Source organism: Halomonas jincaotanensis (assembly GCF_018448785.1).
GTDB classification, from domain to species: domain Bacteria; phylum Pseudomonadota; class Gammaproteobacteria; order Pseudomonadales; family Halomonadaceae; genus Halomonas; species Halomonas jincaotanensis.
This window is the reverse complement of the sequence record NZ_JAHCLU010000009.1, coordinates 57,502-115,172: the sequence shown is the minus strand read 5'-3', so window position 1 is coordinate 115,172 and position 57,671 is coordinate 57,502. Positions and strand designations below refer to the sequence as shown.

General features: G+C 62.3%; 51 protein-coding genes and 1 tRNA gene (2 of these 52 only partly in view). 24 read left to right on the top strand and 28 right to left on the bottom strand.

The genetic code is table 11. The annotated features are described in order from the left end of the window. The 3 genes from KG088_RS10230 to KG088_RS10220 form a co-directional block, all read right to left on the bottom strand. Positions 1-299 carry the 5' portion of a DUF6586 family protein gene (locus tag KG088_RS10230; RefSeq protein ID WP_213825422.1) on the bottom strand. Its footprint begins 166 nt before the window's first position, so only the first 299 of its 465 coding nucleotides appear in the window; the start codon lies at positions 297-299; its stop codon lies beyond the left edge, outside the window. Next, positions 296-2,926 (bottom strand): type I DNA topoisomerase, encoded by a 2,631-nt coding sequence (topA, locus tag KG088_RS10225; protein ID WP_213825421.1) that lies wholly within the window; start codon positions 2,924-2,926, stop codon positions 296-298. The genes KG088_RS10230 and topA overlap by 4 nt, the downstream gene beginning before the upstream one ends. A 231-nt stretch (positions 2,927-3,157) precedes the next feature. Then, positions 3,158-5,773 carry a DUF3141 domain-containing protein gene (locus KG088_RS10220; protein WP_213825420.1) on the bottom strand — a complete coding sequence of 872 codons (2,616 nt, stop codon included), beginning with the start codon at positions 5,771-5,773 and terminating at the stop codon, positions 3,158-3,160. Positions 5,774-6,029: 256 nt separating this feature from the next. On the opposite strand from KG088_RS10220, the gene lipA reads away from it, so the two are divergent. After that, entirely contained in the window at positions 6,030-7,082 is a 1,053-nt protein-coding gene (gene lipA / locus KG088_RS10215) for a lipoyl synthase (protein ID WP_213825419.1), read from the top strand. Here lipA and lipB read toward each other — a convergent pair. The 11 genes from lipB to KG088_RS10160 form a co-directional block, all read right to left on the bottom strand. After that, positions 7,066-7,788, bottom strand: coding sequence for a lipoyl(octanoyl) transferase LipB (gene lipB, locus KG088_RS10210; RefSeq protein WP_213825418.1), 723 nt, complete (start codon positions 7,786-7,788; stop codon positions 7,066-7,068). The genes lipA and lipB overlap by 17 nt on opposite strands. A gap of 47 nt (positions 7,789-7,835) precedes the next feature. Beyond that, positions 7,836-8,150 (bottom strand): HP0495 family protein, encoded by a 315-nt coding sequence (locus KG088_RS10205; RefSeq protein WP_213825417.1) that lies wholly within the window; start codon positions 8,148-8,150, stop codon positions 7,836-7,838. Between the two features lie 100 nt (positions 8,151-8,250). After that, complete coding sequence (locus tag KG088_RS10200; protein ID WP_213825416.1) at positions 8,251-9,459, bottom strand: D-alanyl-D-alanine carboxypeptidase family protein; 1,209 nt, start codon at positions 9,457-9,459, stop codon at positions 8,251-8,253. A gap of 48 nt (positions 9,460-9,507) precedes the next feature. After that, the gene (locus KG088_RS10195) at positions 9,508-10,443 is read right to left on the bottom strand and encodes a septal ring lytic transglycosylase RlpA family protein (RefSeq protein WP_213825415.1); all 936 of its coding nucleotides are present in this window, start codon (positions 10,441-10,443) and stop codon (positions 9,508-9,510) included. Then, positions 10,440-11,381, bottom strand: a complete 942-nt coding sequence (gene mltB, locus KG088_RS10190; RefSeq protein WP_319941416.1) for a lytic murein transglycosylase B — start codon at positions 11,379-11,381, stop codon at positions 10,440-10,442. The genes KG088_RS10195 and mltB overlap by 4 nt, the downstream gene beginning before the upstream one ends. A 203-nt stretch (positions 11,382-11,584) precedes the next feature. Continuing rightward, positions 11,585-12,739, bottom strand: coding sequence for a rod shape-determining protein RodA (gene rodA, locus KG088_RS10185; protein WP_213825496.1), 1,155 nt, complete (start codon positions 12,737-12,739; stop codon positions 11,585-11,587). 9 nt (positions 12,740-12,748) lie between these two features. Continuing rightward, positions 12,749-14,659: a penicillin-binding protein 2 gene (gene mrdA, locus KG088_RS10180; RefSeq protein WP_213825413.1), complete on the bottom strand. Its 1,911-nt coding sequence runs from the start codon at positions 14,657-14,659 to the stop codon at positions 12,749-12,751. Between the two features lie 74 nt (positions 14,660-14,733). Continuing rightward, positions 14,734-15,201: a 23S rRNA (pseudouridine(1915)-N(3))-methyltransferase RlmH gene (gene rlmH / locus KG088_RS10175; RefSeq protein ID WP_213825412.1), complete on the bottom strand. Its 468-nt coding sequence runs from the start codon at positions 15,199-15,201 to the stop codon at positions 14,734-14,736. Further along, the gene (rsfS, locus tag KG088_RS10170; RefSeq protein ID WP_213825411.1) at positions 15,198-15,584 is read right to left on the bottom strand and encodes a ribosome silencing factor; all 387 of its coding nucleotides are present in this window, start codon (positions 15,582-15,584) and stop codon (positions 15,198-15,200) included. The genes rlmH and rsfS overlap by 4 nt, the downstream gene beginning before the upstream one ends. A gap of 78 nt (positions 15,585-15,662) precedes the next feature. Next, positions 15,663-16,355, bottom strand: coding sequence for a nicotinate-nucleotide adenylyltransferase (gene nadD, locus KG088_RS10165; RefSeq protein WP_213825410.1), 693 nt, complete (start codon positions 16,353-16,355; stop codon positions 15,663-15,665). Further along, the gene (locus KG088_RS10160) at positions 16,352-17,659 is read right to left on the bottom strand and encodes a glutamate-5-semialdehyde dehydrogenase (RefSeq protein WP_213825409.1); all 1,308 of its coding nucleotides are present in this window, start codon (positions 17,657-17,659) and stop codon (positions 16,352-16,354) included. The genes nadD and KG088_RS10160 overlap by 4 nt, the downstream gene beginning before the upstream one ends. A gap of 116 nt (positions 17,660-17,775) precedes the next feature. Here KG088_RS10160 and KG088_RS10155 point away from each other — a divergent pair, with 116 nt between their 5' ends. The 3 genes from KG088_RS10155 to KG088_RS10145 are packed head-to-tail and all read left to right on the top strand — an operon-like array spanning position 17,776 to position 21,023. Next, a complete protein-coding gene (locus tag KG088_RS10155; protein WP_213825408.1) occupies positions 17,776-18,666 on the top strand; it encodes a hypothetical protein in 891 nt (296 codons plus the stop codon). Beyond that, positions 18,659-19,591: a GGDEF domain-containing protein gene (locus KG088_RS10150; protein ID WP_213825407.1), complete on the top strand. Its 933-nt coding sequence runs from the start codon at positions 18,659-18,661 to the stop codon at positions 19,589-19,591. The genes KG088_RS10155 and KG088_RS10150 overlap by 8 nt, the downstream gene beginning before the upstream one ends. A gap of 28 nt (positions 19,592-19,619) precedes the next feature. After that, positions 19,620-21,023, top strand: coding sequence for a bifunctional DedA family/phosphatase PAP2 family protein (locus tag KG088_RS10145; protein ID WP_213825406.1), 1,404 nt, complete (start codon positions 19,620-19,622; stop codon positions 21,021-21,023). On the opposite strand, the gene KG088_RS10140 is transcribed toward KG088_RS10145, so the two are convergent. From KG088_RS10140 to mpl, 3 genes are read right to left on the bottom strand one after another with little or no spacing between them, the layout of a single operon-like run. Beyond that, positions 21,020-21,628, bottom strand: a complete 609-nt coding sequence (locus KG088_RS10140; RefSeq protein WP_406565601.1) for a LysE family translocator — start codon at positions 21,626-21,628, stop codon at positions 21,020-21,022. The genes KG088_RS10145 and KG088_RS10140 overlap by 4 nt on opposite strands. An 11-nt stretch (positions 21,629-21,639) precedes the next feature. Beyond that, a complete protein-coding gene (locus KG088_RS10135) occupies positions 21,640-22,275 on the bottom strand; it encodes a flavin prenyltransferase UbiX (RefSeq protein ID WP_213825404.1) in 636 nt (211 codons plus the stop codon). Continuing rightward, positions 22,265-23,647, bottom strand: coding sequence for a UDP-N-acetylmuramate:L-alanyl-gamma-D-glutamyl-meso-diaminopimelate ligase (mpl, locus tag KG088_RS10130; RefSeq protein WP_213825403.1), 1,383 nt, complete (start codon positions 23,645-23,647; stop codon positions 22,265-22,267). The genes KG088_RS10135 and mpl overlap by 11 nt, the downstream gene beginning before the upstream one ends. Before the next feature lie 200 nt (positions 23,648-23,847). Here mpl and KG088_RS10125 point away from each other — a divergent pair, with 200 nt between their 5' ends. After that, on the top strand, positions 23,848-25,107 hold the full coding sequence (locus KG088_RS10125) for a 6-phosphofructokinase (protein ID WP_213825402.1): 1,260 nt from the start codon (positions 23,848-23,850) through the stop codon (positions 25,105-25,107). Positions 25,108-25,118: 11 nt separating this feature from the next. Here KG088_RS10125 and KG088_RS10120 read toward each other — a convergent pair whose 3' ends face one another. Further along, the gene (locus tag KG088_RS10120; RefSeq protein ID WP_213825401.1) at positions 25,119-26,846 is read right to left on the bottom strand and encodes a bifunctional protein-serine/threonine kinase/phosphatase; all 1,728 of its coding nucleotides are present in this window, start codon (positions 26,844-26,846) and stop codon (positions 25,119-25,121) included. Positions 26,847-27,092: 246 nt separating this feature from the next. Here KG088_RS10120 and ppa point away from each other — a divergent pair, with 246 nt between their 5' ends. Continuing rightward, positions 27,093-27,623, top strand: coding sequence for an inorganic diphosphatase (gene ppa / locus KG088_RS10115; RefSeq protein ID WP_213825400.1), 531 nt, complete (start codon positions 27,093-27,095; stop codon positions 27,621-27,623). A gap of 86 nt (positions 27,624-27,709) precedes the next feature. On the opposite strand, the gene KG088_RS10110 is transcribed toward ppa, so the two are convergent. Beyond that, positions 27,710-28,906: a DUF2333 family protein gene (locus tag KG088_RS10110; protein WP_213825399.1), complete on the bottom strand. Its 1,197-nt coding sequence runs from the start codon at positions 28,904-28,906 to the stop codon at positions 27,710-27,712. Positions 28,907-29,148: 242 nt separating this feature from the next. Here KG088_RS10110 and dsbD point away from each other — a divergent pair, with 242 nt between their 5' ends. The 7 genes from dsbD (at position 29,149) to purH (ending at position 37,290) form a co-directional block, all read left to right on the top strand. Then, complete coding sequence (dsbD, locus tag KG088_RS10105) at positions 29,149-31,026, top strand: protein-disulfide reductase DsbD (RefSeq protein WP_213825398.1); 1,878 nt, start codon at positions 29,149-29,151, stop codon at positions 31,024-31,026. Positions 31,027-31,227: 201 nt separating this feature from the next. Further along, a complete protein-coding gene (accB, locus tag KG088_RS10100; RefSeq protein WP_213825397.1) occupies positions 31,228-31,692 on the top strand; it encodes an acetyl-CoA carboxylase biotin carboxyl carrier protein in 465 nt (154 codons plus the stop codon). A 58-nt stretch (positions 31,693-31,750) separates the two neighbouring features. Then, positions 31,751-33,091 carry an acetyl-CoA carboxylase biotin carboxylase subunit gene (gene accC / locus KG088_RS10095; RefSeq protein ID WP_213825396.1) on the top strand — a complete coding sequence of 447 codons (1,341 nt, stop codon included), beginning with the start codon at positions 31,751-31,753 and terminating at the stop codon, positions 33,089-33,091. A 92-nt stretch (positions 33,092-33,183) separates the two neighbouring features. After that, complete coding sequence (prmA, locus tag KG088_RS10090) at positions 33,184-34,095, top strand: 50S ribosomal protein L11 methyltransferase (RefSeq protein WP_213825395.1); 912 nt, start codon at positions 33,184-33,186, stop codon at positions 34,093-34,095. 94 nt (positions 34,096-34,189) lie between these two features. Next, positions 34,190-35,248: a tRNA dihydrouridine synthase DusB gene (dusB, locus tag KG088_RS10085; protein WP_213825394.1), complete on the top strand. Its 1,059-nt coding sequence runs from the start codon at positions 34,190-34,192 to the stop codon at positions 35,246-35,248. Further along, on the top strand, positions 35,245-35,610 hold the full coding sequence (gene fis / locus KG088_RS10080) for a DNA-binding transcriptional regulator Fis (protein WP_213825393.1): 366 nt from the start codon (positions 35,245-35,247) through the stop codon (positions 35,608-35,610). The genes dusB and fis overlap by 4 nt, the downstream gene beginning before the upstream one ends. A 93-nt stretch (positions 35,611-35,703) precedes the next feature. Beyond that, complete coding sequence (gene purH, locus KG088_RS10075; protein WP_213825392.1) at positions 35,704-37,290, top strand: bifunctional phosphoribosylaminoimidazolecarboxamide formyltransferase/IMP cyclohydrolase; 1,587 nt, start codon at positions 35,704-35,706, stop codon at positions 37,288-37,290. A gap of 100 nt (positions 37,291-37,390) precedes the next feature. Here the strand turns inward: purH and KG088_RS10070 are convergent, their stop codons facing one another. The 3 genes from KG088_RS10070 to folE all read right to left on the bottom strand — a co-directional run bounded on the left by KG088_RS10070 (position 37,391) and on the right by folE (position 39,968). Then, positions 37,391-38,848 carry an NAD-dependent succinate-semialdehyde dehydrogenase gene (locus KG088_RS10070; protein WP_213825495.1) on the bottom strand — a complete coding sequence of 486 codons (1,458 nt, stop codon included), beginning with the start codon at positions 38,846-38,848 and terminating at the stop codon, positions 37,391-37,393. A 121-nt stretch (positions 38,849-38,969) separates the two neighbouring features. Next, complete coding sequence (folX, locus tag KG088_RS10065) at positions 38,970-39,371, bottom strand: dihydroneopterin triphosphate 2'-epimerase (RefSeq protein ID WP_213825391.1); 402 nt, start codon at positions 39,369-39,371, stop codon at positions 38,970-38,972. 39 nt (positions 39,372-39,410) lie between these two features. Beyond that, on the bottom strand, positions 39,411-39,968 hold the full coding sequence (gene folE / locus KG088_RS10060; RefSeq protein ID WP_213825390.1) for a GTP cyclohydrolase I FolE: 558 nt from the start codon (positions 39,966-39,968) through the stop codon (positions 39,411-39,413). A 278-nt stretch (positions 39,969-40,246) separates the two neighbouring features. On the opposite strand from folE, the gene KG088_RS10055 reads away from it, so the two are divergent. Further along, positions 40,247-40,798, top strand: a complete 552-nt coding sequence (locus KG088_RS10055; protein ID WP_213825389.1) for a hypothetical protein — start codon at positions 40,247-40,249, stop codon at positions 40,796-40,798. A gap of 23 nt (positions 40,799-40,821) precedes the next feature. Here the strand turns inward: KG088_RS10055 and KG088_RS10050 are convergent, their stop codons facing one another. After that, complete coding sequence (locus KG088_RS10050; RefSeq protein ID WP_213825388.1) at positions 40,822-41,808, bottom strand: serine/threonine protein kinase; 987 nt, start codon at positions 41,806-41,808, stop codon at positions 40,822-40,824. A gap of 33 nt (positions 41,809-41,841) precedes the next feature. After that, positions 41,842-42,561: a ComF family protein gene (locus KG088_RS10045; protein WP_213825387.1), complete on the bottom strand. Its 720-nt coding sequence runs from the start codon at positions 42,559-42,561 to the stop codon at positions 41,842-41,844. A gap of 181 nt (positions 42,562-42,742) precedes the next feature. On the opposite strand from KG088_RS10045, the gene bioB reads away from it, so the two are divergent. The 7 genes from bioB to bioA all read left to right on the top strand — a co-directional run bounded on the left by bioB (position 42,743) and on the right by bioA (position 48,809). Beyond that, on the top strand, positions 42,743-43,804 hold the full coding sequence (gene bioB, locus KG088_RS10040) for a biotin synthase BioB (RefSeq protein ID WP_250148188.1): 1,062 nt from the start codon (positions 42,743-42,745) through the stop codon (positions 43,802-43,804). Positions 43,805-43,810: 6 nt separating this feature from the next. Then, positions 43,811-44,980 carry an 8-amino-7-oxononanoate synthase gene (gene bioF / locus KG088_RS10035; RefSeq protein ID WP_213825385.1) on the top strand — a complete coding sequence of 390 codons (1,170 nt, stop codon included), beginning with the start codon at positions 43,811-43,813 and terminating at the stop codon, positions 44,978-44,980. After that, complete coding sequence (locus tag KG088_RS10030) at positions 44,977-45,750, top strand: alpha/beta fold hydrolase (RefSeq protein WP_213825384.1); 774 nt, start codon at positions 44,977-44,979, stop codon at positions 45,748-45,750. Before bioF ends, KG088_RS10030 begins: the two co-directional genes overlap by 4 nt. Continuing rightward, entirely contained in the window at positions 45,747-46,559 is an 813-nt protein-coding gene (locus KG088_RS10025) for a methyltransferase domain-containing protein (RefSeq protein WP_213825383.1), read from the top strand. The genes KG088_RS10030 and KG088_RS10025 overlap by 4 nt, the downstream gene beginning before the upstream one ends. 1 nt (position 46,560) lies before the next feature. Beyond that, positions 46,561-47,277 carry a dethiobiotin synthase gene (gene bioD / locus KG088_RS10020; protein WP_213825382.1) on the top strand — a complete coding sequence of 239 codons (717 nt, stop codon included), beginning with the start codon at positions 46,561-46,563 and terminating at the stop codon, positions 47,275-47,277. Between the two features lie 44 nt (positions 47,278-47,321). After that, positions 47,322-47,406 (top strand) — tRNA-Leu (locus tag KG088_RS10015). Between the two features lie 131 nt (positions 47,407-47,537). Continuing rightward, positions 47,538-48,809, top strand: coding sequence for an adenosylmethionine--8-amino-7-oxononanoate transaminase (gene bioA / locus KG088_RS10010; RefSeq protein WP_213825381.1), 1,272 nt, complete (start codon positions 47,538-47,540; stop codon positions 48,807-48,809). A gap of 12 nt (positions 48,810-48,821) precedes the next feature. Here the strand turns inward: bioA and KG088_RS10005 are convergent, their stop codons facing one another. After that, a complete protein-coding gene (locus tag KG088_RS10005) occupies positions 48,822-50,849 on the bottom strand; it encodes a CocE/NonD family hydrolase (RefSeq protein ID WP_213825380.1) in 2,028 nt (675 codons plus the stop codon). Between the two features lie 28 nt (positions 50,850-50,877). Continuing rightward, positions 50,878-52,182, bottom strand: coding sequence for an ATP-grasp domain-containing protein (locus tag KG088_RS10000; RefSeq protein WP_213825379.1), 1,305 nt, complete (start codon positions 52,180-52,182; stop codon positions 50,878-50,880). A gap of 271 nt (positions 52,183-52,453) precedes the next feature. Between KG088_RS10000 and KG088_RS09995 the strand changes: the two genes are divergently transcribed. The 3 genes from KG088_RS09995 (at position 52,454) to KG088_RS09985 (ending at position 56,400) form a co-directional block, all read left to right on the top strand. Next, positions 52,454-52,759, top strand: a complete 306-nt coding sequence (locus KG088_RS09995) for a winged helix-turn-helix domain-containing protein (RefSeq protein ID WP_213825378.1) — start codon at positions 52,454-52,456, stop codon at positions 52,757-52,759. A gap of 259 nt (positions 52,760-53,018) precedes the next feature. Further along, entirely contained in the window at positions 53,019-55,007 is a 1,989-nt protein-coding gene (locus KG088_RS09990; RefSeq protein WP_213825377.1) for a hypothetical protein, read from the top strand. 145 nt (positions 55,008-55,152) lie between these two features. Further along, positions 55,153-56,400: an ATP-grasp domain-containing protein gene (locus KG088_RS09985; RefSeq protein WP_213825494.1), complete on the top strand. Its 1,248-nt coding sequence runs from the start codon at positions 55,153-55,155 to the stop codon at positions 56,398-56,400. Positions 56,401-56,648: 248 nt separating this feature from the next. On the opposite strand, the gene KG088_RS09980 is transcribed toward KG088_RS09985, so the two are convergent. Together KG088_RS09980 and KG088_RS09975 are read right to left on the bottom strand one after the other, a co-directional pair. Further along, positions 56,649-56,996: a hypothetical protein gene (locus KG088_RS09980; RefSeq protein ID WP_213825376.1), complete on the bottom strand. Its 348-nt coding sequence runs from the start codon at positions 56,994-56,996 to the stop codon at positions 56,649-56,651. A gap of 58 nt (positions 56,997-57,054) precedes the next feature. Continuing rightward, positions 57,055-57,671, bottom strand: partial view of a hypothetical protein gene (locus KG088_RS09975; protein WP_213825375.1) — the 3' portion only. 463 nt of this gene lie beyond the right edge of the window; the window shows 617 of its 1,080 coding nt (coding positions 464-1,080); its start codon lies off the right edge, out of view; it ends in the stop codon at positions 57,055-57,057.

The following is a 57,671-nucleotide window of genomic DNA, read 5'->3' as shown; positions in this document are numbered from 1 at the left end:
AGACGAACCACCAACCAGGCCAGCCAGCTATCGGGCCGGGAGACCAACTCGCGAAGGCGCTGCAGCTCGGCGATCCCGGCACCTTCGTCGCCCAACAGTTCACGCCAGTCGTGGCGTCCGAGCCTGGCATGCTCAGTGACCTCACGCAGCAGCGACTCCAGCGCCAGCTCGGTCAATGCCAGCGCGCCTTCCTCGGCCGCCATGCGCCGAGACTCTCCATGCTCATCGGTGCCCGGCGGCGTCTGTAGCAGCAGTTCGGCCTGGTAGAGCAACTGGTTGGTACGCGATCTCGGCGTCACTTGCGCTTGTCCTCCACCTGCCACTTGCCGTCGTGGAAAGTCGCCTTCCAGCCGGTGGCCTTGCCGTCCTCATCGGTCATCACGAATTGCTCCTTGGCCTTGCGGGAGAAACGGATCTGGGTCGGGCGACCGTCGGGGTCCTCGCTGGGCGCTTCGAGCAGATAGTGGTATTTCTCGGGCAGCTCGTCGGCGTGCGACTTGAGTTCTCGCACCAGCGGCGGGCGCGTCTCGCGATTCTTGGGAAACTTGCTTGCCGCCAGGAAAAGGCCACTGGCGCCATCGCGAAGCACATAGTGATCTTCCACTTTCTGGCAGGCCAGTTCCGGCATGGGAATGGGGTCCATCTTGGGTGGCGCCGCTTCACCGCTCCTGAGCAGCTTGCGGGTATTCTTGCACTCGGCATTGGTGCAGCCGAAATACTTGCCGAAACGGCCCGACTTGAGCTGCATTTCGCTGCCGCACTTGTCGCACTCGAGGGTCGGCCCGTCATAGCCCTTGATGCGGAACTTACCCTGCTCGATTGCATGGCCATCACAATCCGGGCTGTTGCCGCAGATGTGCAATTTTCGGCTTTCGTCGATCAGGTAACTGTCCATGGCCGTGCCACATTTCGGGCAGCGCTGTTTGGCGCGCAGCGCATTGGTCTCCGCGTCATCGCCGGCATCCTCGGCCACGGCTTCGTCGCCGGGGATGAGATCGATGGTGGTCTTGCAGCGCTCCTTGGGCGGGAGGTTGTACCCCGAGCAGCCAAGGAACACCCCGGTGGAGGCAGTCCGGATCTGCATCTTGCGGCCACAGCTGGGGCAGTCGATATCGGTGGGTACCGGCTGGTTAGGCCGCATCCCCTCTTCGCTCTCGGCCTTCTCGAGCTCGAGCCGAAATTCGGCGTAGAAGGCATCCAACAACGCCTGCCAGTTGCGCTCGCCCTGTGCCACCTCGTCGAGACTGCTCTCCATGCGCGCCGTGAAGGAGAAATCCATCAAGTCGGGAAAGGACTCCTTGAGGCGTTCGGTCACGATATCGCCGAGTTTTTCGGCGTAAAAGCGCCGATTGACCAGCTTCACGTAACCGCGATCCTGAATCGTCGAGATGATCGATGCATAGGTGGAGGGCCGCCCGATGCCGCGCTTCTCGAGCTCCTTGACCAGACTTGCCTCGGTGTAGCGGGCCGGCGGCTTGGTAAAGTGCTGAAGCGGCTCGAGGCTTTCGAGCGTCATGGGGGTTCCTTCGGCGAGATCCGGCAGCGACTGATCCTCTTCCTTGCGTCCCATGGGCTTCATCACCCGCGTATAGCCATCGAACTTGAGCACACGGCCCTTGGCCCTGAGCTCGAAGCCCGCCACCTGCACGGTCAGCGTGCTGGACAGGTATTCGGCCGGCGTCATTTGACAGGCCACGAACTGGCGCCAGATCAACTCATACAAGCGCTCGGCGTCGCGCTCCATACCGGCAAGCTCGGTTGACTGACGAGCGACGTCGGAGGGACGAATCGCTTCGTGTGCCTCCTGGGCACCTTCCTTGCTGGTGTAACGATTGGGCTCCTTGGGGAGGTAGCGGGGGCCGTATTCGCTGCCGATGTGGTCGCGAACCCCCTCTACCGCATCCTTGGATAGATTGGTCGAATCGGTACGCATATAGGTGATGTAGCCGGCCTCGTAGAGGCGCTGCGCCAGGGTCATGGTCTTCTTGACCGAGAAACCCAGGCGGCCGCTGGCCGCTTGCTGCAAGGTCGAGGTGATGAAGGGCGCATTGGGCTTGGAACTGGTCGGCTTGTCCTCTCGCGAGGTGATGGCAAGATTTGCCGTCCTCAGCGCGGCGATTCGCTCAAGCGTCTCGGACTTTGAGGTGGGGCGAAATGCCTTGCCATCCTGACGCACCAACTCGAAGCGCACGGGCTCGCCATCATCCGACACAAGCTCGGCGTGGACATCCCAGAACTCCTCGGGAACAAAGGCATGTATCTCGCGTTCACGCTCGGCGATCAAGCGCATTGCCACGGACTGGACCCGGCCGGCGGAGAGACCTCGAGCCACCTTGGCCCAGAGTAATGGCGAGAGCATGAAACCCACGACACGGTCGAGAAAGCGGCGCGCCTGCTGGGCCTCCACCCGCGGGATATTGAGGCTACCCGGATCCTGAAAGGCTTCCTGAATAGCATTCTTGGTGATCTCATTGAACACCACGCGGCGATAACGGGTGTCGTCTCCACCAATGGTTTCGCGCAGGTGCCAGGCGATAGCCTCGCCCTCGCGGTCAAGGTCGGTGGCGAGGTAGACCGTATCGGCCTTCTCGGCAAGCTTCTTGAGCTCGGCGACCACCTTTTCCTTGCCTGGCAGGATCTCGTAATGGGCCTCCCAACCGTGGTCCGGGTCGATCCCCATGCGGCGGATGAGCTGGTCGTGGGCCTTGCGTTTCTTGTACACCGCCTTCTCGTCCGGTGACATCTTGCGCGTCAACGCCGCCTGTTTGGCCCGTTCCTTGGGGTCTGAGGCTGACTTGCCTGAGCCGCTGGTCGGCAGGTCGCGAATGTGACCCACACTCGACTTCACGACGAACTCGTTGCCGAGATATTTATTGATCGTCTTCGCCTTGGCCGGCGATTCGACGATGACCAGTGACTTGCCCATAGCGCTCCACTATATGGTGTTCCCCTCCGATTCCCGAAGGGAGAAAAATCCGCTTACCCTACTCCAGCGCCGCCCGCCATGCCAGTCACATACGGAGCATCCAAGGGTGGGCGACCTTTCAGACCGTAGACCGAGAATACCTGCCAGGGCAAGGCAGCATATTCGCGAATCATATAAAAAGCCCCTGCCGGCAAGCCGACAGGGGCGATAAGAGACCGTAAGACAGAAGCCTCAGCTCTTGCTTTCCTGCCCGGACGTCTTGCGCTGACGTTTCGCGGCTGGCTTGCGTGGCGAGGGCTTCTCGGCCGCGGGAGTGGTCGTCGCCTGGGACTCGGTCGATGGCTCGCTGGTATCGGTCGATGACTCGCTGGTATCGGTCGATGGCTCGCTGGTATCGGTCGACGACTCGCTAGCTTCGGTCCTTTCCTTGGCAGCCTTGGTCGTTGCTTTCGGCTGCGAGGCCGGCGTCTCCTCCTGGGCTTGAGCGTCGGACGCTACCGCCGCCGTCGAAGCCTGAGGCTTGACAGGAGCTTCCGGCTTAACTTCCTGCTCGGCGCCAGCCTTCGAGGCCTGAGGCTTGGCAGGCGTTTCCGGTTTGGATGCCGGCGACTTCTCGATGAGAGGCTGTTGGCTGGAAGATTCAGCTTCTTCCTGCGGCGCCTGCTTTATCGCTTTATGAAACAACGACCTGACACGCTCGAAGCGCTGCGCGGCATGCTCGGAGAGCTCGCCGCTGGCCGCCAGCACATGCTCAATATGGGCCAGGTGCTCATCGATTTGTGTGGCTGTCTGGTCTTCCAGCAGGGTCGGCAGGGCTTCCAGCGCCGCCTCGCGGTCAAGACGCAGGATGAAGAACTGATCACGCATCAGCGTCTTGAAATCTGCCAGCTGAAGAGTCGGCTCAAGCTCAGCCCTTGAGGCACGCAACCGGTTGAAATTGCGCTCATCGGTAGCGGGGGCACCGCCGAGCACATGGATCACCGAGCGCATCACGGCTTCGTGGCTGGTGCCCTTGGCAATCCTATCGCGCAGTTCGGCTTGTCGACGCTCGATGAAGCGCCGGTGTTCCGGCTCGGCACCCGGACGCCGGCGATGCGCATGGGCGTCACCCTTCAGCCCTACCAGGGCCTGCAGCAGGGGTTGGCCATAAATGTTCATGAACAGCCGCTCGGTGCTGCTGTCGCGCAGATCACGCCAGGCATCCAGGCCTCGAGTGATCTGGTCTGACATGATGCCTTCCAGAGAGCGAAAGAGGTTCTCTTCCCCTACCGGGTGGCGGTCGGCGTTTATCTGCTCGGCCATTACCGGAATCCATGCCATCAACGGGTTACGATCGGAACGCAAGCGATACCCTAGCCGGTTGGGATGCATGCGACGCATCCACTTGGCTGTCTCGGGCGTCGCGGCCGCCTGGACCCAAGGCTGAACGAAACTCCGATAGAGACCGAGATTGATCTCGGAGATCCGTGCCACGGTAGCGAAGCGCGTATCATCCTCGATGCTCGGCTTCACGTATTCGTTGAGTTCATCGATGGTGCGGGGCTCGAACTCCAGAAGATAGTCGCGCTCGATCAGATCAGCATCTTCACGCTCTGCCGCCGAGGAGACCGTGGTCTCGTACAGGCCAGGAGGCAGCACGTCGATATAATCCATGTTGGCGGTGAACTCGGTGTGCTCCTTGCGTGAGACGCTACCCGAAACGAAGATGCCCAGGTGGCCGGTACTGTCGTGAACGCAATACACGATTGTCTGCTCGTTGGCGATGATGTCTTCGACACCCTCATAGAGATCGCGAACCCAGCCAAGCGCCTGCGGCGGCGGCGTGATGTCATCACCACGCGAACAGAAGACCACCACTGGCGAGCGCAGATTACGCAGGTCGATTCGACGCCCGTCTGAGGTCACCAACTGCGCCGTGGATAGCCGATTGCCGATAAAGAGATTGTCGACAATGTACTGGATTTCCTGGCCGCCCAGCACCACATGACCACCCCACCAACGCTCGAACTCCAGATAGCGCTCGGCTTCGGTATCTACCTTGGTGTAAAGCTGATACTGCTTGTTCCACCAGGTGTTGGCCGGATTGAGCTTCTCAAAGTTCTGCACCAGCGAGGCACCATCAAAGAGGCCGGCGCCCATGTCGCTGAGCATGGCCGTCATCCAGCTGCCGCCGGTCATGCCACCGGTATAACGCATCGGTGCATTGCCGTGTTCACCGGCCCAATAGGAAAGCGGCGCGCCCGCGATAAGGATCGGGCCGAAGATATCCGGCTCCAGGGCTGCCGCCATCATTACCTGCCAGCCCGCTTGACAATTGCCTACCACCATCGGTTTTTCGGAGGTATCCGGATGGCGCCCCACAACATGACGCACGAATGCCACTTCGGCTTCGACGACATCCTCGACGGTCTGGTCGGGCATCGGATAGGGCAGAAAACCGATGAAATAGCAGGGATGGCCGGCCCGCAGTGCAACGCCGATCTCGCTATCCGACTTGAAGCCGCCGATACCGGGCCCATGACCGGCGCGCGGATCAACCACCACGAAGGGCCGAGCCTGCAGGTTGGTTTCGACGCCTTCCGGCGGCAGAATGCGCAGCAGTTCATAGTTGACCGGACGCGGCAACGTCCGGCCATCCATCAAGACTTCGGATTCAAAGCCGAGGACATTGGGCTTTGTCTGCTCGATATGCTCGAGATATTGATTGCCTCGAAGACGCATGACATCCATGTAGAGTACGCTGCGCTCAAGCGCATCGCGCCAGTAGTCGCCAGCGGCGCGTCCAAAGCCGAACGGATCCATGTAAGACAGCAGAGCTGCCGGGGGAGTCGGCATCAGGGGGATCATTATCTGCTCCAGGCGTAATGTGGCGGCCAGGGGGCGGCCACAGTGAAACGTTTTTGCTGCAACGCAATATAACGCATTTAAAGCTTTTCAGCGAGCCTGTCCAGCCTCGCCGCGATTGTGATAAATTATAAGGCAATGACATCGTTAGCGTCTGTCATATCTTGCGCCTTGTTGAACACGCCTCTGTAATACCACATGGCGACGTTCAACTAGTCGGACAGGAGAGGCAGTCGCCGAGTGAAGAGGCTCGCCTTCTATGAGCGACAATACCCCGAGACACGTGCCTAGCGGTGAAAAATTCCGTAACGAGCATGGTATGAGTGTCATCAAGGATGGCATGAAGCAGCGACAGCAGGCCGAGGAAAGTCATGCCCTCGGGCGCAAGCCTCAGTGGTTGCGTGCCCAGATTCCCGGTGGGGAGCGCTTCGAAGCGGTCAAGAAAAATGTCGCCAAGCACCGCCTCAGCACTGTGTGCGCCGAGTCCCATTGCCCCAACATGGGGGAGTGCTGGAGCAACGGCACCGCTACCATCATGCTGATGGGATCGGTGTGTACACGCGCCTGCCGGTTCTGTGCCGTCGATACGGGTAACCCGCGTGGCTGGCTAGACCTGGAGGAGCCCGAGAATACCGCCAAATCGGTCGAGCTCATGGGGCTTCGCTACATCGTGCTGACCTCGGTGGACCGTGACGATTTACCCGATGGTGGCGCCACCCACTATGCAGACTGCATTCGTGCCATTAAGTCACGCACGCCTGACGTGGTAGTGGAAGCGCTCACACCGGATTTCGACGCCGTTCCTGAGGCAATTGAACGCGTGGTCGATTCCGGGCTGGAAGTCTTTGCCCAGAACGTGGAAACCGTTGAACGGCTGACTCGCCGCGTGCGCGATCCACGTGCAGGCTACCGGAAGACACTCGATGTGCTGGCCCACGCCAAGCGGTACCGGCCCGACGTGATCACCAAGACCAGCCTGATGCTCGGCCTTGGCGAAACCGAGAATGAGATCCTGGCCACCTTCGACGACCTGCGCGCCATCGGCGTGGACATCGTGACCTTGGGTCAGTACCTCAGGCCCACACGCAACCACTTACCCGTCGAGCGTTGGGTCACACCGCAGGAATTCGATCGCTACCGGACGCTGGGCCTGGAAAAGGGCTTCATGGAAGTGCCCTCTGGCCCTCTCGTACGCTCCAGTTACCGCGCCGACAGGGTCTTCGAGAACAATAATCTCGGACTCGCCTCACCGGCCGATGTACCTGGCCAAGCGCCAGACCCGAACCGGATCCCAGTTAGTCACCTTGGCTGAGAGACTCGTCGTGCCCACTACCGGTTTGCCGGCTCCCTTCGAGGTTGTCAGATTGGGGCTGCGCCGGAACGTATCGCAAGCGTCGCCCCAACGCATCGGCCAGACACTCGGCCAGGCGCTCGCCGATAACTGACGTATCGGGACATCGCGAGACGTGGTCCTCCAACCGGGTCATGGCAAGGCCGGCATAACCACAGGGATTGATGCGGGTGAACGGGGTCAGGTCCCCATCGACGTTGAGCGCCACCCCGTGAAAGCTGGCGCCGCGACGAATGCGCAGTCCCAGAGAAGCGATCTTGCATTTACCGACATAAACGCCAGGTGCGTCCGGGCGCGCATGAGCGATAACGCCTTGCTCGGCCAGCACGGCAACCACCGCACGCTCCAGCGCTGTCACCAGGTCGCGCACGCCTAGACGGGCGCGACGTACATCCAACAGTGGATACAGCACGACCTGTCCCGGGCCGTGATAGGTCACCTGCCCACCGCGATCTGTCTGAACCACCGGTATGTCGCCCGGAAACAGGATATGTTCCGGCTTGCCGGCCTGCCCCTGGGTGAACACCGGCTCATGTTCCACCAGCCAGAACTGGTCGTCGGTGCTCGGGTCACGCGTATCGGTCAACTGGCGCATCGCCTCCCATACCGGCTGATAGGAACGACGCCCGAGAGAATAGACAACGATAGGCATGTCACCGGCGTTCATCGGCTTTTCCTATCATCAGAGCACCATGTCATCAGACCACCATGTCATCAGACCACCATGTGAACACGACCAGTGGCCTTGAGATCCGTAAACAGCGCCTTGATCTGCGTTTCACCGGTGGCCCGAAGGGTCAGGCGCACCGACTGGAAGCGACCGTTGCGGCTCGCCACCACCTCGAGCCCCTGGGCATCGAACGTCGTATCGTGCCGAGTGACGATCTGACACACGACGGCGGCGAAATCCTCCGCAGCATCCCCAACCACCTTGATCGGATAATCGCACGGAAACGTGATGACGGGCGGCTTGCTGCCAGGCCGGGTGGCTACCGGCTGGCGTAGGTCACGTAGTGGCTTGTTGTTCATCCTTCACCCACCAGAAATATTGCTATCAAGAGTGTCAATCCCACGTGCTTTAACCGGCCTCTCAGAATCATGCAAGTGGCCTTGGTTTGGGCGACTGGCATCAATCAAACCAGTCGCCGACAAGATTCGAGAACAGATTAGTGAAAAAACGTTGCACTTGATCGAAAAGACGCTTGAATATCCCCCCTTCCTCGATACTTTCCAGCGCGACCAACGAACGCTCACCAACGACCTCGTCCCCCAGGCGGACCTCCAGCGTGCCTACGCTGTCACCCGCGCTGATGGGAGCCATTAGATCAGGACGCAGGTCAAGATGCGCGGCAAGCTCATCATTGCGGGCCCGCGGTACCGTCATATGAATATCCTGGCTGACTCCGACTCGCAGCTCGTTCTTGTCACCCCCCCAGACACGCGGCATGTTGAGCACGGCACCCCGTTCGTAAAGCTCCATTGTTTCGAAATATCGAAAACCGTAACTGAGCAGCTTTTGTGTCTCTTGTGCTCGCGCCTCTTCAGAGTCGGTGCCCATTACCACCGAGATCAGGCGCATGTCGTCACGCTTGGCAGACGCCACCAGGCCATAGCCTGCTTCGGTCGTCCAACCAGTCTTGAGGCCGTCCACGCTCGGGTCACGCCACAGCAAGCGGTTACGATTCGGCTGACTGATGTCGTTGTAGGAGAATTCCTTCTCGGCGTAGATGGCGTAGTGCTCGGGGTAATCGTTGATGATGTGCTGGGCCAGCAATGCCATATCACGTGCCGAGGAATAATGCTCTTCCCCCGGGAGGCCTGTGGCGTTGACGAAATTGGTGTTCTCCATCCCCAGCCGGGTAGCGTGCTGATTCATCATGTCGGCGAAGGGCGCGTCGCCACCCGCCAGATACTCCGCCATGGCAACACTGGCATCGTTGCCAGAGGCAATGATGATCCCGTTGAGCAGTTGTTCCACCGGGACCTGGGTATCAACTTCGATGAACATCTTGGAGCCACCGGTGCGCCACGCCTTCTCGCTGATATCCACCATATCATCCAGGGCAATATTGCCGCGGTCGAGTTCACGCTCAACGAGATAGGCGGTCATCAGCTTGGTCAGGCTGGCCGGAGGCAGGCGCTCATCGGCGTTATGATCCACCAGTACTCGTCCACTGTCGGCATCCATCAAAATCCACGAGCTGGCCGCGAGCTGAGGCGGCGAAGGAATCATTGTGGGTATTGGCTGGGCCAGGGCCGGCAAGGCAGTCAATATCACGCACAGGCATAGCGATGCTGGATGCCGTATGGCGGATAGAACAGAAGCAAACACTTTCATGGGGCAATTCTCGTCGAAAATATCAGAAATTCTTTATGAAGCCGTAAGTCAATCTTCGCTGTGAACGATGAAGGCTTGAGCAAAACCTGCGCGGCGCAGTTGGTCCCGCACCGGATTGGCCTGATCCACATGGCTCAATGGGCCCACTTGAACGCGGTGTGTTCCAGTCACGCTGGCGACACGCACCGGTTGCGAAAGCTCGCTTTCCAGGCGCGTCTTCAGCGCCTTGGCACTCTCGGCGGAGCCCAACGCGGCCACTTGGAGGAAGACACCTTCCTCGGCATCGTGCACATCATTACCACTAGGGGTCGAGGGTACCGCAGACCCCACCTCGACCGATGCGGGTACCGGCGAGGCCGGCGGAGCTTGTGGCTGGGCGGTAGTCGCCTTGTTGGTAAGCCATTGATCCACATCGATCGCCTCGACCCTGACACGCCCAGTGCCGCGATCAAGAATATCCAGGCGAGCGGCGGCGGCATAGGAAAGATCGATCTCACGCTCGCTATGGAAGGGGCCGCGATCATTGACACGCACGATCACTGAGCGACCGTTATTCTGACTGGTCACGCGGGCGAAACTCGGCAAGGGTAGCGAACGATGCGCGGCACTCATCGTATACATGTCGTAGATTTCGCCGTTGGAGGTGGCATAACCGTGGAATTTCTCACCGTACCAGGAGGCTTTCCCTTCACGCACGTAGCCACTGGCATCGGCGAGCACTTCGTAGGATTTCCCCCACACCTCGTACGGTGAACGATTGCCACCCCGCGACAGCGGCTCGCGTCTAGGCTCGGCATTCGGCACCTCGCTGACATCCGGCGGGTCTTGCGGATAGGCATCCCCGCTTAATGCATAGCGCTCGCCGCTCGAGGCAGCGGTGCTGTCGGCGCCCACCTGGCCGCTCGCAGAAGGACGTGAGCCCCCACCGCCCGAGCACCCGACCAGCAGCAATACGAGCCCCAGCAACAGTGCTTGACGGATCATGAGTTCGCCTCCTCGTCATCGGCAGATATCACCAGCGGCACCGTCTGCAAGCCAAGCGAGTCGCGAATCGATTCTGCGAGTTCGGTCACTGCCATCGCATAAAGGTGGCTGTGGTTGTAGCGAGTGATGACGTAGAAGTTGTCACGACCGAAACGATAGCGCCAGGTGGTTTCGTCGACTTCCAGCGCCAGCGGAATGACTTCCTGCGCCGCGTCCATCTCGGCCTCGGGACGGATCCCCTTTTCGGCGAGTTCGGCGACCTTGCGGTAGGGCTTGTCCGTTCGATTGAATTCGATGCCCCCGGGTGGCGCTACAGGCCCATTGGCCTCCTGATAGATGGGTTCGCCGGCCCGCCAACCGTGTCGCGCGAAGTAGTTGCCGACACTACCGATAGCATCCACGGGATTGGTCCATAGGTCGCGCACCCCGTCATCGTCGAAATCAACCGCATAGGCTCGATAGCTGGTGGGAATGAACTGCGGATAGCCCATCGCGCCGGCGTAGGAGCCCATCAAGTCGCCGGGATCGACGTTCTGCTCATGAGTGATTTCAAGAAAAGCCGCAAGTTCGCCGCGGAAAAAATCCCCACGCTGTGGATGGTGAAAAGCCAGGGTCGCCAGGGAATCCAGCACCCGATGGCTACCGGTGAAGCGCCCATAGCTGGTTTCGACGCCAATGATCGCGGCGATGACCTCGGGCGGCACGCCGAACTCCGCCTCGGCACGCTCGAACGCCCGACGATGCGCCTCGATGAAACCGACGCCACTCTGAATCCGCTCGGGAGTCAGGAAGATGGCTCGGTACTCATCCCAGCGCAGCCGTCTCTCCACCGCGCCCTCCATCGCCTCCAGAACGTTTTGCTGGTATTCAGCTCCACGCAACGCGTCCTCAAGCCAGCGACGCTGAATACCCTGGCCAGCCAGCTCATCGACAAGCAACCTGGCCCCGCGGTGTTCGCTTGGGTCAAAATCTGTCGCCGCAGGCGTTGCCAACGAGAAAAATGCCAGGCTGGTTGTAGCGATAATGCCTTGTACCCACCTTCGTGAACGGCTCACCGTCATGCTTTTACCTCTTCCCGATGAAAATAAGAACCTGAAAGGTGTCATGCCTCCTGCTCATGCAGGGTAACGCTAAAGTGGTGCTAGCGCGGAAGCAGTCGGCGGTGGGTGTGAATCGCCATGAGAATACCGAAACCCGCCATCAAGGTCACGCTGGAGGTTCCCCCGAAGCTGACCAAGGGAAGCGGCACCCCAACCACCGGCAGGATACCGCTCACCATACCCACGTTGACGAAGACGTATATGAAAAAAGTAAGGATAATACTGCCGGCCAGTAGACGGCCGAAGGTATTCTTGGCTCCCCCTGCCAACACGATGCCGCGAATAACGATCATCAGGTAGAGCACCAAAAATGCCAGCATGCCGACCAGACCAAACTCCTCCCCCAGCACCGCGACAATGAAATCGGTGTGGCGCTCGGGTAAGAATTCCAGCTGCGACTGCGTGCCTTGCAGCCATCCCTTCCCCATCAGGCCGCCACTGCCAATGGCGGTGGTGGACTGGATGATGTTCCAGCCGGAACCCAATGGATCGCTATTGGGATCAAGAAAGGTCAGGACTCGCTGCCGCTGATAATTGTGCAGGTTCATCCACAGTAGCGGCAGCGCAGCGGTGGCCAGCAACGACAGACCGGCAATGAAGCGCCAGGTAAGCCCTGCCAGCAGCACGACAAACACCCCCGCAGTCGCCACTAGTAGTGAGGTGCCGAGATCGGGCTGTTTCGCTATCAGCACTACCGGCATGCCGATCAGCAGGGCGCAGACTGCCAGGTCCCTGACGCGGGGCGGCAACTCACGGCGACAGAGATACGACGCCACCATCATCGGCATCGCCAGCTTCATCAGCTCAGAGGGCTGAAAACGGATAAGCCCGGGAATCACCAACCAGCGTTGAGCCCCCATGCCCATGTCGCCGATGAGCTCCACCGCCACCAGCATCAGAAGGCCAGCAAGATAGGCCGGGAAGGCCCAGCGCTGGAAGGTCGCGGGCGAGAACTGCGCCAGCACCAGCATGACTGTCAGGGCCACGCCAAACCGAACACCCTGGGCGATGGGTACCTGAAGGTATTGCCCACTGGCGCTGTAGAGCACGACCAGACCGGCCAGCATCAGCAGCAACAGCATGCCCAACAGCCACGGGTCGAGATGAAGGCGTTCCCAGAAGCTCCGACGACGCGCGATCCCGCTGGCGGGCGGCCGAACGGGATGGCCACGGAGCCTGTGTGACAAGTCGATCATTGCCACCCTTCAGTTTCCCGCCACATTGCCATCGTCGCTCTCCAGGATTTCGCGAACCTCTTCGGCATCTGGCTGTTCGTCCTCATCGAGCAACCAGGCGTCCGTCATCGCACGGGCCAGGTGTGCGGCATGTGTGCTACCACCACCGGCATTCTCGACGATAACCGACACCGCAATCTGGGGATCATCCAGCGGAGCAAAGGCAATGAACAACGCATGATCGCGAAGGCGCTCCGCCAACTCATCGGCCTCGTAGCGCTGGTCCTGTCCAAGGGAGAACACCTGGGCAGTACCCGACTTACCCCCCATGCGGTATTCGAGCCCCACCCCGGTGCGCCGAGCCGTCCCTTCGCTGCCGGAAACGACCTTTTCCATACCGGCGAACACCCTGTCCCACCACGCCTCATTGGCGAGTTCGAGATCCGGCGGAGTGTCAGCTAGCTCGACCGGCACATCCTCATCGCCGATACGGCTGGCAATACGCGGCTTGACCCATTCGCCTCGGTTGGCCAGCACCGAAGTGGCCGTCGCCAACTGCAGCGGGGTGACTTGCCAGTACCCCTGACCAATACCCACCGAGAGCGTCTCGCCGGGATACCAGGATTGTCCGAAGCGGTCACGCTTCCACTCCCTGGATGGCATCAAGGCGTTGCTCTCACCAAAGATATCGTGACCCACACGCTGACCGAAGCCGAAATCGCGCATCCTATCGTGGAGCCGATCGATCCCCAACTCGTGGGCAAGCGTGTAGTAGTAGGTATTGTTGGAGACGGCGATAGAGCGTTCCAGATCGACTCGTCCATGGCCCCAGCGCAACCAATTACGGTAACGACGCGAATCATTCGGCAACTGGAAATACCCGGGATCGTGGATGGTCTTTTCCGGGGTTATCGACCCTTCCGCCAGCCCGGCCATGGCTAGAAAAGGCTTGATGGTCGAGCCGGGTGGATACTGGCCGCGGATGGCGCGATTGAACAAGGGGAGATCGAGGTCGTGCTGCAGCTCACGGTAAGAGCCAACATCGATACCGGTCACGAACTGGTTGCTGTCGTAGCCGGGTACCGACACCATGGCCAGTATCTCACCGGTCGCCGGCGCCATGGCGACAATGGCGCCGCGTCGCCCATCGAGCAGATCGAACGCTAGCGACTGCAGCTCCTTGTCCAGGGTCAGGGTGATGTCCTTACCCGGCACCGGGTTGGTGCGACCCAGTTCACTGAGCACGCGGCCGCGAGCGTTGGTCTCGACCTGGCGCAGGCCGGACTGCCCATGCAACGCGTCCTCGTAGAAGCGCTCGACACCGGTCTTGCCGATGAAGTGAGTTCCGGCATAGCGTCCCGCGTCGAGCGACTTCAGCTCATCGGTATTGATGCGACCGACATACCCCAGGGCATGGACCAGCATCGGTGCGTCGGGATAATAGCGTAGCAATTGGGCTTCGACTTCGACGCCGGGCAGTCGGTGTCGATTGATCGCCAGCCGGGCAATCTGCTGCTCGTTCAGATCGCTCATCAACAAGGCGGGCTCGAAGGGTCGCTGAGGTTGGCTGACACGTGCGCGAAATGCCTTGGCCTCGTCAGCGGAGAGCGCCAGCAACGTTTCCAGCAACTCGAGAGTGGCGGGCAGGTTATCGGCGCGCTCTCTCACCAGCGTGAGGTTGTATGTAGGGCGATTCTCGGCGAGCAGCACCCCGTTACGGTCGTAGATCAGCCCTCGCGTCGGTGGCAACGGCTCCACTCTGACCCGGTTGTTTTCCGAGCGGGTACTGTAAACCTCATGCTGGACGACTTGCAGGTAAACCAGGCGGCCCATCAACAGAGCGGTCAACGCGATCACGACTAAGGCGGCGACCAGCGAACGCACCCGGAAGATTCTCAGCTCCTGCTCGGGGCTCTTCAGCTTGTCGGGTGATTCATGCATGGTGGCAGATGACCTTGGCAGCCGCCACGGTCGACGCAACGAAGGTCGGCCTCGGGCAGCGGGAGAACGGAAACTCAACGGTGATAGGGATGACCGACCAGAAGTGTCCAGGCACGATAGAGCTGCTCGGCGAGCAGGATGCGCACCAGCGGATGCGGCAACGTAAGGGGGGACAGCGACCAGCGCTGGTCCGCCTCAGCGGAAAGCGAGGCGTCCAGCCCGTCGGGGCCGCCTACCATCAGCACCACGTCTCGCCCCGCCAGACGCCAGGTTTCAGCTTCCAGCGCAAGCTCCTCGGTGCTCCAGAGGCATCCACCGACTTCCAAGGCCACCCGGTGCTCACCGCCCTTGAGCCGGCCACGAATCCGCTCGGCTTCCCGCGCGACGGCACGACCCGTATCGGCATTCTTGCCACGATTGCCCGGCGAGATCTCCTCAACCTCGACGGCGAAATCACGCGGCAATCGCTTTCGATATTCTTCGACACCCGCCGTGACCCAACTCGGCATGCGATTTCCCACGGCCAGCAAGCGAACTCTCACGTGCCCCTGGCCTCACCGCGGTGATAGGTTTCTGCCCTGATCAGCGACTCGGCATCGTCGGGCAGATCGGCCCAGAGGCGCTCGAGATCGTAAAGCTGGCGGGTCTCGGGCAGCATCACATGGATGACCATCTCCCCCATGTCGACCAGTACCCAATCGGAACCATTCTCGCCCTCGACGCCTAGCGGCTGCAGCCCTGCCGATTTGGCCTTCTCGACAAGATTGTTGGCCAGTGCCGCCACATGGCGTGTCGAGGTGCCGCTGGCAATGACCATCAGATCGGTGACGCTGGTCAGGCGAGAAACATCAAGCAGACCGATATCCTTGGCCTTGAGTTCTTCCAGCGCATCCACTGCTAGCGTCTTGAGTGTGTCGATATGCATAGCCCTTGGTATTAGCCTCTCGTTGAAGCGACGTCGCTTGTCCCCATTGTACCCACTCATTGCCATGCTGACAGCGTGTCATGACCGGTAAAGGCCATCGTCGTGGATGCGCGCCTCCACCGCGTCGGGAAGTAGATAGCGAACGCTAGCCGCGCTTGCCAGCCGATGACGCACGTCGGTGGCCGAGATAGCCATTCGCGTGGGCAGGCGGAGCCTTAACAGTTGACCCGCTGGCGACGCCATCAGGGCTTGCGGATGCTCTACCTCGCGGTCGGCCACCATGGCGCGCAGCGCTGACGACAGCGGCGTGTCGTGACCGGGACGATCGATCACCACCACATGCGCCAGATCGAAAAGCCGTTCCGGCTGGTGCCAATCCGCGAGGCGCAAGAAGGCATCGTGCCCTACGGCCATGACCAACCGCGCGGTAGGTCCGAATTCCTCGCGCAGCGAAGCCAGGGTTTCGGCGGTATAGGAAGGCCCCTCGCGGTCGAGTTCTCGCGAATCAGCGACCAGTCCCGGCGTATCACCGATCCCCAGACACAACAAGGCCATCCGCTCCAACGGGGTAACGCTGGGCTCGCCCCGCAGCGGCGGCTTCGCCGCAGGCACCATGTGCACACGATCGAGGCCCAGTACCTCACCGATCTCCACGGCACTGCGCAGATGACCGAGGTGGACAGGATCGAAAGTGCCGCCGAGCATGGCGATACGGGGAGGTGTCGATAGCCCGCTGCCGTCAGAGCGTGAAGCGTGACCCTTATCGGTCATTGACGCACCTGGCCATCACCGAGCACTACGTACTTGCGAGTGGTAAGTCCTTCCAGGCCCACTGGACCACGGGCATGCAGCTTGTCAGTCGAGATGCCAATCTCAGCCCCCAGGCCATACTCGAAACCATCGGCGAACCGCGTCGAGGCATTGACCATCACCGAGCTCGAGTCGACTTCGGCCAGAAAGCGTCGGGCCAGAGCGTAATTCTCGGTGACAATGGCATCGGTATGATGCGAACCGTAACGCTCGATATGGGCAATGGCCGCGTCGATGCCCTCAACGACTCTGACGGCAAGCACCGGCGCCAGATATTCTGCATACCAGTCGGTCTCGGTGGCCGCGACGACATCGCCGAGTATCGCCCGTGTTCGTTCGCAGCCGCGCAATTCAACACCATGCTCGGCGTAACCCGCCGCGAGAGCCGGCAGCATCTCCTCGGCCAGTGGGGCATCGATGAGCAGGGTTTCCATGGTATTGCAGGTGCCATAGCGATGCGTCTTGGCATTGATCGCGATGGCCAATGCCTTCAGAGGATCGGCGCTGGCGTCGAGATAGACATGACAGACACCATCAAGATGCTTGATCACTGGCACTCGCGCCTCACGGGAAATGCGTTCGATCAATGATTTGCCGCCTCGCGGAATAATCACATCGACATATTCGGGCATGCTGATCAGGCGCCCTACTGCCGCCCGATCGGGGGTAGCCACCACCTGTACCGCCGTTTCCGGCAAGCCGGCATCGAGAAGCCCCAATCGGATGCAGGTCGCGATGGCCTTGTTGGATTCGCTTGCCTCGGACCCACCGCGGAGGATGCAGGCATTGCCTGACTTGAGACACAGGCTCGCCGCTTCCATGGTGACGTTGGGCCGTGATTCGTAGATGATGCCGATCACGCCCAGCGGTACGCGCATTTGGCCAACTTGGATACCGCTGGGGCGGGAACGTAGCCCATCGATCTCGCCGACCGGATCCGGCAGCGCCGCCACCTGGGCAAGCCCTTCAATCATTGCATCCAGGCGGGTATCGTCCAGTGCCAGGCGGTCGATCAGTGCAGCATCCAGACCATGGCTGCGTCCACGCGACAAGTCGCGCTGGTTGGCCTCCAGCACCAGATGCCTGGCAGACCGCAGATGCTCGGCCATCGCCGACAGGGCCGCATTTTTCATGGCAGTAGGGGCGCGACGCATCTGTATGGCGGCCTTTCTGGCGGCCAAACCCAAGCCGTCCACGTAGGCATCGACATGCTCGATAGCCGGTATCGCGGGATCACAGGTCGGACGTGAGGATTGAGCTGCCATGCCGTTGCGTATCTCCTGAAGTGCCTTTGCTGAGACTGAGGCGCCTTTGCTAAGACAAAGGACGCGTGAACGTTATACTGTGCCGATAATCGGGAAGGGAACCATACTAAGCCACCATGCAGAGCAAGTACAAAATCGGCAAGAGCATTCACAGGATTGGCCTGTTTCGAGGCAATCTTCTGCTGGCTGGCCTTCTTCTGGCATTGCTCGCCGCCACTGCCGACACCCTGTCCGGCGCCCTGCTGCTCTGGCTTTCAGCAGGATGGCTGGGGATAACCGCCAGCCTGCTGGAGTTTAGCCATCGCCGTCCGGCCATGCTTCCCTGGCAGTTGTTGCCCAGCCTATTGCTGACTGGGCTTTTGTGGGTCGCGCCCGACCGCTATCCCCTTTGGCTATGGGTTTGGGCGATGCTGATTATGCTGCCCCAGCCGCGTTGGTTGGCGACCCTGACAGCCTTGCTCGCCCTGCTGAGCTGGTGGTCGCAACTGTCATGGATATCGATGGACCAGGCCGTGCTCTCCGGCTTGGTTCTCATTGGCCTGCTGATCCTCGGCCTGGCTCGCCAATGTGGGCTACAGCAGCTCCATGGACAGGCACGTCAGCGCATGCGTCTGGTACCCGAACTGAGGCTATGGCCCAAGGAACAGCTTGAAAGCGATCTGGTCCGCGAACGCTCCCGGGCGCAGCGCGAGGAGGTCCATGCCGAGCTCTTGTTGCTGCGCACCCAGCGCCATCAGCTATGGGTACTGGCCAGGCAGCTCTGCAGTCTTACGCGGCGTTTCGAAAGTTGCTACCGCATCGACAGCTGCACCCTTGCCGCACTGCTGCTCAGCCAGGATTCCAACCAGTCGACATCGCGACGCCAGCGCCTGCTGCGGAGTCTCGACCCATCAGCCAAGTGTCGCGCCTTGCCCTTGTCGAGAGTCGAGTCATTGAGCGAAGAATGCCATGCCCTTGTCTCCCAGCATGAGAGCCTCATCGTGGTCAGTGAATCCGCCTATGCGTGATTCAGCAACCTGGCAACGTACGCTGCATGTCATGGCCTATCTGGCGGGCGCTCTGCTGCTCGTCGCACATGCCTTGTGGCTTTATCTGATGGGCCACTACGCGAGCATTCTATTACCGACATTACTGGCTCCGGTGATGCTGCTGGCCGCCCTGCTGCGCCTCGGCTACAAGGACCATTCGCGGGCATCGGCCTTCCTGGTGTTGATGTGCGGGTATCTACTGATCGCCATGGAACTCCCCCGGCAGTCCCTTCCGGCGCCGTTGTGGATCGGCATGCCACCTGTGTTGACGCTATTGCTGCTGCCCCTTGGGCCAGCGACGCTGGTTAATATCCTGTCGATACCCATGTGGTTGTGGTTGGGCGACGGTCTTCAAGAGATAGACCTGATACTCAGCTACCTGACACTGGTGGTGGTCGCAAGCCTGGCGCCGCGCGAAGCCTTGCGACAACAGGCCTTGTTGCAGGCGACCGCCCCTAACGATCCGGAATGCCCTGCGCTGAACCGACAGACCCTACATGATCGGTTATACAGTGAGTGCGAGCGGGCCTTGCATCTCGAGCAGCGTCTCGCCGTGGTGTTGATACACTTGCCACAACTCGACATGGCTGGCGAACAGTTCGGACCCGCCGCTCGCCAGGCGCTGCTCGACAGCCTCTGTCACGAGGTGTCCAGACGCTGCCGCGACCATGACCTGTTGGGTCGCGAGTCCCAGGCAGACTTCTGGCTCGTACTCTCGGACACCAGTGAAAACGGGGCATTGATGGTCTGCCAGCGCCTGGAAGAGGCGCTGCAACGCACGATCCTGCTCGAGACGGGCCCCATCGAGTGTCGCCTGGCCATGAGCCTGCTGCAGCCACAGGAAACCACCGAGCGTTTCGAACAGCGGCTGATTGCGAGCACCCACCGGCTGGCCGAAACATGACCGTCTCCGCGAGGGATGCCCAACCGGCGTGAACATCTTAGATTCCTTCTACCAGCTTGCCCCTTCACCAGGGCTCTTATTATTGATCATCGGTACCATCGCCCTGGTGGAATCCTTGGCCTTGATCGGCCTGCTGGTCCCCGGCGTGGTGTTGATCACGGCCAGCGCCTCACTGGCCGGTCACCAGGAGCTGGCGCCCGTCACGGTGATTCTGGTCGCCTTTATCGGCGCCATCCTCGGCGACGGCCTGAGTTTCTGGTTGGGCTATACGCAGCGGGAAAATGTGAATCGGCTGTGGCCGCTATCCCGCTATCCGGAGTGGATCGCTCACGGCGAGCGTTTCTTCCAGCGTTACGGCACCTTCTCGGTCTTCCTCGGACGCTTCGTGGGGCCGGTTCGCCCCGTCATCCCGATGATCGCCGGCATGCTGCAGATGTCTCCGCGCACCTTCACGCTAGCCAACCTGCTCTCGGCCCTTCTCTGGGCGCCCGCCTATGTATTGCCCGGCTATCTTTTGGGACGCACCTGGCAGGAACGCCTCGACATGCCGGAAGCAATGGAGCACTGGCTGATCGGCTTGGGGGTGATGATCGTCATCCTGGCGGTGATATTCTCCTGGCTTCGCCATCAGACCCACCGCAGCGGCCTCGTCTATCGCGGCCTGAATTGGCTGGCGCGCCAGCATCCCCAGGGGCGACGCCTATGGCGTCTGCTTTCGGCGCCTCACGACCGGGACCCGCCGCTGGCTTCATGGCTGTTGCTGTTATTCTCGCTGATGGCGCTTTCTGCCTGGACGCTGGTGATTATCCATCACCAGGGGCCGTTGGCGATGGACCAGCGGTTGCACGACCTGCTGGCCTCCCTGGCCTTTCCCTGGATGGAAGGGCTGGGGCAAGGCCTGGCGAAAGTCGGTGACTGGCTGGGCATCGTGATGCTGGCGCTACCATGGGGCGTCTGGCTGTTGTGGCGACGGCAACTGGCGGCGTTGGGTCATGTCCTGGGCGGCCTGATCGGGATTGCCGTTCTCAATACGCTCGGCAAGGCCGTCATCGGTCGCGAGCGACCCCACGCCCCAGACTATCTCGCCGACTCGCTGGCCTACCCCAGCGCCCACACCTCCACCGCAGTGGTCCTGTTCGGTATGGCGGCCGCCTTCATCGCGAGGGAGCTCTCACCCGGCCATCGCTTCTGGGCCTACTGGGGAGCCATCGCCATCATCGTGCCCATGGCACTGTCGCGTTTGATGATCGGGGTGCACTGGCTCAGCGACCTGATCGGAGGCGCCTTGCTCGGGCTGGTGGTCTGCGCCCTGGTCCAATTGGCCTGGCTGCGGCGTCCACGGCATTCGCTGGCGCCCTGCCCCTGGCCGCTGCTGGTGGTCGCCTCGCTGGCCCTGGTCAGCGCCCGCGTGGCCTGGCTGGCGCCCGTCTAGCCGAGCGCCAGCCAGCCACCCACGCCGATCATCAGCGAACCGGCGAAGCGGTTGAGCAGCCGCAGATTGCGCGTTTCCCCGAGCAGACGTCGCAGGCTGCGCCCGCCAGCGGCATAGAGCAGCAGACAGACAAACTCGATGCTCAGGATCAGCGCGACCAGTACCGTCAACTGGCCGAACAAGGGGCGGCCGGCATCGAGAAACGGCGGCAACAGCGCCACGAAGAAGGCCCAGCCCTTAGGGTTGGCCACCGCCGTCACGAATCCCTGCAACGCCAGCTGGCCCCGCGATGCTGGCGGCATCTCCATGCTGTCCAGTGGAATCGCCATGCGCCCGCGGCTGCGCCACATCATGATCCCCAGATACGCCAGATAGAGCCCGCCCAGCCACTTGAATACCGCGAACAGTTCAGGCTGTCGCAGCATGAGCGCGGCGACCCCGGCCCCCGAGGCGGCGGCCACCAACCCCACGCCACAGAGCTCGCCGGCCATCATCCACAGGCTGCGCCTCACCCCCTGCGTCATTCCCAGCACCATGGAGAGCGTCATGCACATGCCGGGCGTGAGCGACACCAGGAAAAAAGTCGGCACGAACACCGACAGCATCGACAACGGGATCAAGAACCTTCCCCCCAGCGCGGCATCAGCCGGTGGGCAATCCTCAGTTGGTTGAGAATCCGGGCCACGATGAAATCGATCAGGTCCTCGATGCGCGTCGGCTGATGATAGAACCCCGGCGCCGCGGGCAGAATCACCGCGCCCATCCGCGTCAATGCCAGCATGTGCTCCAGGTGGATGGCCGAGAACGGCGTCTCCCGCGGCACCAGGATCAACTTGCGCCGCTCCTTCAGCGCCACGTCGGCGGCTCGCTCGATCAGGTTGTTGCTGGCCCCCGTGGCCACCGCCGAGAGCGTTCCGGTGGAACAGGGGCAGATCACCGTGGCCGATGAAGCGCCGGAGCCGGAGGCCACCGGCGCCATCCAGTCCTCACGACCGAAACAGCGGATCTGCCCCTCACCGGCGCACGTTAACTGGGTCAACGCCTCGACAAGACGTTCGGGACGCGCCGGCAATTCGATATTGGTTTCGGTAGCGATGACCAGATGCGCCGCCTTGGAGATCATCACCCAGACCGCATGGTCGGCGGCCACCAGCGCCTCGATCAGCCGCAACCCGTACTGGGCGCCGGACGCCCCGGTAATGGCCACGGTGACGGGCTCGTTCCAGGTGGCCGGGTGAGCATCATCCGTCATGCGCTACCTCCAGGGCTGCCAGCAGCTTTTCGTGAATTCCGCCGAAGCCGCCATTGGACATCACCACGATCCGATCCAGCGGGCGTGCCTCGGCGACCAGGGCCGCCACCAGGCCGTCGAGGTCCTCGAACAGCCGCGACGCCACCGGGCTCGCCGCGAGCACCGGGGCGAGCGACCAGTCGAGGTCGGCCGGCTGGAACCAGAAGGCGGTGTCCGCCGCGGCTACGCTGTGCGCCAGCCGATCGCGCAGGGTGCCGAGCCGCATGGTGTTGGAACGCGGCTCGATCACGGCCAACAAACGACCCCGCGGCGTTGCGGCGCGCAGCCCCTCCAGCGTGGCCGCGATTGCCGTGGGGTGATGGGCGAAGTCGTCGATGACCTGGATGCCGGATACTTCACCACGAAGCTCCTGCCGGCGCCGCGGCGTCTCGAAACGTGAAAGCGCCGCCGCCCCCCGGGCCAGATCAACCCCCAGCGCGCTGGCCGCGGCGAGAGCAGCCAGCGCGTTGCGGGCATTATAGGCGCCGGTCAGGGACCAATCGACCACCGCGTCTTCATCCACCTCGGCCTGCTGGTGGATGACCTGGAAGCGCGACGCATCGTCACGCTCCAGCTTCAACCGCCAGGGACTGGTCATCGCCGAGCCGAAACGCTCGACCGGCGTCCAGCAACCCGACTCGAGCACACGGTCCAGCGCCGGCTCGCCATCGGCCACCAGTAGGCGGCCACGACCCGGTATCGTGCGAACCAGCTGGTGAAACTGGCGCTCGATGGCGGCAAGGTCGGGAAAGATATCGGCGTGATCGAACTCGAGGTTGCCGAGGATGGCAATCTCGGATCGGTAATGGACGAACTTGGACCGCTTGTCGAAGAAGGCGGTGTCGTATTCATCGGCTTCTACGACGAAGGGCGCGCTCTCGCCGCCCAGACGCGCCGATACGCCGAAGTTCCTCGGCACCCCGCCGATCAGAAAGCCTGGCGCGAGGCCGGCGGATTCCAGCAGCCAGGCGAGAAGGCTCGCCGTGGTGGTCTTGCCGTGAGTGCCAGCCACCGCGATCACGCGCCGCCCCGGCAACACCTGCTCGGCCAGCCACTCGGGGCCCGAGAGATAGGGCAGGCCCGCGTTAAGCACCGCTTCCACCTCGGGATTGCCCCGCGAGAGGGCATTACCGATCACCACCCGGTCCGGTCGCGGCTCGAGGTTGGCCGGCGAATAGCCCTCGCGAAGGACAATGCCCGCCTCCTCGAGCTGGGTGCTCATCGGCGGATAGACATTGGCATCCGAGCCACTGACGGTGAAACCCAGCTCTCGACCCAGCAGGGCCAGGCTGCCCATGAAGGTGCCGCAGATACCGAGAATATGAATGTGCATGTGCTCTCCGGGGGAAGCTTGCCGCCGCAGTCCGCGACAAAGTAGCGGGAGACTAGCATGGCGGCTTCGACCGGCTCCAGCCGACCGAAAGCCAAAAGCGCCGGCAGGATGGCCAGCCAGCGCAGATGCAGCCGATGCCTCTTTCGGCTAGAATCAACACCTCCCCGACCCCTTGATGTGAGCAGGAGCAGTAAAGCCCCATGGCCCAGCACAACGCCTTCTACGCCCAATCCGGTGGTGTCACCGCCGTGATCAACGCCAGCGCATGCGGTGTCATCCAGGCCTGCCGGCGCCACTCGGATCGCATTGGTAATGTCTACGCCGGCCATAACGGCATTATTGGCGCGCTTACCGAGGATCTGATCGACGTGGGCCGCGAATCCGACGAGACCATCGCCGCATTGCGCCACACGCCCGGCGGCGCCTTCGGCTCCTGCCGCTACAAGCTCAAGGATATCGAGACGCATCGTGCCCAGTACGAGCGCTTGATCGAGGTCTTCAGGGCACATGACATCCGCTACTTCTTTTACAACGGCGGTGGCGACAGTGCCGATACCTGTCTCAAGGTGTCGCAGCTGTCCGAAAAACTGGGTTACCCGCTGACCGCGATCCACGTTCCCAAGACCGTCGATAACGATCTGCCAATCACCGATAATTCGCCTGGCTTCGGCAGCGTAGCCAAGTACATCGCCACGTCTACCCTTGAGGCCTCGCTGGATATCGAATCCATGTGCGCCACCTCGACCAAGGTGTTCGTGCTCGAGGTCATGGGGCGCCATGCCGGCTGGATCGCCGCCTCAGGGGCGCTCGCGGGCGAAGGCGAAGGCGAGCCGCCGCATCTGGTGATCTTCCCCGAGGTCGCCTTCGACCGGGCGGCCGTCATGGCCCGGGTTGAAGATGCCGTAAAGCGCTACGGCTACTGCGTGATCGTGGTGTCCGAAGGGGCCCGCTATCAGGATGGCACCTTCCTGGCCGACTCCGGCAACACCGATGCCTTCGGCCATCGCCAGCTGGGCGGCGTGGCGCCCACGCTCGCCGGTATGGTCAAGCAGGACCTGGGCTACAAGTACCATTGGGCCGTGGCCGATTACCTGCAGCGCGCCGCCCGCCACCTGGCGTCGAAGACCGACGTCGAACAGGCCTATGCCGTTGGCGAGAAGGCCGTGGAACTGGCACTGGAAGGCAAGAACGCCATGATGCCGGCGATCAAGCGCCTCAGCGATACGCCTTATCAGTGGCGTATCGAAGCTGCCCCACTGGCCGAGGTGGCCAACCGCGAGAAGTTCATGCCGAAGGAATTCATTCGCGACGATGGTTTCGGTATCACCGACGCCTGTCGTCGCTATCTTTCGCCGCTGATCCAGGGCGAGGATTTCCCCCCCTTCGTCAACGGCCTGCCCAAGGTGGCCCGGCTGGCCGGGTACAAGGTCGAGCGCAGGCTGCCCGTCTTCACGCTGTAGAGCCGGGCGGCTTACCTCAACAACCACGACAGGACTAGCAGCAAGAGCAGCACTCCTGCCACGCCCTGCCAGAACCGAGCCGGTTCGCGAAACATCCGCGGGACGGCTCGGCGTCCCTGTCGCTCCTCTCCCAGCGGGCGGCGAAGCGCATGCAGGAATTCCGACAGGCGCCGATAACGCAGTGAGCGTTGTGGATCCAGCGCACGACGCAACGCGTCGTCCAGCGCTGGATCGACTTCGGGATTGCGGGTTCTCGCGCTACGATAGTTGAGCTGCTCCAGATCGGTGTGGCTGCGCAAACGGTCGGGTGACAGCGCGAAGGGCAGCTCGTCGGTCAGCAGCCAGTAGACGGTAGACGCATACGAATACTGGTCACTGCGGCGACCCACGTCGTCACCCAAGGCGTACTCCGGTGCGGTATGTTGAGTGAGCCCTACCTGATTGACCAACTGCCGGGAGCGCTTGTGACCGTCGACATCGCGAAGGTGGCAAGCACTGAAATCGACCAACACCACCTGACCATGCGGGTCGATCAGCACGTTGCCGGGGTGGATCTGCTGATGCAGCAGATCCCGATGATGCAGCGCCTGGATCGCCTTGCCCAATTGATTGGCGATGTCCAGCCGCTGCACCAGACTTGCCTGCGGATGCTTTCGTGCCCATTCCACGAGGGTCTCGCCTTCTACATGGGCCATCAGGTAATAGAGATAGCGTCGCGGCCGCGAGGACTCCATGACCCGGACCACAAAGGGCGACTTGACTCGCTCGACAACCCACTGTTGCAGCAGGAAGTGTTCGAGGTAAGCGTTGCGGGTAGAAAGCTCGGGGCTCGGCGCCTTCAATACCATTTCGCGCTCGGTGAGCACGTCGCGCACGCGGTAGACCCGCGACTGCGCCGTTCGCGACAACACTGCCTGCACCTCGAGACCATCAAGTCGATCGCCGGGCGAGAGTTCCGGCGGTATCGGCAGATCACCATACACCTTGCCTGGATGGTCATGCGCTTCGTCAGGCAATTGATCGATACGCACCAGTTGGAAGCAGAACTGCTCGGCACCATAGCCGCGCGACTGGGCACGCGAAATGGCCGCCTCTGCCAGCCGTTCGCAGGCGGCGTCCAGATCACTGGCGTCCTGGCGAATCAGCTGCACGTATTCCGAAGGCATCAGCGTGCCTTGCGCGACCTGAGTCGTGAAGAGAAAAAGATCGCCCTGCTTGAGCGGCATCTTGAGATATTCGATATCGAGGCTGGCATCCATACCGAGCGCCCGAGAGGGAAAACGGTAACCTCCCAGATCATTGACGTGATCGCGGGAAAGTTGCTCGAACTCGGCACCTCGCAGCCGGAATACCAGGGTGTCGCCCATATGGAAGAGATGCGCCTCGTGGCCGCGAAAGACCAGCGCCGACAGCGAAGCGACATAACTGCCCTCAGAGAGATGCCGGCTCTGACTGAAGCACCAGCCATTGAGCGCATAGAGCACTCGCGTGGCCGAGGTCTTGATATCCCAGTGGTCAGGCGTGGAAAAATAGTCGGTGATAAAGCCGCGCACGCTGAGATCGCCCGCCTGTTTGGCGTTGGTGTTACGCGACGTCGAGTCGCTGATCAGCGCACAGGCCCCCTTCGCGCCGAGCAGCGTCGATTCGGGCAGATGCACCGACATGGAACTACGATGACGGTGTCGCTCCGGGGCAACGAAGGCCTGTCCATAACTCAATGACAGCTGAGGGGTTGCCAAGATGTTCTCCTCTGGTCGACACCGCCGACCATGGCGCCGGCGGGTTTGCTCGTTTCGCCAATGATACATGGGCCCCATCATCCCGTTGACCAACGCCCGAAAAATCGGCCTTTCCCGAGCGTCTTCCTCCGCACTGGCATAGAGATGGGTATCTAATGTCGCATTGGTAATAGCCCTCGCGGCTCCGTATAATTCTCCGACTTTTTCATCCATTCGATTCTGATTCGCCAACCCAAGGAAGTGACGATGAACTTCGACGATATCCCCTCCGGCAAGGACCTCCCTAACGACGTGTTCGTGGTGATCGAGATCCCAGCCAACCACACGCCGATCAAGTATGAAATCGACAAGGACATGGGGGCGCTTCTGGTCGACCGCTTCATGGCGACCCCGATGTTCTACCCGGCCAATTACGGTTTCATCCCGCATACCCTGGCCGACGATGGTGACGCCCTGGACGCGCTGGTCGTGACGCCCTACCCGGTACAGGCTGGTGCTGTCATCCGCGCCCGCCCGGTGGGCATTCTCAACATGACCGACGAAGCCGGGGAAGATGCCAAGCTGGTCTGCGTGCCGCATCCCAAGCTTTCAAGCCTCTACGACGAGGTGCAGGAAGTCACGGATCTGCCCGAGCTGCTGCGTCAGCAAATCGCGCATTTCTTCGAAAACTACAAGGATCTCGAGAAGGGCAAGTGGGTCAAGGTCGAGTCCTGGGAAGGTGCCGAGGCCGCACGCAAGGCCATCGAAAAATCGGTTACCGCCTTCGAAAAGGCTTGACGGCTCGCGTTCAAACACCGATTGCCGAAGTTGAACTGACGAAAAGGGCTCGCCTGCAGAGGCGAGCCCTTTTGTCGGGACCGGTATTACTGCTGCTGTGCCGCTGAGTCCTCCTCGACACTCTCGGCTTCATTATCGGCGGCGGGGTCGTCCGTCGGCTCATTCGGTGCATCGTCGACTGCCGGTGGCGACGGCGCCTCTGCGGTTGAGGGCTCCTCAGCGCTCTCGCCAACTTCGATCGGTGCCGATGCCTCCTCGCTGCCCGCAGCCTTCTCTATCGCACCGGCTTTTTCCGCTTCCGCGACTCGCTCGGCGATCCGGCGAGTCAGGTCCCGCGCCCGAACAATATGGTTGGCCATCACCAGCGAATGGTTGGCGAATACCCCGAAACCCGAACCATTGAGGATCATCGGACTCCACAGGCGGCGCTGGGTACGTTCCAGCTCGGCCACCAGCAACGCCAGATCGTCGAGCGCACCAGACGCTTCGAGCACATCAGCTTGATCACGGCGTATTGCCTCAAGAAAGTGAATCAGCGCCCAGCCACTGCCACGCGCCTCGAAGAAGATGTTGTCCACGCGATACCAGGGCGTGCGGGATGGTAACTCCGCATCATCGAGCCCGAGCTCTCTTAGGCGATCGCGGCTGCCCACGCTGGCCGACAGCCTCATTCCGAGGCCATCGAGGCGCTGCGCCACCTGGTCTAGCCAGCCGGCGAGTCCTGCCCCGGCCGCAAAGCCGGCATTCTGCGAGCCCAACGCTTGCAGATAGCCTTCCAGCGACACCAGGGACTCCTCGAGCTGATGCTCGAAGGAGGGGTTAAACCATGCGCTGCTGTCGTGGGTCAAGCGCTCGGCGACCTCGTCAAGCAGGGCGAAATGGTTTTCCTCCATCGCCGGCAAGGCGCGCGTCAGGTCGCGGGCCTGATTGAGCACGCCCAGCTCCCAGCTGGGCATGTTGTCGAGCCATACACCCGGCGGCGTAATGTCATTGCGCAGGTAACCGCCCGGCTTGTCGAGCAGGGTTTCGAGCGTTGTCATCAGCGCGGCGGTCGTCACGGTGCCGCGGGCCGCCGGAGACGTGTCGGTACGCTGCGCGGCGGTGGCCTGTTCCACAGCGAACGTCGCCGGTGTTCGGCTCCACCAGATGCCCAATGCCACGGCAACCAACAGGGCGATCGCCAACAGCACCAGCAACGGCTTCCAGATCCAGCCGTAGTCCGGGCGTTCGAGCTTCTCGATGCTTTCTTGACGCTTGGCGGCGCCCTTTTTCGTCAAAGCCATGTGCTTGGTTCCCTGGATTTAGGCAAAGGTTGGGGAAGACGACAAATCACTCCCGACGCCGAAACAGCAGCGCGACAATAAAGCACACGCTCTCGGTGCCGGCGATGGTCAACAGTCTGCGCCTTCTGCGATATCCTAGCAGCTCGCCCATGAGTTGGGCCCGGATTGGAACCGGCAACGTCTCAACGGGTCCGAGTTCACGTCGGTGGTCATTCCGTTAGAACGCCAAAAAGAGGAAGCTCGTGTTGAAATCCGCTCGCCTGGTGTGGCTGCTGCTTCTGATGTTGTTCTCGCTGTCGGTGCAGGCGCAATGGTTTTCGTCTTCCTCGCAGGATGACTTCCTGCCGGTCAGCGAAGCCTTCACGCCCAGTGCCTGGCACGACGGCGAGACACTCTTCGTGGGGTTCGAAAACGCCGAAGGCTACTATCTCTATCGCCATCAGTTCGCGGTGGAAGCCGCGAGCGGCGATGTCGTGCTCGGAGACCTTCAACTACCACCGGGAGAAGCCAAGACCGACGAATTCCTGGGTGACGTCAACGTCTTCTACGACCAGGTTGTCATCGAGGTGCCGCTCGGCGGCGAGGTCCCACCCGGTCCGCTGGCGTTGGATCTGACCTTTCAGGGCTGTGCCGATGCCGGACTTTGCTACCCTCCCGAGACGCTGGAACTGCTGGCGGCGCAAGGATCGCCACCCGCGGTTTTCGCCGATAGCTCGGCAACGCCAGCCTCCTCGGCGCCAACCCCCGCATCGACCGATGGTCTCAGCGCCAAAACATCTGACCGTTCACTCGTCAGCGAGGACGCCCACTTTCGTGAACTGATGCAAAGCGCGAGCGTGCCCTTGGTGTTGGGGCTCTTCTTCATCGGCGGTCTGGGGCTCACCTTTACACCCTGTGTACTGCCCATGGTACCGATCCTGTCATCGATCATCGTGGGTCAGAACCCCACCCGTGGACGCGCCTTTTGGCTGTCAGCCAGCTATGTGGCCGGCATGGCGCTTACCTATGCCGTGGTGGGGGTGTTGATGGGCCTCTTCGGCGCCGGCCTCAACCTCCAGGCGCATCTGCAATCCGCCCCGGTGCTGATCACCTTCGCGACCCTGTTCGGCATCTTTGCACTGGCCATGTTCGGCACCTTCAACATGCGCTTGTCACCGCGCTTGGCAGGACGCGTCGATGACTGGCAGGCGCGGGCCCAACGCAGCGGCCCATTGGGTCTGGCGCTTGCCGGTTCCCTGTCGGTACTGGTGGTTTCCCCTTGCGTCTCGGCACCTCTGGCTGGCGCACTGGTCTTCATCTCCACCACCGGTGACGCCCTGCTGGGCGGTGCCGCCCTGCTCGCCCTGGGGCTTGGCATGGGGATTCCGCTGCTAGTGGTCGGGACCCTGGGTACCACCCTGTTGCCGCGCTCCGGTGCCTGGATGAACGGTGTCAAGATCACCTTCGGCATCCTCATGCTGGCGGTGGCCATCTGGCTCGTCGAGCGCCTGGTCCCGGCCCCTCTCGCCCTCGTACTATGGGCGGCGCTTGTCGTCGGCAGCGCCCTGGCGCTGGGAGCACTGACCGTCAACCAGTCCCAGGGCTGGCCTCGGGTACGCCAGACGGCAGGCATCCTGCTGCTGGCGTGGGGCATCGCCCTGATCATCGGCGCCGCCGGCGGCAGCGGGGACCCCCTACGGCCGCTGGCCAGCCTCACCGCCTCGCAGCCAACGGAGCGGCGCGGCGGCATTGAGGATGCCGAGGTCACCACCGTGACACGCCTCGACGGCCTGGAGCAGGCATTGGCCAGTGCCGCTGAATCAGGCAATCCCTCCTTCGTGCACTTCACCGCCGACTGGTGCATCTCCTGCAAGCAGCTCGAGCGTCAGGTCTACACGGACCCACAAGTCGCTGAGCGGCTTTCCGCGTTCACGCGCATCAATGTGGATGTCACCGACACCAACGACACCAGTCGCCGCCTTCTCGACCACTATGATCTGTTCGGCCCCCCGAGCCTGCTGTTCTTCGATGCCACCAGCGACGAGTTGCGCGAAGCCCGCATCCAGGGTGAGATACAATCAGCGCCCTTCGCGAGTCATCTCGACGGCGTCATCGACTGGCTTGAGGAGCAGCGCGGCTGAGCCTCGCCACCTCCCAACGAACAGTGTTCTAGTAGCCGCTGGACATCCTTGGCTAACTTCGTCACACTTCGCGAACTTCTTTTTTTTGGCCATTAGAAGCGACAAGAGACGCTATCTTGCCGCGATCTATTGAGACTTGGCCCAAGTTGACAGCGCCATCGGGCCGGTATCGACCACGAACTCATCGATTGAGATAACGTCATGGATATCCGCAAGGTCAAGAAGCTGATCGAACTGCTCGAAGAGTCCAACATCAGCGAAATCGAGATCCAGGAAGGCGAGGAATCGGTACGCATCAGCCGTCATCCCAACGGCACCAATTGGCAGCAGCCAGCCCCCTATGCTTACTCCCAGCCACAACAGCCAGCCCCACACGCCACCACTCCACCGCCATCATCTGCCGAGCCGGCCGACGAGACGCCGGTCTTTAGGGGCCATGCGGTGAGCTCACCGATGGTCGGCACCTTCTACCGCTCCCCGGCCCCGGGCTCCAAACCCTTCGTCGAGATCGGCTCGAGCGTCAAGAAAGGTGAGACGATCTGCCTCATCGAGGCGATGAAGATGATGAACCAGATCGAGGCGGATCGTGACGGCGTCATCGAGGCAATCCTGGTCGAGGATGGCGAGCCGGTCGAATTTGACCAGCCAATGCTCGTGATTGCCTGATCCGGCACTCTCCGGTCCCTGGGCTCATCATTCACCTGACAACACTGGCGGATTCCTTATGCTGGACAAGGTTCTCATTGCCAATCGAGGCGAGATCGCCCTGCGCATCCTGCGCGCCTGCAAGGAGTTGGGTATCAAGACCGTGGCGGTGCATTCCCAGGCCGACCGTGAACTGATGCATGTGCGGCTAGCCGACGAGGCCGTGTGTATCGGTCCAGCGTCTTCGGCGCTGTCATACCTGAACATCCCGGCCTTGATCAGTGCCGCGGAGGTCACCGACTCCAGCGCCATCCACCCCGGTTATGGCTTTCTCTCCGAGAACGCCAATTTCGCCGAACAGGTCGAGCGTTCCGGCTTCACCTTTATTGGGCCACGGGCCGAGACCATCCGCCTGATGGGCGACAAGGTCAGTGCCATCGAGTCCATGAAGAAAGCCGGCGTGCCCACGGTGCCCGGCTCCGACGGCCCTCTCGGTGATGACGAAGGCGAAACGGTGGCCGTGGCGCGGCGCATCGGTTATCCGGTGATCATCAAGGCAGCCTCGGGTGGTGGCGGTCGCGGCATGCGCGTAGTGCATACCGAAGCCCACCTGCTCTCGGCGGTCAATGTCACGCGCACCGAAGCCCACGCCGCGTTCGGCGATGGCACCGTCTACATGGAGAAGTTTCTCCAGCGCCCGCGCCATGTCGAAGTGCAGGTGCTGGCGGACGGCCAGGGCAATGCCATTCATCTGTACGATCGCGACTGCTCGCTGCAGCGCCGCCATCAGAAAGTCATCGAAGAGGCCCCGGCCCCCGGCATCGACGAGACCGCCCGGGCCAAGGTATTGGATGCCTGCCGCGAAGCCTGCATCACTATTGGCTACCGGGGTGCCGGCACCTTCGAGTTCCTCTACGAGAATGGCGAATTCTTCTTCATCGAGATGAACACTCGCGTCCAGGTCGAGCACCCAGTGACCGAGATGGTCACCGGCGTGGACATCGTCCGCGAACAGTTGCGCATCGCCTCCGGCCTGCCGCTCTCGGTCTCCCAAGAGGACATCAAGGTCAGCGGTCATTCCTTCGAATGCCGGATCAATGCTGAAGATTCCCGCACCTTCTTGCCGTCCCCCGGCAAGGTAACGCTCTACCACCCGCCAGGTGGGTTAGGGGTTCGCATGGACTCGCATATCTATACCGGTTACACGGTTCCGCCCCATTACGACTCGTTAATCGGCAAGCTGATCACCTGGGGTGTCGACCGCGAGACGGCGCTGACGCGTATGCGCAATGCCCTGGACGAGTTGCTGGTGGAAGGCATCAAGACCAACACCGACCTCCACAAGGACCTGGTGCGCGACGGTTATTTCCAGCAGGGCGGCGTCAACATCCATTATCTTGAGAAGAAGCTGGGGCTCTAAGCCCCTGAACGCTCAGATGTCGGGCACCTCGAGAGACCGCAGCGTGCCCCATCCGTATCACCTTCTCCCCCTGATTCTCTAGAGACCTGCCCATGCCCTGGCTGCAACTCAAGGCGCGTATTGCCCCGGAGCAAGCCGATACCCTGGAAGAGCTGCTACTGGCCGAAGGCGCCACCGCCATCACCCTGCAGGACGCCCACGACGAGCCGGTCTTCGAACCGGAGCGTGGCACGACACCGCTTTGGGAAACGACCGTTTTGACCGGGCTCTACGATGACCCGGAAGGCGTTGACGCCATGCTCGCCCAGGTATCCGCCGCCTGGGCCGAGGTAATGCCCGAGGAGCCCTGTCCCGACATCGAAGTCGAACTGCTCGCCGACCGCGACTGGGAGCGGGAATGGATGGACGACTTTCAACCGATGCAGATGGGCGAGCGGTTATGGATCGTGCCCAGCTGGCATGATCCGCCTGAGCTCGACGCCGTCAATCTGCACCTCGACCCGGGACTCGCCTTCGGCACCGGCACCCACGCCACCACATCACTCTGCCTGGCCTGGCTCGACGGCCTCGCCGTGGCCGACCGACTGCACGACCAGGCGGTGCTCGACGTGGGTTGCGGCTCGGGGATCCTGGCCATCGCCGCGCTCAAACTGGGTGCCTCCCAAGCTACCGGCACCGACATTGACCCACAAGCGCTCCAGGCCACCCGTGACAACGCTCGACGCAATGGGATCGAAGAGGCCGACCTGCGACTCTGCTACCCCGAACAACTCGAAGCGAGCCACTTCCCGGTCGTGGTCGCCAACATTCTCGCCGGTCCCCTGATCGAACTTGCCGACGAGATCGCCGCCCGTGTGGCTCCGGGGGGGCGACTGGCATTATCGGGCATCCTTGCGGCCCAGGCCGACACCGTCCTCATTGCTTATGAGGCACAGGGACTGCTCATGGAGGAGCCGACGACCCGCGAGGGTTGGGTGCGGCTCACTGGACGACGGCCGAGCTGAGTGATGCCTTACTGACCTATCATGCCATCGGCACCTTCACCCATGGCGGTGGTGGGCGTATGATGACCACCCTCTGAAGCCTGCGACCGCGACGATGCCTGATTCCCCCTCACTGCCTCGTATTGGGCGCCACACATTGCCCAATCGGGTCATCCTTGCCCCGATGGCCGGCGTCACCGACCGCCCCTTTCGCCAGCTCTGCCGACAGCTGGGCGCGGGGTTGGTGGTAGGTGAGATGGTGACCTCAGACCCCGGCCTCTGGCACACCCGCAAGTCGCGACAGCGCATGGATCACCGCGGCGAGCCGGGGCCACGCGCCGTGCAAATTGCCGGCGGCGACGCCATACAGCTCGCCGAAGCGGCACGCTTGAACGCCGAAATCGGCGCGGAGATCATCGACATCAATATGGGCTGCCCGGCCAAGAAGGTCTGCAACAAGGCAGCCGGATCGGCGCTGCTTCGCGATGAGGCTCTGGTCGCCGAGATCCTCGACGCGGTGGTGGCTGCGGTGGACGTACCGGTGACACTCAAGATCCGAACCGGCTGGTGTGCCGAGAGCAACAACGGCGTGCGTGTTGCCCGCCTCGCTCAGGAGGCCGGCATCCAGGCACTGGCCGTGCACGGGCGACATCGCCAGCAGCGTTATACTGGCATGGCCGAGTACGACACCATTGCCGCGATCAAGTCCGCGGTCAAGATTCCGGTCTTCGCCAATGGCGATATCGATTCTCCCGAGAAAGCACTCAGGGTGCTCGACTATACTGGTGCCGATGCGGTGATGGTGGGTCGAGGCGCCCAGGGAAATCCATGGATTTTCCGCGAGATCGACCACTTCCTGCGGCACGGGGAGCGCCTTGGCTCTCCGTCCGACCAGGCCCGCGCCGAAGTGCTGCGTACACATCTCGGAGCCTTGCATGATTTCTATGGCGATCACCAGGGCGTGCGCATCGCGCGCAAGCATGTCGGCTGGTATCTGAGCGGTGACACGCGAATCGACGAGGCACTCTGTCGTGACCTCAAGGCCCGTTTCAACGGTCTCGACAATGTCGACGCCCAGCACCGCTTCATCGACGAACACTTTCGTTACGGCTCTCGCGCGACCCTGGGTCGCCAGAGCCGCAACGTGACCTCAAAGGGAACCTGTGCCGCATGACCAGCCAAGCCTTTCCCAACAATCCCACGCTGCCCGGACAGAATGCTCAGGCTTCGCATAATCTCGACGGCACGGCCAACCCCGGCCAGGACAAGCTCTCATTGGACGAGCCCTCTCTGGATGAACCGGCCGCCCAGCAGCCACTGCGCGAGGTCGTGGATAGCGCCATGCGCCGCTATTTCGCGCATCTCGACGGAGGCGACGTCACCGGTCTCTACGCCATGGTCATGGCCGAGGTCGAGGCACCCCTGTTCGCCACCGTGCTCGATTACGCTCAGGGCAACCAGACCCGCGCCGCCGAGATCCTCGGCCTCAATCGCGGCACCCTGCGCAAGAAACTCAAGCAATATGACTTGATTTAACCTGATTTTCATATCCGGGACCCAATGTAACTCCCCGATATCCACTTCTGCCTTTTCTTTTTTCAAGCCCACTGCCAGCCAGAGAGTGCCCCCATGGCCCCTTCCCCCTCGTCTTCCCCTGCGGTTTGCCGCGCCTTGATCAGCGTTTCCGACAAGACCGGCATCGTCGACTTCGCCCGCGGGCTCAGTGAGCAGGGCGTCGCCCTGCTGTCTACCGGTGGCACCTATCGGCTGCTCGTCGACAGCGGTATCACCGTGACAGAAGTGTCGGAACATACTGGCTTTCCCGAGATCATGGACGGTCGGGTCAAGACACTGCATCCGACGATCCATGGCGGCATCCTGGGTCGTCGCGGGCAGGATGACGACGTCATGGCAGAGCATGGCATCGAGGCCATCGATATGGTGGTGGTCAACCTCTATCCCTTCTCCGAGACGGTGGCAAGGCCCGACTGCACCCTCGAGGACGCCATCGAGAACATCGATATCGGGGGGCCGACCATGGTGCGTGCCTGCGCCAAGAACCATGCCTATACCACCACCGTGGTGGACGCCGGCGACTACCACCGGGTACTGGGGGAGATCGCCTCACAGGATGGTGCAGTGAGCGACGCCACCCGCTTCGACCTGGCCGTCAAGGCCTTCGAACACACCGCGAGCTATGACGCCGCCATCGCCGATTACCTGGGGCAGCGTGTCCCGGGGGGCGAGGACGGCTTCCCCCGCACCTACAATCTGCAGTTCCACAAGAAGCAGTCGATGCGCTACGGCGAGAACCCGCACCAGAGCGCGGCCTTCTATATCGAAGCCGACACCAGCGAGGCCAGCGTGGCTACCGCCACTCAATTGCAGGGCAAGGCACTCTCCTTCAACAACGTCGCCGACACCGATGCCGCCTTCGAATGCGTCAAGGCCTTCAGCGATACTGCCTGCGTGATCGTCAAGCACGCCAACCCCTGCGGCGTGGCAGTGGGCATCACTCCCCTCGAGGCCTACGAGAAGGCATTCGCCACCGACCCGACCAGCGCCTTCGGGGGCATTATCGCCTTCAATGAACCGCTGGACGCCGAGACCGCTCGCGCCATCATCGACCGCCAGTTCGTCGAGGTGATCATCGCCCCCGGCGTGGAGGATGAGGCCCTCGCCATCGTCGCCGAGAAGAAAAACGTACGCCTGCTCGACGCCGGCGCGAACTGGCCCGGTGAGCGTCAGCACGCCCACGACTTCAAGCGCGTGACCGGCGGCCTGCTGGTTCAGGACCGCGACCTCGGCATGGTCGGCCGTGACGAGCTTACGGTGGTCACCGAGCGCGTGCCGAGCGAAAGGGAGATGGGCGATCTGGCCTTCGCCTGGAAGGTGGCCAAGTACGTCAAGTCCAATGCCATCGTCTACGCGCGTGGCGGCCAGACGATCGGGGTGGGCGCCGGTCAGATGAGCCGCGTCTACTCGGCAAAGATCGCTGGCATCAAGGCCGCCGACGAACACCTCGCGGTGCCCGGCTCGGTTATGGCAAGTGACGCCTTCTTCCCTTTTCGCGACGGCATCGATGCCGCGGCTGCCGCCGGTATCGTCGCGGTGATCCAGCCCGGCGGCTCGATGCGCGACCAGGAAGTGATCGATGCGGCCAACGAGGCCGGGATCGCCATGGTGTACACCGGGATGCGGCACTTCAGGCACTAACGCCTGCGGCGATCGGTAAGTCGCAAACAGATCATAAAAAAACCCCTCGGGCATGCCCAAGGGGTTTTTCTTACAGCTTAAAGCTTATGGCTTACCACTTTTAACCAAGATCGATGCACAGATACTTGGTCTCGAGGAACTCATCGAGACCCTGATGGCCACCTTCACGCCCCAGTCCCGAAGCCTTGACCCCGCCGAAGGGCGCAGAGGCATTGGAGATCAGGCCGGTGTTGATACCCACCATGCCGTATTCCAGCGCATCGGCGACCCGCCACACACGACCCAGGTCCCGCGAATAGAAATAAGACGCCAGGCCGTATTGTGTGTCGTTGGCCATGGCGATGGCATCTTCCTCGTCATCGAAGGGGAAGACCGCAGCCAGGGGTCCAAAGGTTTCCTCGTGGGCGACCTTCATCTTGTCAGTGGCGAAGCTGATCAGGGTCGGCGTGAAGTAATTGCCACCCAGTGGATGAGGATGTCCACCCAGCAATAGCTCGGCACCGTTGTCGACCGCATCGTGGACATGCTCGCTGACCTTGGTCACGGCATTCTCGTCGATCAGCGGGCCGATGTTGACCCCGTCCTCGGTACCGTTGCCTACCTTGAGTTCGCTGTTCATGGCCACGGCCAGTTTCTCGCAGAAGGCATTGACCACACTGGACTGAACCAGGAAGCGGTTGGTGCAGACGCAGGTCTGACCGGCATTGCGGAACTTGGCCGCCATCGCACCTTCCACGGCGGCGTCCAGGTCGGCATCCTCGAAGACGATGAAGGGCGCATTGCCGCCCAGTTCAAGCGATATTTTTTGAATATGCTGCGAGGCCTGGGCCATCAATTGACGCCCCACCTCGGTGGAACCGGTAAAGGTGATCTTGCGCACGATGGGCGATTCGGTCAGCGCCGCGGCAATCTCCGAGGCGCGCCCCGGCACCACGTTGAAGACCCCGCGCGGCACGCCGGCACGCTCGGCCAGCAACGCCAGCGCCGTGGCGGAAAACGGCGTCTGGCTGGCGGGCTTGACCACGATGGTACAGCCTGCGGCCAACGCGGCCCCAGCCTTGCGCGTGATCATGGCCGCCGGGAAGTTCCACGGTGTAATCGCGCCTACCACACCAACGGGTTGCTTGGTGATAACAATGCGCTGGTTGGCCTTGGCGGCAGGCACGGTTTCACCATAGATGCGACGGGCCTCTTCGGCGAACCAGCGCAAAAAGCTTGCCGCATAGACGATCTCGCCGGCGGCTTCCTTGAGCGGCTTGCCCTGCTCGAAGGTCATGATCATTGCCAGATCGTTCTGATGCTCGAGCATCAAGTCGTGCCATTTCATCAAGATATCGGCACGCTCCAGCGCCGTCAGCGCCTTCCAGGCCGGAAAGGCAGCATCGGCGGCATCGATGGCACGCTCAGTCTCCACCCGACCCAGCCGTGGCACATTACCCATTACCTCCCCGGTGGCCGGGTTGAACACATCGATCTGCTCGCCGCTATCAGCAGCCATCCAGCTACCGTCAATATAAGCGAAGGGACAATAGAGCTGTGTTTCCTTGAGGGCTTCCATCATTATCTCCATCTCCTATCGGGCATGCGGTCCGTTGTCGGTTTACTCACATGCTAAGCGCAAAGTTCCCAATGCACCAAGGGAAGCCAGGATTTATTGTGATTGTCGAGCGGAAGCCATCTCAGCGCGGGAGGCGGGAGTCGGAAAGCGTGATGGAGACGGAATCGGCAAAGCGCAGGGCATGCGGCTTGTCGATCTCGACCTGGGCAGTGAGCACCGCCACATGGCCCATGATAAGGTCGAGCACTTCACGGGTCATGCGCTCTAGCAGAAGGAATCGGTTGTCTTCCACCAAGGCGATGACTTGCTTGGTGATGGTGCGATAATTCAGCGCTTGTTCGATATGATTGAACTCGACTGCTTTATCGGCGTGATAACGGATTACCGCGTTGATCACCACGTCCTGGCGGTTGTGAATCTCGTCTTCCTTGATACCAATATGCGTGCGTAATCGCAGATTCTTGATGCGTATCGTCGCCAGGTCGTGGTCGATGTGCGAGTCGTCCAGGGCATGGAGGGGCATGTCAGGGCTCCTTGTGACAGCGTTTCGCCGCGGATAGCCTCAGCGGCTGTTGATCAGGGTCAGGAACTCCTGGCGGGTACTCTGCTTGTCGCGAAACGCGCCGAGCATCACTGATGACGTCATGCTGGAATTCTGCTTCTCCACCCCACGCATCATCATGCACAAGTGACGCGCCTCGATCACTACCGCCACCCCCTTGGCATCGGTTACCTGCAATACCGCCTCAGCGATCTGGCGGGTCAGGTTCTCCTGGATCTGCATGCGCCTGGCATACATGTCGACGATGCGCGCGAACTTCGAAAGCCCCAGCACCCTGCCGGCGGGTAGGTAGGCAATATGGCACTTGCCGATAAAAGGCAGCAGGTGATGCTCGCACATGGAATACAGCTCGATGTCCTTGACCAGCACCATTTCATCGGTTTCCGACTCGAAGACGGCGCCATTGACGATCTCTTCCAACGACTGGGTATAACCGCGATTGAGGAATTGCATGGCCTTGGCGGCACGCTTGGGTGTGTCGCGCAGCCCCTCGCGCTCAGGATCTTCTCCCAGTTCAAGAATGATCTGGCGGTAATGATTGGCGAGCGGTTCGGTCATGATCGGGGATCCGTATCCATTATCGTTGCTGCGTAAAAACACTGGAGGTATTCTGGTGCCAAGCAAAAATATACAATATTTGTACGATAACAATAATTCGTACAAGTATGATATGCAATAGACCCGCATTTTATCGCAACCGCTGGGTTCGTGCAGACTCTCCCGTGACATCTTGCCGCGCGATGTGCTTGGCTATCCTAGTCCGGTCGCTCTGCTACAATGGCCCTAGGCTTGCTTATGCCTCCCTGCGGCGCCCAAGACACCCTCGAGAGCCCGACATGTTCAAGATTGCTGCCCCGATATTGGTCACTACCTTGCTGACGCCCCTGCTGGGGTTTGCTGACACTTTGGAACTGCCTCCCCAGGCCCAAGTCGAGTTTTCGCTCATCGAGCCGCTGACGCTGAACGAAAGCGGGTCGCGACGCGACGATGTCGTCATGCGACCGGTAACCGATGGCAACGGCACCCACTCTCTGCCGCAACATTGCGTGGTGATCGGCAGTGCCAGTCTAGACGACGAGCGCATTCGGCTGTCGGCAACAAGCATGACTTGCATCGAGACCCATGGCGGGGACAGCGAGATTTACAGCAGTGAGATCGCCGCGGCAGCCTACGACGCCGATGGCCGCTACGGCTTGCCGGCGTGTGAGGAGGGACGTTGTGAACTCGGCAACGACCGCAGTTTTATGCTGCAGTTTACCGAAGCTGTCAGTATCGAGCCGCAAGCCAACCCCTCCGCCGAACTCAATGAGCAGCGTCGCCAGGCCGAAGGAGACGGCGTGGCCAACCCGATTCCTGCCGAGTCACCCGCTCCCGACGACGCAAATTGATCGACTGGCGCATCGCCCCCGGTTCAGCTGAGCCAGCGGGTGTCTTTCGTCAACACCTGATGCTGCTGTTCCAGAAGGCGAATATGACTGTCCCAGTAGCCCGCATCGGCCAGCCAGGGAAAGGCCGGCGGGAAGGCCGGATCGTCCCAGCGAGCCACCAGCCAGGCGCTATGACGCAACAGGCGTAACGTGCGCAACGGCTCCACCAGGGCGAGTTCGCGACGGTTGAAATCGAGGTGCTGTTCATAGCCCTCGATCACCTCGGAAAGCTGCATCTGGCGCTCATCGTCACGCTGCGCCGTGATCAGCATCCACAAGTCCTGCACTGCGGGTGCCATCAGGCAATCATCGAAATCCACCAGCGCGAAGTGCTCGTCTCGGCCCAGCATGTTGCCGATATGACAATCGCCCTGAACACGGATGGCCTGCGCCGGTGACCAGACATGGGGCGCCAGATCGCGATGCAACGTCTCGGTGATGCGCTCATAGGCGCTACGCTGCTTACGACCGAGCCAGGTGCTGCCGAGAATGCGCTCGCGCGCCTCGGTCACCATGGTGTCCAGCGTCAAGTGGTCGCGATGGACAAAGCGCCGGCGGCGTCCTACCGCATGAACGGCACCGATCACCTCCCCCAACGCAAACAGATGTGCCGGGTTCTCGAGCTCCGGTGCCTGGCCCGGCAGGTGAGGAAAGAGCGCGAAGCGAAATGTTTCCTCGACATGCAGACTTTGCCCCGAGGCGTCACGCCAGGGTGGCGCCACGGCGACGCCCGCTTCGGCGAGCTCGGTGAGAAAATCATGCTCCTCGAGGATCCGGGCATCTGTCCAGCGCTCTGGGCGGTAGAACTTGACGACCCAGCGGCGCCGATCCTCGTCATGGACCAGATAGACCCGATTCTCATAGCTGTTCAATGCGAAGGGTTCGCCGGGTAGCCAGAAGCCCAGCGACTCCACCGCCGCCACCACGCGTGACGGGTCCAGACGAGCAAAGGGGTGCGGATGGGTCGGCATGAGTGGCTCCAGAAGCTGTGATGACGACGCATGCTACCAGTGTTTCCCCGCTGGCGTACGCGCCACCGCCCAGGCCTCCACCGTCTCGGCACCCGCCCTTCGGCACTCCTCGGCGAGCGCGTCCAACGTGCTGCCGGTGGTCATTACATCATCGACCAATGCGACTCTTGGCGGCAGCGGGGTTTCGACCCGGAAGGCGTGGCGCAGATTGGCTCGCCGTTCGAGGCGGGTCAGACCGCGCTGGCTGCGGGTATCACGCTCACGCTTCGTTGCCACCCAGGTGCAGCCCAGCTGCGTCGCCAAGCGCCTGGCTAACCAGTTCGCCTGATCGAACCCTCGTTCGCGGGCACGTCGCGGATGAAGCGGCACGGGCACCAACGCCTCGGGCCAGTCCTGCACTTGCCGATTCAAGCCTGCTGCCAGAAGCTCTACCAGCACCGCACCGGCGCGGGGCGAGGAGTGAAACTTGAAGCGCTGCACCAGGGCTGCGACCTCATCTTCATAGCGCAGCGGCACGCGGGACAACGCGAAGGCCGGTGCCTGGGCCAGGCAATGACCGCATCGACGCGGCTTGAGTTGGCCCATCTGGGGCTCGGCGCAGACTGGGCAGGCCGGCAGGTTCCATGGCAGTCGCTCAAAGCAGGCCGCACACCACGGCTCGGCGGATTGACAGGCTGCCAGGCAGAAGACACAGCGCCCCGGCAAGGCCTGGCGCACGATACCGTCAACTTCTCTCAGCCATGACGTTGACATCGTCATTCCAAACCGTAAGCTATCCGTCAACTTGATGTCTTTTATAAAGTTGACCATAAGCGAGCTCGATATGCCCCCTGCGTCGCCCGATGTCTCGACGGCCGAGTCGGCCGCTGATTCGACCACTGACTCGACTAACCGCCCCACCCTAACCTTGCCCGCGGATGATCGCCAGGCACCGATGCGTCACGACTGGCGCCTCGATGAGATCGAAGCGCTCTTCGCCCTGCCCTTCAACGATCTGATGTTTCGCGCTCAAGAGGTGCATCGCGAGCACTTCGACGCCAACGCCGTGCAGGTCTCTACGCTGCTCTCGATCAAGACGGGGGCCTGTCCCGAGGACTGCAAGTATTGCCCGCAATCGGGCCACTACAATACCGGCCTCGGCAAGGAGAAATTGCTAGAAATCGAAAAGGTCGTGGAAGAGGCCAAGGCCGCCCGTGAGGCCGGTGCTAGCCGCTTCTGCATGGGCGCGGCCTGGCGGAGCCCACGCGAGCGCGATCTGGCGGTCGTGCTCGAGATGGTCAGCCGCGTCAAGGCGCTGGGGCTCGAGACCTGCATGACTCTGGGCATGGTCGATACCGACCAGGCGCGTCGCCTCTCCGACGCCGGGCTCGACTACTACAACCATAATCTCGACACCTCGCCGGAATACTACGGCGAGATCATCACCACGCGCCGTTATGCCGACCGCCTGAATACCCTGGCCAACGTGCGCCAGGCCGGCATGAAGGTCTGCTCGGGGGGCATTCTGGGCATGGGCGAAGCGCCTCGCGACCGGGCGGCCCTTCTCCAGCAACTCGCCCGGCTCGAGCCGCACCCCGAATCGGTGCCCATCAACATGCTGGTCAAGGTCCCGGGCACGCCGCTGGAGAACGTGGAAGATCTCGACCCCATCGAGTTCATCCGCGCCATCGCCGTCGCCCGCATCCTGATGCCCGCCAGCCACGTGCGTCTCTCGGCCGGCCGCGAACAGATGGACGATGCCACCCAGGCGCTGGCCTTTCTTGCCGGCGCCAATTCCATCTTCTACGGCGACAGCCTGCTGACCACGTCCAATCCCCAGGTCGAACGCGACCGGGCGCTGTTCGCAAGGCTGGGCCTGCATCCCGAGCCGATGGAAAAGAACGCACAAGAAACCTGCGCCGACGATCAACGCCAGCAGGACGCCCTCGCGGCCGATATCGCGCGTCAGGTCACCGAACACGCCAGCACCCTCTTCTACGATGCCACCCGGGTGTAGCGCGTGATGTCGGTAAGCCAATCCTGGCCGGCGTTTCTCGCCGACCAATCGCGACAGCGCCGCGCGCAAGGCCTCTGGCGTGAGCGGCGAGTGCGCGACGAGCGCGGTGTGATCGATTTCGCCGGCAACGACTATCTGGGCCTCGCCCGCGACCCGCGCCTGGCGGAGGCCCAGGCCGCTAGCGCCAGGCAATACGGGGCCGGTGCGCGCGCCTCGCACCTGGTCAGCGGGCATCTTGAAGTGCATGAGGCGCTGGAACATCGCCTCGCCGAGCTGACCGGCCGACCCGCCGCGCTGCTCTTCTCGAGCGGTTATCAAGCTAACCTCGGTACCCTGCAGGCGCTCTGCAATGCCCAGACCCATCTCTTTCAGGACCGCCTGAACCACGCCTCGCTGCTCGACGGCGCCGTGCTTTGTGGGGCACGCTCGCGGCGTTTCCACCATCGCGACCAGGCGGATCTTGAGCGGCTCCTCTCCCGCGCGCCCTGCCAGGTCCGCAAGCTGGTGATCAGTGACGGCGTCTTCAGCATGGATGGCGATAATGCGGATATCGCCGGACTCGCCAAGACATGCACTCACCACCAGGCCTGGCTGATGATCGACGACGCCCACGGCATTGGTGTGCTGGGCGAGCACGGCGACGGTAGCGTGGGACAGGCGCATGACGTCGCAAGCGTACCGGTGCTGGTCGGCACGCTCGGCAAGGCGCTGGGCACTGCTGGCGCCTTTGTGGCCGGCAGTCACGCGCTGATCGAGCATCTGATCCAGTTCGCCCGCCCCTACATCTACTCCACCGCGCACCCGCCGGGGGTGGCGGCGGCGACCCTAGAGGCCCTGGATATTCTTCGCCAGGAGCCGCAGCGGCGCCATCGCCTGGTCACGCTCATCGGCCGCTTTCGCCGCGAGGCCGCCCGGCTGGGCCTGCCGCTGATGGCGTCCCGCACGCCGATCCAGCCGCTGGTGCTGGGGACGAACGCGCGGGTGATGGCCTGGGCCGAGCAGTTGCGCACCGCCGGCATCCTGGTCGGGGCGATTCGCGAACCCACCGTGCCCCGCGGCCAGGCCCGGCTGCGTATCACCTTGAGCGCCGCCCACACCGACGACGACCTGGATGCCTTGCTGGAGGCTCTTGAGAGGTTGCTCGTGCGGTCCGTTGCCGAGGCGGCGAGTTCATGAGCGCTCTGGTGCTGCTCTCCGGCTGGGGGTGTGACGCTCGCATCTGGCAGCCACTGGCCCCGTACTGGCCGTCTGGGCTCGAGGTCACGACGCCCGACTGGCCCGGTTATGGCGAGCACGCGACGGGCGGATCCCTGCGGCTCGACGATCCCGCGAACATGCGCGCTCTCGCCGACGCCATGGCCGATGCTCTGCCGGCAGAGGCCGTCTGGGTCGGCTGGTCGCTGGGCGGCCTGCTTATCACCGCGCTCCTGGACTACCTGCCCGCGCCCCGCGCCCTGGTGCTGCTCGGAATGGGCTCACGCCTCTGCGTCGACTGCGGGATCTCACTGGATGAACTCGACGCCTTTCAGCGTGCCTTCGCTCGCGCGCCAGACGCGACCCGTCAGCACTTCTTGCGCTGGCAACTGCAAGGCGAGCTCGCCCCGCGCAAGGCGCATCGTCGCCTGCTGGGTCTGCTCGGAGAGACGTCGCTCGGCGAGACCCCCTGCGTGGATAACGCCACCCTGGCCGCCGGGCTGGCCCAGCTCGCCAGCCTCGACCTCACCGACCGCTTGACTGCACCGCCCTGCCCGGTGTGGCGGGTGGCCGGCGAGCACGACCCCCTGCTCGCCCCGGCTCTGCGCGAGAGCGCCGACTATCGACTGGCCGATGCCGGCCACTGTCCGATGCTGACGCAACCCGAGGCCTTGGCGAGCTGCCTGACAGATGTTGCTGAAAAACCGGGACGACACAGAGTGGCAACCCCTAGCCAGGCCATCTCGTCATGAGCATTGCCGCGACGTTGTCACCCACGCCTCCAGAGGCGGACTGGCAGGGCCGGGTGGCCCGCGCCTTTTCCCGCGCCGCGCCACGCTATGAAGCCCTGGCAGGCGCCCAGCATCGGATGGGCGAGGTCCTCTGGTCGCGACTGACTGATCACATGGTCGGGCAGCCATCGGCAGTACTCGACCTGGGCTGCGGCCCGGGTCACTGGAGTGCCCGGATGGCCAGCCACTTCGGCCCCGAGGCGAGGATCACCGGCCTCGACCTGGCACCCGGCATGCTCGAGGTGGCGCGTCGTCGTCACGGCGACGGGTTGCGCTGGCTCTGCGGTGACGCCACCGACCTGCCGCTCGCCACTGCCAGCCAGGACCTGGTGTTCTCCAACCTGGCGATACAATGGTGTCCGGACCTGGCGCAGGCGCTCAACGAAGTGGCCCGCGTTTTGCGACCCGGCGGCCGCGCCCTGATCAATACCCTGGGGCCGGGCACCCTCGCCGAGGTGAGTCACGCCTGGTCGCGACCGAATCGGCCCGCCGCGCTGTTGGCGTTTCAGAGCCCGCAGGTTCATCGGGCCGCCGCACAGTTGGCCGGCTTCGCCAGCGTCGAGATGCAGGCGGCTTCGCGACGCTTCCACTACCCCGACCTCGCCGCGGTGATGGCCTCGATCAAGGGCATCGGTGCCCAGAACGCTCATTCCGGGCCTCGACTCAAGCGTGCCGACCTCGCTCGCGCCCGGCGTCGCTTTGATTCATTACGCTGCCCCGACGGCCTGCCCGTGACCTATCGCTTGTTGACCCTGGTACTGGAGCGTTGAGATGACGAGATACTTCGTCACCGGCACCGACACCGACGCCGGCAAGACTTTGGTGGCCTCAGGCATGCTGGCCCTGGCGCGGCGTCGCGGGCTGACCACGCTCGGCCTGAAGCCGGTCGCCTCGGGGTGTCGGCGCACCGCACACGGGCTTCGCAATGACGATGCGCTGGCGCTGCAATCGCACACCTGGCCCGCCCTGCCCTATGAGGCGATCAACCCGGCGGCGCTGGAGCCCGCCATCGCTCCGCATCTGGCCGCCCGAGAGGCCGGTATCTGCCTGACGCTCGATGCCCTGGTCGACCCTCTTGCTCCGTTGATGGCCGAGCGCCGTGGTTTCACGCTGATCGAAGGTGCGGGCGGCTGGCGAGTGCCGATCAACGATGTGCAGGACCTCTCCGGCCTGGCCATGCGGCTCGAGCTGCCGGTGATCCTGGTCGTCGGACTCAAGCTTGGCTGCATCAATCATGCCCGGCTCTCGGCGGAGGCGATCGCCGCCGATGGCCTGCGCCTGGCGGGTTGGGTCGGCAACCGTCTGGATGACGGCTTCGCCCAGGATGCGTCCTCTCATGATCCTGCGCTCCATCAGGCCAACCTCGACAGCCTGCATCATTATTTACCCGCCCCTTGCCTCGGCGTCGTGCCACGCCTGATGACTGCCGAAGCGGCTGTGATGGCAGAGGCCGCCGCCGACTATCTGGTATTGCCCGATGTCGATTGACTTGCCAAGCGGCGTCCGTACAATGTGGACGCTTGCCCGTTCGTGCGGATGTGGTGGAATTGGTAGACACGCCAGGTTTAGGTCCTGGTGCCTTCGGGCGTGGAGGTTCAAGTCCTCTCATCCGCACCATCTCACTTCATTGTTTTTCTGTTTGCTGCCCTGTCTTCCTTCAGAGAAGCACGGCGCTTTAGCGCGTCTATCCTGCCGGTTCCCGTCCCCGCTTTCCTGCTTCATTCACTACCGAACGCCCGGAGGCTCGCATGACGTCACCCGTCTGGCACCCCTATGCCCATCTCAAGACCCAGTCACCGGCGCCCAAGGTGGTGGGCGGCGAAGGCGCGAGCTTCTTTCTGGAAAACGGGGAGCGGCTTCTCGATGCCACCTGCTCCTGGTGGTGCATGATCCACGGCTACGCCCACCCGCGCCTGGTAGCGGCGATCCGCGAACAGGCCGGCGAACTGTGCCATGTGATGCTTGGCGGGCTGACCCACGGGCCTGCTGACAAGCTCGCCAGGGAACTGGTGCGCGTCACACCCGCGGGGCTGAACCATGTCTTCTACTCCGACAGCGGCTCGGTGGGCATGGAGGTCGCCATGAAGATGGCCGTGCAGTTCCACCAACTGCGCGCCCGGCCCAGAAAGCACCGGCTGCTCTCGCTGATGAAGGCCTACCACGGCGACACGGCCGGCTGCATGGCGGTATGCGACCCCGAGGAGGGCATGCATTCGCTGTTCGCCGGCTACCTGCCGCAACACCACTTCGCCCCGGCGCCCACGGCGCCCTTTGATGCTGAACCCGACGCGGTGGCGGCGGATCTCGCCGCGCTGCGCGAGGTGCTGGAGCGCCACCACCACGAGATCGCCGCCCTGCTGATGGAGCCGCTGCTGCAGGCCGCCGGCGGGCTCAACATGACCTCGCCTCACTATCTACGGGGGGCGCGACGTCTTTGCGACGAATTCGACGTGCTGCTGGTGTTCGACGAGGTAGCCACCGGCTTCGGACGAACCGGGCGGATGTTCGCCGCCGACCACGCCGACGTCACTCCCGACATCATGGTGCTCTCCAAGGGGCTCACCGGGGGGTATCTCGGCCATGCGGCGACGCTGGCGACGGATCGGGTGCACGATGCCTTCGTGGGGGACTCACCCGAGCATGCCTTTATGCACGGCCCGACTTTCATGGGCAACCCTCTGGCCTGCCGGGTAGCGCTGGAGAGCCTTGCCATCTTCGAGGGGGAGGATTATCTGGGAAAGATTGCCGAGCTGAGCAAGGTATTGAACGAGGCGCTGGTCGACGATGCGGCGCTGACCGCCCACCCGGAGGTCGCCGACGTCCGCGTACTCGGCGCCACCGCGGTGATCGAGGCCCATGATGCCACCGCCCTCAAGGGAGTGGGTGACTGGGCCCGTGAGCAGGGCGTCTGGCTGCGCCCCATCGGTCGCTGGCTCTACACCATGCCCGCCTATATCACTTCACACGACGAAATGCGGCGCATCACCGACGTCATGAAGGGCTGGTTCCTGGCGCGCTGAGCGCGACGACGGCTATACCAGCCTGCGCGGTATGGTGACATTCCAGCAGCGGCAGAAGACCCGCTGCTTGCCCTCGTAGGCGTCCAGGGTGGCATGAACCAGGAACTCCTCGGCATTCGAGCTCAGTACCGTGCGGGTCACGGTGCTGACATTCCAGTCGCCCCGTGTCAGGGAGCGCTCCCAGAGCGTTTCCCCCTCGATGGATTCGAAGTCGTCGTCGCGCGAGCGATAATACTCTACTGCTCGGGTCCCCACTTCGAGATCGCTGTCCTCCAGGCGATGGATACCGTTGTCGTTGACCACCTCCAGGGTAGAGGCATCGGCGGCGAGGTCGCGGTGCACGTACCAGTTGTGGTGCCCCGTCTCGAGCGGCGTCGTGGGGATACTCGGCGCGGCTTCCGGCTCGCCGAAGGGCCTAACATGGGTGTCCTCGTCGCGCGGCGTGCGGATCGGCAGATGCAGGGCACTGCCCTCGGGATGGATTGTCAGCCGAACGTGCTCGGGTGGCGGCCAGGCCAGGGGCCAGTAGGAGGTGGAGAGGGAGAGGCGCAGCCGGTGACCTTTCGGGAAGAGCTGGGCCACGTCATTCATCTTCACCCTGACCCGGTAGCGACGGCCCGGCTCCAGGGGCGAAGGCGTCTCGTGACTCTCGCGATGACTGAGGTTGAGCAGGCCGTAGGTGACGCGGGTCGCCTTGTCGTCGGGCGCCACGTCGGAGAGGCGAATCGCGATCATCGCCACGGGGCGGTCGGAAGTAACCTCCAGATCGACCTCCGGGGCGCCCATGAGGGCCAGTTCTTCGTCGAGCCGGGAAGACTGGTAGACCAGGGCACCGCCATCTTCTTCCCGCTGATCATGGGCCAGGTCGGGCCCCGCGGCGTAGGAGCACCACTTGCCGGCGAAGAGGCCGCAGGTCAGGGGCGACTGGATGGTCTCTGCCTCCGCGTCGTCGGGGCGGCGTTCTCCGTCCAGCACCAGTCGACCGGGTGCCAATGGCAGGTGCCAGTGGTGAATGTTGGGCGAGGGCCAGGAGGGTTCGGTCACCCAGCACCCAGGGCGATGGTTGTAACTGGTGGTCGGGGGGATGCTGTCCTGCATCCAGACACGAATGGCCGGGTCCTCTTCCACGCCCGTCTGCTCCCCCTTGAGCCACCTGCCCCAGAAGCGGAGACACTCCTGCAGGAAGCCGATGGCGGGTCCCGGCTCGCCCAGGTGGGGGTACTTGTGGCTCCAGGGACCGATCAGCCCCTTGCACAGCTCGGGCAGGTGGGTCACCAGACGCTTGACCGAATTCGAGTAGCCGTCTGCCCAGCCGCTGACGGCGAGTATGGGCACCTCTACCCGCGAGAAATCCTCGCAGATGGAGCCATGCTGCCAGTAGGGATCCCGATGGGGGTGCTCGAGCCAGGTCTTCAACCACAGGCCGCTGCCCTCGAGTCGCCGGTGCCACATCTCGCGCCAGTCATCGCCGACGATGGTCGGGTCGGGTGGCAGGGAGTTGTAGGCGAACATGGTGGAGGCCCAGGAGAGGTTGTCGCCGAGAAGGCAGCCACCCATGTAGTGGACGTCATCGGCATACCGATCGTCGGTCGAGCAGACGCTGACTACCGCCCGCAGCTCGGGGGGGCGTCGGGCCGCCAGCTGCAGGCCGTTGAACCCGCCCCAGGAGATCCCGATCATGCCGATCTTGCCGTCGCACCAGGGCTGGGCGGCGATCCAGCGCAGGATCGCCTCGCCATCCACCAACTCTTGTTCCAGGTACTCGTCCGTTAGCACGCCGCCGGAGTCACCGCTCCCGCGGAGGTCCACCCGCAGCGATGCATAGCCGTGCCCAGCAAAGTAATGGTGATGCATGGCATCACGCCGCGCGGAGCCGTCGCGCAGGCGGTAGGGGATATATTCGAGAATGGCCGGCACCGGTGCGTCCGCGGCTCCCTCCGGGAGCCAAAGGCGGGCGCAGAGCTCGACCCCGTCTTCCATGGGGATCCAGACGGGATCCCGGCACTCGACCGCATGGGGAAAGTCAGTCACGACACGCATGACGGCCTCCTTCAGGTAAAACGATGGTTCAGCGAGACGCCTGCGAGGAAAGGGGTTCGATCTCGAAGGGCAGCATCCGCCGGCACTGCTCGATCCGATCCTTAAGCGCCTCGCGGCTCTCAGCGCCGGTGAACAGTACGCCAAGCTCCCAGGAGAAGGAATCCTGGTGGAACAGCTCCGAGAGTCGCATGCCCTCGCGCACGTTGAGATACACCAGGGTGCCCGGGAACGTCTGCTCGACCCGACGAATCTCCTCTTCAGACGGCACCCGCCGCACCCACCCATCCTCGAAGACCCGCAGCATCTGCTTGGCCGCGACGGGATAGCGGCCCTCGCGGTGCGGCATGCGCGGTGGGATCCCCAGCGCCACATCCACCATCACCTGAAGGTGCGGCGCCCCATCAACCAGCTGAAAAATCGCCGCATGAGAACGCGAGATCCGAGCGTTGATCTCCAGAAGCCAGATACGGTCGGTCTGCTCGTCGAGGTAGTACTCGATGTTGAATGGCCCATCGTCGTAGTCGATCCGGTCGAGGAAACGTCGGGTGATCGCGAGTATGCGCTGCTGCACCTCGTCCGGCAGCGAGGAGGGATACTCGTAGCGCAGCAGCACGGAGGAGTGCGTAGTGTCGCGCAGGCTGTCGATGATGCCCACCACGTGGACCTCGCCGTTCTGTACGTACCCCTCCAGGGTGCACTGACGGCCGGACGAGATGATGCCCTCGGCGATGCAGTGATGCCCGGTGACAGCCGCCACCTCCTCGGGTAGCTCGGCAAGGGCGATAAGCTCATCGAAAGGGCGTCCAAAACGCCCGATCCCTTTGCGGATAACCGGCAGTACCTCACGCAGCTGTTCGGCGTTCTCGATCAGAAAACCGAGGTGGGAGGAGTGCGCCTTGATCGGCTTGATCCAGAACGGGTAGTCGGTCTCGATTGCCTCGATGGCTCTGTCGTCGAAGGGGTCCAACGCCTGGAAGGCCGGCACACACTCCGGCACGGCTCGTACCTGTTCCAGGCGGCTCCAGTACTTGTGCTCGCACTTGAGGAAGGTTTCCAGCGATGGCCCGGGCAACCCCTGCTCCCGGTGCAGCACCGGCAGTAGCCCGCTGGTGGGAAAGTCCCAGTAACCGACAATGGCATCCACCGGGCCGGAGAAACGTTCGAGCTCCGCGAGAGCGGCCGCCGTCAAGCGGGCGAAGGGGTACTCCTCGGCATGCACCACCTCATCGAACGACAGTAGCTCGTAGAAGACATAGTCCTCGGCGTGCCGCAGTTTCGGTAGCATATCTCGAGCCAACTCATCCAACCCGATCACGAACACATTCCAGCTCATGCGCTTTTCTCCTACATCCTTGTTTCCGGCAACGAAGCTCGTACCGGCACGATCCATAAAATAGACGATCACCTTTCAGTATGGTTGCCATCTGCCAGCCTGCCAAAACATTGATCAAGGCGAGCCAGCCGCATGGGCGCAAGAGAATGGTGCCAAGCCCCCTCAGCCTCGTTGCCCGGGCCGACACCTGCATCAACGACATCATCAAGGGCTGGTTGCTTGGAGACCGAGCCGGATAGGATATAGCCAGACATTTCTTCTGGGCCCTGCCATGACCGATATCAGCAAGACGAAGTCCAGCTTCTACCGCCGTCTCTACGTGGCCCACCTGTTAGCTAGCGGCACCGCGAGCGTACCGGCCGTCATGGAGGCTACCGGCATGCCGCGTCGCACCGCCCAAGACACCATCGCCGCCCTGTCTGAACTCGATATCGACTGTCGCTTTGCGAAAGGGGAAAGCGAACGTCATAACATTGGTAGATACGTGGTCTACGACTGGGGTCCCATCGATCCGCGCTGGGTGGCCAAGCACGCTGACCGGCTGCGGAACAGCCTGGGCTACCCTGAGATTCGGTGAACCTACCCTCGGGCCATGGGGTGGATCGCAGCACGGCACACCAGGCACTCTGCCATCCATCGTCCAGTTATTAGCTCAACGCATGCCATTCCCGCGGGTTCCTGCCGACGACATAACACTCGGCCAATCGTCTCTCCTCACAGCGCTCGCAGGCCCTTTTTTGAACGACCAGCAAGCGCTCACAGCTGTGTAGCGCTCCGTTGAGTGCCCATGGATAATGACAATTGACAGGTTCCGCGATAGCAAGGATGGTTAAGGGATGAACATAGATACACACCAGTCTAATCCCCATGACGACGGTGCCTCAGGAGAGCTCACGGCGCAGCTAGACGCGGCAGTCGAGCGGCTTGCCGCCACCAATGCAGCCGAGGGTGTTTCGCCGGTATTCGAGGTTCTCGAACCCGCCAGCAAACTGATGTTCGATGCCAGAGGTCTAGATCAACTCTACTCGCGCGTGCCAGCGCTCGAGGCCGCGGGTTTCTTCCGGGGCAGCGACTGGGATTATCCCCAGACCCTGGTACCTTCTCTCGCCGTCCGTACCATTCGTCATGGTGATCCGGCCGCCACCCTGGTTGAAAGCCTGAGCCAGATTCGCCTGCTGGCTGTTGCCAATGGCGATTTTACGCACCCTTCGGTCTCTGCCGAGCATGCCCATCACTTTCTCGCTCAGGTGATGGCCATGAACCTCGATATCGTCGTCAGTGACCTACAAGAGAGCGACCGGCTTCGGCCCGACAGGCTCGGATACGCCGTCCAGAACCTGTATCACTACCTGCTTCAACACCTGGGATACGAGAATCTTCTCGAGCACCTGGTCGCCGAAGTCTGGCGAATTCTGGCGCAACGCCCGGTCCAGGTTGATGGCGTCAAGCACATGGTGACTCAGATTGCCACCTGCCTGCACACCTCGGATGCCATGGTCGGCGAGGTCGGGGACGACGCATTGCAACTGATCAATGCTGTATTCAGTCCCACCGACGGCTGCCGCGAGGATCCCGGCTTCGATGTGTATGCCGAGCGACTGGCGTCCATGGATGACGCGTCCCTGCTACAGGAGGCCATTGCCTTTGCCCAGGCCATGCACAGCACCGGCTTGGTCTCGCCCTATATGCCGGGCTTCATACGTTACCTGCGCAACCGATGGAACGAGTTGATCCCCACGGCACTCGGCCTGAGCTACACAGGGGCAGACGCTTTCCACTGTTATCCGGCGTTGATTCATAAGCTGATCGATGAAGCCCTGTTTGCCGAAACCAGCCAGGCCGCCTATGGTCTTGCCATGATGCTCGAGCGGGGCATTCTTTACTCGCCCCCGGTGGCCCCATCGCTATGGCGGCAGCTAAGGCTATCGTTGTGCGATGCGGCGGCACAGAAGATCGTTGCTGTCTTTGGGAGCCGTCGCTCGCCAGAATGCTTTCTGCTCGCCGACGTTCTCAATGTGCTTGGTCGTCCGCTGGGCGTGGGTCAAGGAAATTACCCCACCTGCCAGTCGACACGCGCCCTGTCGATGTGGGCCTTCAATACACCCGCTGACCTGTTGCGAATCGTCGCCTGGGCGGCGCGAGACGACGAGATCGTGATGCGCTTCGAAGGCCACAACATTTCCTCCCGCGAGCTCGGAGCCGGCCTGGCAGCTGAGCCACCGGTGGATGTGGACGCCGTCTCGCTACTCACTGTCCCTCACCTCGATCGCATCTACTTCGAAATGGGACGCCGCAGTGCCGGTCGTGGAGAGGACCCGCACAAGTGGGTCAATGCTGAGTTCCACGGTGACCACGTCGGACACGGATTTCGCATCGCGGTCGATGTTTTCACCGGTAGGCTCAAGGATTTCGAGGGCTTCATCCGTGACTTCTACGCGGCCTATCATCCCTACTACAATGGCAATATACCGGTTATCAACCCGCAACCGGCCGGTATTGCCGTCACCGACAGTGCCACGCGCTTTCTCGGCTGGCACGCCATCACCATCCAGCGACTTGCCCTCGATCCGAGCCAGATCATGCGCGTGTACTTCTTCAATCCCAACAACGACAGTGGGCAAGACTGGGGACAGGGAATCGTTACCTCGACCCAGGGCCATGGTGAACTCTACGGTGAGGCCTCACTGCCGGTGGCCGAGTTCGCCTCGCGGTTGTACGTCTTTCACTACGACCCGCTCGAAAAGGGGGAACCGGCCGGTATTCCATCCGATGAAGTAGATCGGGCCATGGGTCTGGCCCAGGGTAGCTGGGCGTCGGGACGATAGTCCGAAGATGCTTGGCACTTATGCTCGATAAGGCCGCTATACATCGAGCGTTAATTCGCTGCTCAACGCACAAGGAGTGCAACTTATGTCGACTGCATCAGAAACCCCTACCTCCACAGACGTTTCAAGCTGGACCGACCCGACAATGGATTCGGTACGTGGCACTGAAACCCCCAAGGATCCTAACAAGGGCTACATCGCACTACTGGGCTGGAGCGTCAATGCCATCAAGGCTGCACAAAAGTTTGACCGCCGCTATGTGGTGGTTGCCCCCGATTGGGCCGCCGATTTCTGCGAAGCCAACAAGATCCCGTACATTCCATGGGATTTTATACGCCTGAACGATCGATCCTTGGAGATTGCGGAACGGCTCAAGGAGGAAGGTGTTGATGTGGCCATACCATTGTTCGAGGAAACCGTCGAATGGTCAGGCGCCATCAATTCCGTCCTGATGGACAACCCGCGCATGTACGGACAATCCATTCTTTTCCGCGACAAGGCACTGATGAAACGCCGCGCCCAGCTTGGCGGCATTCGCGTGGGGATCTTCGAGGAGGCCCACGAGAAGGAGGACGTCGTCCGTTTCATGAAGCGTGTCAACCAGACGCTGCTCAAGCTCGACGGTGATCCCGATGACCCGATTCACGTCAAGGCGTTCGACAAGGCCGGCTGTCTTGGCCATCGCATGATCCGCACGATGGAAGAAATCGAGCATATCCCGGATGAAGAGTATCCGCTGCTGATGGAGAGTCACCTGGACGGCTGGGAATTTGCCGTCGAGGCCTGGATTCACGATGGCAAGATCAAGTTCCTCAACATCTCGGAATACGTGACCCTGGGCTACTCGGTCTTCGTTCCTGCCACTAAGGAGCTCGAGAGCTGGCGCAATGCGATCACCAAGCAGATCGAGAAGCTGATCAAGACGTTCGACATCCAGTTCGGCCTGATCCATCCCGAGTACTTCGTGACGGCAGACGGCGAGATGTACTTCGGCGAGGTTGCCTATCGTCCGCCTGGTTTCAAGGCCTTCGAGCTCATCGAGCGCGCCTACGGATTCAGTGCCTATCAGGCCTCGATGCTGGTCTTCGATCCCAAGAGCACCAAGGAGGAGGTCGATGCCTTCTTCCCAAAGGAAGTGGAGGGTGCGAAAGGCTATGCGGGTTGCTTTGGCGTGTATCCACGTCGTCGTGTCGTCAGCAAGCTAGAGATGCCCAAGGAAACCATCGAGCACCCGTACTTCGAGTCCCACGAACTGGTCGCACCGACCGAAGAAACGGTTCCGGACCGGTCTGCATTCGGTACGCACTGGGGTCTCGTGTTCTTCTTCGGTGACGATCCGATCACGATGCGCGACCTGCTCAAGGCTCAAGAGGACCTGGACTTCTACGTTTAGTAATTCGTTCAAGGCTATCCCGTATTGAGACTGGAGGTAACCTGGAAGTAACAAAGGGCAGGGCTAAGGCCCTGCCCTTTTCAAGCAGACTCATTGGTTCGTCTGATCAGTACTGAGTCATATCAAGTAAATGGGATGGGCTCAGGCGAACACTCACTGGAGCCTCGTATTCTTCTTCGCTGACAATCCGATTGCGGACACAGGATTTGCCCTTGCAAGACTCATAGCGCGTTCATGGAATCCAGGCGCTAGAAGCGATAGCCCAGCGCCTCGAGCCTTTCTCGAGTCGATGTGGCCATCATGGCCGCGGCGGAGTCGTTATCAACCGATGCCCAAGGCACGACCACTACGCCCACCTCGTCATGCTGAACCAGCAGCGCCTCCCCGCAATGCCGGCAGGCCTGGACGTCGCCCCCCGAGGCTTCTTCCCGGCTGTCGAGGTCGTCGAGGCCCTGGCAGATCTGCACGACCTCTCGCGACCAGAGGGTGACCGCCTCTCCTGCGGCGGTAGAAGCCATGCCAAGTGGCGTACCGCAGGCCAGCAGACAGATCGCACCGCAGCGACATTCCAACTGTTGGTAGAGTCCATTGCTCATGGCGCCCTTCTCGATCGGGTCGTGGGGTCCCAGTATGGCAGTCGGGAGCCATCCTCACCTACTCATTGAGTCGGCCAAGGATACGATAGGCATTCGGCGCCGGTTCGCCCTCCCCACGCCTGGCCGCCTGCGTCTCGAGCTGCTCAGCCTGGCTGACGGCGGCTGCAGAGACCGCGGTCTCGAGGGAAAAAAATAACGAAGCCTCCCGGGCTTCGCCGATGGCCTCGAGCAGCTGGGTTTGCATCGTGGGCCGATGGATCGCCGCCTGCATCTTGAGCAACGCGTACTCGCTGCCGGCGATGCTCGCCAAGGTCACGGCGGTGGTCAGCGTACCCGCCACGAGGGCACCAGGGCCGGTCGGGGCAGTGGCCGCCGCGGTAGCCCCACCCGTGGCCAGCGCGCGCGCAGTGCCTGTCCCCAGCCGCACAACCAGGCTGCGCAGGGCCATGCGGCTACCCTGCACGGCGGCAGAAGCGCCGAGCCGCCGAGCCAGAGTACGCCCCGCCAGCAGCCCGGCACCGCTGCCTCCCGCGGCCGCAGTGCTCCAGCGGGCGGTATCCAGGCCATCCTGCAGAGCATGCTGCAGCACCCCATCCAGATCGAACTCATGAACGGGCTGCTCGCTCTCCCCCTCTGCCGCCACCTGTCGTGAGACGTAGCGTTCATGGAGCGTCG

Bases quoted from the DNA above. Each gene is read 5' to 3' on its own strand.
- topA (WP_213825421.1), bottom strand. From the start codon at position 2,926: ATGGGCAAGTCACTGGTCATCGTCGAATCGCCGGCCAAGGCGAAGACG.
- KG088_RS10220 (WP_213825420.1), bottom strand. From the start codon at position 5,773: ATGATCCCCCTGATGCCGACTCCCCCGGCAGCTCTGCTGTCTTACATG.
- lipA (WP_213825419.1), top strand. From the start codon at position 6,030: ATGAGCGACAATACCCCGAGACACGTGCCTAGCGGTGAAAAATTCCGT.
- lipB (WP_213825418.1), bottom strand. From the start codon at position 7,788: ATGAACGCCGGTGACATGCCTATCGTTGTCTATTCTCTCGGGCGTCGT.
- KG088_RS10205 (WP_213825417.1), bottom strand. From the start codon at position 8,150: ATGAACAACAAGCCACTACGTGACCTACGCCAGCCGGTAGCCACCCGG.
- KG088_RS10200 (WP_213825416.1), bottom strand. From the start codon at position 9,459: ATGAAAGTGTTTGCTTCTGTTCTATCCGCCATACGGCATCCAGCATCG.
- KG088_RS10195 (WP_213825415.1), bottom strand. From the start codon at position 10,443: ATGATCCGTCAAGCACTGTTGCTGGGGCTCGTATTGCTGCTGGTCGGG.
- rodA (WP_213825496.1), bottom strand. From the start codon at position 12,739: ATGATCGACTTGTCACACAGGCTCCGTGGCCATCCCGTTCGGCCGCCC.
- mrdA (WP_213825413.1), bottom strand. From the start codon at position 14,659: ATGCATGAATCACCCGACAAGCTGAAGAGCCCCGAGCAGGAGCTGAGA.
- rsfS (WP_213825411.1), bottom strand. From the start codon at position 15,584: ATGCATATCGACACACTCAAGACGCTAGCAGTGGATGCGCTGGAAGAA.
- nadD (WP_213825410.1), bottom strand. From the start codon at position 16,355: ATGACCGATAAGGGTCACGCTTCACGCTCTGACGGCAGCGGGCTATCG.
- KG088_RS10160 (WP_213825409.1), bottom strand. From the start codon at position 17,659: ATGGCAGCTCAATCCTCACGTCCGACCTGTGATCCCGCGATACCGGCT.
- KG088_RS10155 (WP_213825408.1), top strand. From the start codon at position 17,776: ATGCAGAGCAAGTACAAAATCGGCAAGAGCATTCACAGGATTGGCCTG.
- KG088_RS10150 (WP_213825407.1), top strand. From the start codon at position 18,659: ATGCGTGATTCAGCAACCTGGCAACGTACGCTGCATGTCATGGCCTAT.
- KG088_RS10140 (WP_406565601.1), bottom strand. From the start codon at position 21,628: ATGCTGTCGGTGTTCGTGCCGACTTTTTTCCTGGTGTCGCTCACGCCC.
- KG088_RS10135 (WP_213825404.1), bottom strand. From the start codon at position 22,275: ATGACGGATGATGCTCACCCGGCCACCTGGAACGAGCCCGTCACCGTG.
- mpl (WP_213825403.1), bottom strand. From the start codon at position 23,647: ATGCACATTCATATTCTCGGTATCTGCGGCACCTTCATGGGCAGCCTG.
- KG088_RS10125 (WP_213825402.1), top strand. From the start codon at position 23,848: ATGGCCCAGCACAACGCCTTCTACGCCCAATCCGGTGGTGTCACCGCC.
- ppa (WP_213825400.1), top strand. From the start codon at position 27,093: ATGAACTTCGACGATATCCCCTCCGGCAAGGACCTCCCTAACGACGTG.
- KG088_RS10110 (WP_213825399.1), bottom strand. From the start codon at position 28,906: ATGGCTTTGACGAAAAAGGGCGCCGCCAAGCGTCAAGAAAGCATCGAG.
- accB (WP_213825397.1), top strand. From the start codon at position 31,228: ATGGATATCCGCAAGGTCAAGAAGCTGATCGAACTGCTCGAAGAGTCC.
- accC (WP_213825396.1), top strand. From the start codon at position 31,751: ATGCTGGACAAGGTTCTCATTGCCAATCGAGGCGAGATCGCCCTGCGC.
- prmA (WP_213825395.1), top strand. From the start codon at position 33,184: ATGCCCTGGCTGCAACTCAAGGCGCGTATTGCCCCGGAGCAAGCCGAT.
- dusB (WP_213825394.1), top strand. From the start codon at position 34,190: ATGCCTGATTCCCCCTCACTGCCTCGTATTGGGCGCCACACATTGCCC.
- fis (WP_213825393.1), top strand. From the start codon at position 35,245: ATGACCAGCCAAGCCTTTCCCAACAATCCCACGCTGCCCGGACAGAAT.
- purH (WP_213825392.1), top strand. From the start codon at position 35,704: ATGGCCCCTTCCCCCTCGTCTTCCCCTGCGGTTTGCCGCGCCTTGATC.
- KG088_RS10070 (WP_213825495.1), bottom strand. From the start codon at position 38,848: ATGGAAGCCCTCAAGGAAACACAGCTCTATTGTCCCTTCGCTTATATT.
- folX (WP_213825391.1), bottom strand. From the start codon at position 39,371: ATGCCCCTCCATGCCCTGGACGACTCGCACATCGACCACGACCTGGCG.
- folE (WP_213825390.1), bottom strand. From the start codon at position 39,968: ATGACCGAACCGCTCGCCAATCATTACCGCCAGATCATTCTTGAACTG.
- KG088_RS10055 (WP_213825389.1), top strand. From the start codon at position 40,247: ATGTTCAAGATTGCTGCCCCGATATTGGTCACTACCTTGCTGACGCCC.
- KG088_RS10050 (WP_213825388.1), bottom strand. From the start codon at position 41,808: ATGCCGACCCATCCGCACCCCTTTGCTCGTCTGGACCCGTCACGCGTG.
- KG088_RS10045 (WP_213825387.1), bottom strand. From the start codon at position 42,561: ATGTCAACGTCATGGCTGAGAGAAGTTGACGGTATCGTGCGCCAGGCC.
- bioB (WP_250148188.1), top strand. From the start codon at position 42,743: ATGCGTCACGACTGGCGCCTCGATGAGATCGAAGCGCTCTTCGCCCTG.
- bioF (WP_213825385.1), top strand. From the start codon at position 43,811: ATGTCGGTAAGCCAATCCTGGCCGGCGTTTCTCGCCGACCAATCGCGA.
- KG088_RS10030 (WP_213825384.1), top strand. From the start codon at position 44,977: ATGAGCGCTCTGGTGCTGCTCTCCGGCTGGGGGTGTGACGCTCGCATC.
- KG088_RS10025 (WP_213825383.1), top strand. From the start codon at position 45,747: ATGAGCATTGCCGCGACGTTGTCACCCACGCCTCCAGAGGCGGACTGG.
- bioD (WP_213825382.1), top strand. From the start codon at position 46,561: ATGACGAGATACTTCGTCACCGGCACCGACACCGACGCCGGCAAGACT.
- bioA (WP_213825381.1), top strand. From the start codon at position 47,538: ATGACGTCACCCGTCTGGCACCCCTATGCCCATCTCAAGACCCAGTCA.
- KG088_RS10005 (WP_213825380.1), bottom strand. From the start codon at position 50,849: ATGCGTGTCGTGACTGACTTTCCCCATGCGGTCGAGTGCCGGGATCCC.
- KG088_RS10000 (WP_213825379.1), bottom strand. From the start codon at position 52,182: ATGAGCTGGAATGTGTTCGTGATCGGGTTGGATGAGTTGGCTCGAGAT.
- KG088_RS09995 (WP_213825378.1), top strand. From the start codon at position 52,454: ATGACCGATATCAGCAAGACGAAGTCCAGCTTCTACCGCCGTCTCTAC.
- KG088_RS09990 (WP_213825377.1), top strand. From the start codon at position 53,019: ATGAACATAGATACACACCAGTCTAATCCCCATGACGACGGTGCCTCA.
- KG088_RS09985 (WP_213825494.1), top strand. From the start codon at position 55,153: ATGGATTCGGTACGTGGCACTGAAACCCCCAAGGATCCTAACAAGGGC.
- KG088_RS09980 (WP_213825376.1), bottom strand. From the start codon at position 56,996: ATGAGCAATGGACTCTACCAACAGTTGGAATGTCGCTGCGGTGCGATC.